The sequence below is a fragment of the Streptomyces sp. NRRL B-1347 genome (assembly GCF_000720325.1).
Lineage (GTDB): Bacteria > Actinomycetota > Actinomycetes > Streptomycetales > Streptomycetaceae > Streptomyces.
Genome location: NZ_JOJM01000006.1, coordinates 1 through 54,678 on the forward strand (window position 1 = coordinate 1; position 54,678 = coordinate 54,678).

Below are 54,678 nucleotides of genomic sequence, written 5' to 3' on the forward strand. Positions count from 1 at the left end.
CTTTATTCGTCGGCAGCGTCAGATGTGTATAAGAGACAGGGGTGGGGGGACGAGTCTGGGGGGAGGTGGGGCATCCCGGTCTCCTTGCGTCTCCTTGCGCGGCTTCGGTCCGGTGCGGACCGCGGGCGCGGTCCTGTGGGGCCGCGCGTCGGGTCCGGCAGGGACCGCGAGTGCGGTCCGGTGCGGACCGCGAGGGAGCGAGGGCCGAGTACGTTACTGGCAGGTAGTGGGGGTGCGTGGGGTTTTCCCCATACTGATCAGTCGGTATGGCGCTTCTCGGGGCGCGTACGAGTCAACTGCGCCTCCTGGGGGGCCTGTTGCGCCTCGGTTTCGGCGGGCCGCCCGACGTGTTCGTCGGCCCCGTCGGCCCCGTCGGCCCCGTTGGACCTGTCGGCCCCGTCGGCCCTGTCGGCCCCGTCGGCGTCCGGCTCCGGCTCCTGGAGGACCGGGAAGCGCCGGGGCGCGAGCAGCAGCAGGACGAGCAGGCACAGCACCGCCGCGCAGGCCGCCCCCACGTACACGGCGTCCACGGCCGCGTCGACCGCCCGGCGCAGCCGGTCCGCGTCGGCGACGGAGCCCGGGTCGTCGAGGGACTTCGCGACGGAGTCGAGCGAGCCCGCGCCGCCGAGGCGCGCGCTGAGGACGCCGTTGGCGATCGCCCCGAAGACGGCCGCGCCCACGGTCTGGCCGATCTGGCGGCAGAACAGCACGGACGCGGTGGTCGTGCCGCGCTCCGTCCAGCCCACGGTCGACTGGACGCCGACGATCAGGGGGAGCTGGAAGAGCCCGAGCGCGGCGCCGAGCAGCAGCATCAGGAGCGCGGGCTGCCAGGCCGCGCCGGGGTAGGGGAGCAGCGGGAAGGCGAACAGGACGCAGGCGGCGGCGCTGATGCCGATGATCGCGGTGTTGCGGAAGCCGATGCGCCGGTAGACGTGCTGGCTCAGGGCCGACGACAGCGGCCAGCTCAGGGTCATGATGGACAGGACGAAACCGGCGCCTATCGGGGCGAGTTGGAGCACCGACTGCGCGTACGTGGGCAGGAAGACCGTGGGCGCGACCATCAGCAGGCCGAGCGAGCCGAGCGCCAGGTTCACGGCGGCGATGGGGCGGCGCCGCCACACCCAGCCCGGAATGATCGGGTCCGCGGCGCGTCGCTCGATCACCACGATCACGCCGACGCACGCGAGCCCCGCCGCGAACAGCGCGAGCGAGGGCGCCGACAGCCAGTCCCAGGCGACGCCGCCCTGGACGAGCGCGGTGAGCAGCGCCCCGCCCGCGGCGAACACGGCGAGCGCGCCCGGCCAGTCGACGCGGTGCCGCTCGCCCGGGGGGCGTATCGGTTCGTGCAGGTGGTGGGCTATCAGCCAGAGCGCGAACACGCCGACGGGCAGGTTGATCAGGAAGATCCAGCGCCAGTCGGCGTACGCGGTGAGCAGGCCGCCGACCGCCGGGCCCGCGACGGCGGAGACGGCCCACACGGTCGACAGCCTGGCCTGGATGCGGGGGCGTTCCTTGAGCGGGTACAGATCGGCGGCGACGGTCTGCACGGTGCCCTGGAGGGCGCCGCCGCCGAGGCCCTGCAGTACGCGGAAGGCGATCAGCGAGCCCATGTTCCAGGCGAGCGCGCACAGCACCGAACCGGCGAGGAAGAGGACGCAGCCCACGATCAGGACGGGCTTGCGGCCGAAGGTGTCGGACAGCTTCCCGTAGACGGGCAGGGTGACCGTCGCGGCGAGCAGATAGCCGGAGAACAGCCAGGAGAAGACGGAGAAGCCGCCGAGGGAGCCGACGATCTGCGGTACGGCCGTGGAGACGATGGTGGCGTCGAGCGCGGCGAGCGCCATGACCAGCATGAGGGCGGCGACGACGGCACCGCGCCGGTCCGTGCGCCGCGTCTCCGTCTCCTTCTCCGCTGCCTCCATGGCCAAAGTCCTTTCCCCCTGCACCGGTTGCCCCGGTCACCTTCTCACCGATGGCGCGTCGCAGGGAGGGGTGGAGGGCTTCTCCGCTGGTAGGACGGTTGTGTGGTCAACAAGAGGGTGGAGTAACCCTGAGAAGCCCTCCACCGCCGGGTGGAGAACCCCTAGGGGGACCTCCGTACTAGGGACAGGGGGACGTTGGTACCGGCGGAGGACGAGAAGCCCTGCCTCCGTCCTTAGATTTGCTTTACGCCGCAGGGCACGGGGCGAAAGCGCCGGGCACGGGCACGGAGTGCGGGGCCGGTAACGGGGGTCCGGCTCCGCCTTCTGCACCAAGGGGTCCGGCTCCGCCTTCCGCACCAAGGGGTCCGGCTCCGCGCCCTGCGACGAACCACAGCGCGGGGGGTGGGGTTTTCCCCAGGAAAAGACTGCGCTGGGCACCAGGGCGCCGGAGCACCCCGGCGATCCACACTGATCTGTGTGAGCGCGCCGACACGCGTTCATCTCGTCACCGACTTAGGAGACTTACCGTGACAACGGCTGTATCCACTCCCAGGCACGGGGGAACTGGCGGGCGTACGGCCGTGGCGGCGCGGGCGCGCCAGGTCGTCAAGGCGTACGGCTCCGGGGAGACCCGCGTTGTCGCGCTCGACCACATCGACGTGGACATCGCCCGCGGCCAGTTCACGGCGATCATGGGTCCCTCCGGGTCCGGCAAGTCCACGCTGATGCACTGCCTGGCCGGTCTCGACACGGTCAGCAGCGGGCAGATCTACCTCGACGACACCGAGATCACCGGCCTGAAGGACAAGAAGCTCACCCAGCTGCGCCGTGACCGCGTCGGCTTCATCTTCCAGGCGTTCAACCTCCTGCCGACGCTGAACGCCCTGGAGAACATCACGCTGCCGATGGACATAGCCGGCCGCAAGCCGGACAAGGGCTGGCTCGATCAGGTCGTCCAGACCGTCGGTCTCGCGGGCCGCCTCAAGCACCGGCCCACCGAGCTCTCCGGCGGTCAGCAGCAGCGCGTCGCCGTGGCCCGCGCCCTGGCCTCCCGGCCCGAGATCATCTTCGGTGACGAGCCGACCGGAAACCTCGACTCCCGCGCGGGCGCCGAAGTCCTCGGCTTCCTGCGGACGTCGGTGACGCAGCTGGGCCAGACCATCGTCATGGTCACCCACGACCCGGTCGCCGCGTCGTACGCGGACCGCGTGCTGTACCTGGCCGACGGCCGCATCGTCGACGAGATGTACAGCCCCACCGCCGAGCAGGTCCTGGACCGCATGAAGCACTTCGACGCCCGGGGGCGCACGTCATGACCGTCCTGAAGACCTCGATGCGCAACTTCCTCGCGCACAAGGGACGCATGGCGCTCTCCGCGGTCGCCGTGGTCCTCTCGGTGGCCTTCGTGTGCGGCACCCTCGTGTTCTCCGACACGATGTCCACCACCTTCGACAAGCTCTTCGCCGCCACGTCGTCCGACGTCACGCTCACCCCGAAGGACGCCCCGGACGCGGGCGACGAGGGCCCGCGCACCGGCAAGCCCGAGAGCCTGCCCGCCGCCGCCCTCGCCCAGGTGAAGAAGGCCGACGGCGTGAAGTCCGTCGAGGGTGCGGTCACCAGCGACAGCGTCACCGTCGTCAACTCCAAGAACAAGGACATCGGCCCGTCCAGCGGCGCCCCCACCCTCGCGGGCAACTGGACGAAGAACGACCTGCGGTCGATGGAGATCACCTCCGGGCACGCCCCGCGCGGCCCCACCGAGGTGATGCTCGACGCCGACACCGCCGACAAGAAGAACCTCAAGATCGGTGACGAGCTGCGCACCATCGTGGCCGGCGGCAGCTTCACCACGAAGATCACCGGCATCGCCACCTTCAAGGTGACCAACCCCGGCGCCACCGTCGTCTACTTCGACACCGCCACCGCCCAGCGCGAACTGCTCGGCGCCACCGGCCGGTTCACCCACGTCAACGTCACCGCCGCGAGCGGCGTCAGCGACGAGCGCCTGAAGGCGAACGTGGCGAGCACGCTCGGCGCCGACGCCGCCGACTACAAGATCAAGACGCAGAAGGAGAGCATCGCCGACAACCGCAAGTCCGTCGGCAGCTTCCTGGACGTCATGAAGTACGCGATGCTCGGCTTCGCCGGGATCGCCTTCCTCGTCGGCATCTTCCTGATCATCAACACCTTCTCCATGCTGGTCGCCCAGCGCACCCGCGAGATCGGCCTGATGCGGGCCATCGGCTCCAGCCGCAAGCAGGTCAACCGCTCGGTGCTCGTCGAGGCCCTGCTGCTCGGCGTCGTCGGCTCCGTCCTCGGCATCGGCGCGGGCATCGGCCTCGCGGTCGGCCTGATGAAGCTGATGTCGGGCATCGGCATGGAGCTGTCCACCGAGGACCTCACCATCTCGGCGACGACCCCGGTGGTGGGCCTGCTCCTCGGCATCATCGTTACCGTCCTCGCCGCGTACCTCCCGGCCCGCCGCGCGGGCAAGGTCTCCCCGATGGCCGCCCTGCGCGACGCGGGCACCCCCGCCGACGGCAAGTCCGGAGCCGTGCGCGCCGCCCTCGGCCTGGTCCTCACCGGCGCCGGAGTCTTCGGCCTCTACGCCGCCGCGGCGGCCGACGAGGCGAAGGAGGGCTCTCTCTTCCTCGGCCTCGGCATCGTCCTCACGCTCATCGGCTTCGTCGTCATCGGCCCGGTCCTCGCGTCCTTCGTGGTCCGTGCGATCAGTGCGGTCCTGCTGCGGTGGTTCGGCCCCGTCGGCCGCATGGCCGAGCGCAACGCCCTGCGCAACCCCCGCCGCACCGGCGCCACCGGCGCGGCCCTGATGATCGGCCTGGCCCTGGTGGCCTGCCTGTCGGTGGTCGGCACCTCGATGGTCGCCTCGGCCACGGACGAGCTGGACAAGTCGGTCGGCGCGGACTTCATCGTGCAGGGCAAGCAGCGTGTCAGCCACCAGGTCGAGCAGCGTCTGAAGGAGACCCCGTACGTCGCCCACACCACCCGGTTCAAGGAGGTCAAGGCCGACGTCACCACCCCGGACGGCAAGACCGACAAGGGCGTCGGCCTCAGCGCGAACGACCGCACCTATGTGCAGGACCTGCGCCGCGAGACCACCGCGGGCGAGATGTCCGCCGCGTACGAGACGAACGCGATGTCGGTGGGCGAGGGCTTCGCCAAGGACCACCACCTGAAGGTGGGCGACAAGCTCAAGGTCGCCTTCGACGACGGGCGGACCGGAGAGCTGAAGCTCGCGGCGATCACCGATGAGGAGGGCAGCCTCGACCGGGGCGCGATGTATCTGAACATCACCACCGTCGAGCGGTACGTCGCCCCCGACCGGATGCCGCTGAGCGAAACGGTCTTCGCGAAGGCGGTCGACGGCAAGCAGGACGAGGCCTATGCGGCGCTCAAGAAGACCCTGGAGACGGACCCGCAGCTCAAGGTCCAGGACCAGACCGACTTCAAGCAGACCCTGAAGGACCAGGTCGGCCAGCTCCTGAACATCGTCTACGGCCTGCTCGGCCTCGCGATCATCGTGGCCATCCTGGGCGTGGTGAACACCCTGGCCCTGTCCGTGGTCGAGCGGACCCGGGAGATCGGCCTGATGCGGGCCATCGGCCTCTCCCGCCGCCAGCTGCGCCGCATGATCCGCATGGAGTCGGTGGTCATCGCCCTCTTCGGCGCCCTCCTCGGCCTCGGCCTCGGCATGGGCTGGGGCGCGACCGCCCAGCAGCTCCTCGCCCTGGAGGGCCTGAAGGTCCTGGAGATCCCCTGGCCGACGATCATCGCCGTCTTCGTGGGCTCCGCCTTCGTGGGCCTCTTCGCCGCCCTGATCCCGGCGTTCCGGGCGGGCCGGATGAACGTGCTGAACGCCATCGCGACGGAGTAGTCCTCCCGGACAGGGCGAGGGCCGGTGCCAGGGGAACGCTCCCCTGGCACCGGCCCTCGGCCAGATGGGGCTGCGCCCCTTTCCCCGCTTCGTCGGCCCTCCGGGCCTCGTCCTCAAGCGCCGGACGGGCTGAATCAGCCCGTCCGGCGTTTGAGGACGAGCGCGTAGCGCGATCGACGGCGCGCAGGCGCCGGGCCGGGCGACGTACTCTGGGAGGCCCCCGGCCCGTGAGACGTGTCGGGTGGTTCGCGTTGCCCACGCCCCCGGACGGGATGCCCCTTCATGACCCTGCACGGACTGCTGGACGCCGTCGTCAAGGACGCGGCCCTCACCGAAGCGGTGAAGGCCGCCGTCGACGGCAACCGGCCCCACGTCGACCTCGTCGGTCCCCCCGCCGCCCGGCCCTTCGCCGTGGCCGCCCTCGCCCGCGAGTCGCGGCGGACCGTGCTCGCCGTGACGGCGACCGGCCGGGAGGCCGAGGACCTGGCCGCGGCGCTGCGCACGATCCTGCCGCCGGAGGGGGTGGCCGAGTACCCCTCGTGGGAGACGCTGCCGCACGAGCGGCTGAGCCCCCGCAGCGACACCGTGGGCCGCCGCCTGGCCGTCCTTCGCCGCCTGGCGCACCCGAGCACCGACGGCGCCGACCCGGAGACGGGCCCCGTCAGCGTGATCGTGGCGCCCGTGCGCTCCGTGCTCCAGCCGCAGGTCAAGGGGCTCGGCGACCTGGAGCCCGTGGAGCTGCGCACGGGCCGTTCGGCCGACCTGAACGACGTGGTCGACGCGCTCGGCGCGGCCGCGTACTCCCGCGTGGAGCTGGTCGAGAAGCGCGGCGAGTTCGCCGTGCGCGGCGGCATCCTCGACGTCTTCCCGCCCACCGAGGAGCACCCGCTGCGGGTGGAGTTCTGGGGCGACGACGTCGAGGAGATCCGCTACTTCAAGGTCGCCGACCAGCGGTCGCTCGAGGTGGCCGAGCACGGACTGTGGGCGCCGCCGTGCCGGGAGCTGCTGCTCACCGACGACGTGCGCGCCCGCGCGCGGGAGCTCGCCGAGGCGCACCCGGAGCTGGGCGAGCTGCTCGGCAAGATCGCCGAGGGCATCGCGGTCGAGGGCATGGAGTCCCTCGCCCCCGTCCTCGTGGACGACATGGAGCTGCTGCTCGACGTGCTGCCCGAGGGCTCGATGGCCGTCGTGTGCGACCCCGAGCGGGTGCGCACCCGGGCCGCCGACCTGGTGGCGACCAGCCAGGAGTTCCTCCAGGCCAGCTGGGCGGCGACGGCCGGCGGAGGCGAGGCCCCGATCGACGTGGGCGCGGCTTCGCTGTGGGGCATCGCGGACGTCCGCGACCGGGCCCGTGAGCTCGGCATGATGTGGTGGTCGGTGAGCCCGTTCGCCGCCGACGAGGTCCTGGGCGCCGACACCCTGAAGCTCGGCATGCACGCCCCGGAGACCTACCGCGGGGACACGGCGAAGGCCCTCGCCGACACCAAGGGCTGGCTGGCCGACGGCTGGCGGACGGTGTACGTCACGGAGGGGCACGGCCCGGCCGCCCGCACCGTCGAGGTGCTCGGCGGCGAGGGCATCGCGGCCCGCCTGGACGCGGACCTCGCCGGGATCAGCCCGTCCGTGGTGCACGTGGCCTGCGGCTCCATCGACTACGGCTTCGTCGACCAGGAGCTCAGGCTCGCCGTCCTGACGGAGACCGACCTCACCGGGCAGAAGGCCGCGGGCAAGGACGGGCAGCGCATGCCCGCCCGCCGCCGCAAGACCATCGACCCGCTCACCCTGGAGCCGGGCGACTACATCGTCCACGAGCAGCACGGCGTCGGCCGCTACATCGAGATGGTGCAGCGCACCGTGCAGGGCGCGACCCGCGAGTACCTGGTCGTGGAGTACGCCCCCGCCAAGCGCGGCCAGCCCGGCGACCGGCTGTACATCCCCACCGACCAGCTGGAGCAGATCACCAAGTACGTGGGCGGCGAGGCCCCCACGCTGCACCGGCTCGGCGGCGCGGACTGGACCAAGACCAAGGCCCGCGCGAAGAAGGCGGTCAAGGAGATCGCCGCGGACCTGATCAAGCTGTACTCGGCGCGGATGGCGGCCCCCGGCCACACCTTCGGCCCCGACACGCCCTGGCAGCGCGAGCTGGAGGACGCGTTCCCGTACGCGGAGACGCCCGACCAGCTCACGACGATCGCCGAGGTCAAGGAGGACATGGAGAAGTCCGTCCCGATGGACCGCCTGATCTGCGGCGACGTCGGCTACGGCAAGACGGAGATCGCGGTGCGCGCCGCGTTCAAGGCCGTCCAGGACGGCAAGCAGGTCGCGGTCCTCGTGCCGACGACGCTGCTGGTGCAGCAGCACTTCGGCACGTTCACCGAGCGGTACGGCCAGTTCCCCGTCAACGTACGGGCGCTCAGCCGCTTCCAGACCGACACCGAGTCGAAGGCGACCCTGGAGGGCCTCAAGGACGGCTCCGTCGACATCGTCATCGGCACCCACCGCCTGTTCTCCTCCGAGACGAAGTTCAAGGACCTGGGCCTGGTCATCGTCGACGAGGAGCAGCGCTTCGGCGTGGAGCACAAGGAGCAGCTGAAGAAGCTGCGCGCCAACGTCGACGTCCTGACGATGTCGGCGACGCCCATTCCCCGTACGCTCGAAATGGCCGTCACCGGCATCCGCGAGATGTCGACGATCACGACGCCGCCGGAGGAGCGCCACCCGGTGCTCACCTTCGTGGGGCCGTACGAGGAGAAGCAGATCGGCGCGGCCATCCGCCGTGAACTGCTGCGCGAGGGCCAGGTCTTCTACATCCACAACCGGGTGGAGTCCATCGACCGGGCCGCCGCCCGGCTTCGCGAGATCGTGCCGGAGGCGCGGATCGCCACCGCTCACGGCCAGATGTCCGAGCAGGCCCTGGAACAGGTCGTGGTGGACTTCTGGGAGAAGAAGTTCGACGTACTCGTGTCGACGACGATCGTCGAGTCCGGCATCGACATCTCCAACGCCAACACCCTGATCGTGGAGCGCGGCGACAACTTCGGCCTGTCCCAGCTGCACCAGCTGCGCGGCCGCGTTGGCCGCGGCCGCGAGCGCGGCTACGCGTACTTCCTGTACCCGCCGGAGAAGCCGCTCACGGAGACCGCGCACGAACGGCTCGCGACCATCGCCCAGCACACGGAGATGGGCGCGGGCATGTACGTGGCGATGAAGGACCTGGAGATCCGAGGGGCCGGAAACCTCCTCGGCGGCGAGCAGTCGGGCCACATCGCGGGCGTCGGCTTCGACCTCTACGTGCGCATGGTGGGCGAGGCCGTCGCCGACTACCGCGCCTCCCTCGAAGGCGGAGTGGAGGAGGAGCCGCCGCTGGAGGTGAAGATCGAGCTGCCGGTCGACGCGCACGTCCCGCACGACTACGCGCCCGGCGAGCGGCTGCGCCTCCAGGCCTACCGCGCCATCGCCTCCGCCAACTCCGAGGAGGACGTCAAGGCCGTCCGCGAGGAGCTCACCGACCGCTACGGCAAGCTGCCGGAGCCGGTCGAGAACCTCCTCCTCGTGGCGGGCCTGCGCATGCTGGCGCGGGCCTGCGGCGTCGGCGAGATCGTCCTCCAGGGCACGAACATCCGCTTCGCGCCGGTGGAGCTGCGGGAGTCCCAGGAGCTGCGCCTGAAGCGGCTCTACCCCGGCTCGGTCATCAAGGGGGCCACGCACCAGGTGCTCGTGCCCCGGCCGAAGACCGCGAAGGTCGGCGGCAAGCCGCTGGTCGGACGTGAACTCCTCGGCTGGGTGGGGGAGTTCCTGGCCTCGGTCCTCGGGTCGTAGCCCGGCGGCGTGCGCGCCCCAGGGCGGGCCCGGGGCGGGTCCGGGCGGGCTCAGGGCGTGCACGCCGCCGCGACGGAGAGGCTGTTCTCGTACAGGTGGTGCCGGGTGATCCGGCCGTTCTCGACGGTCAGGCGCAGCGCGAAGGGGCCATCGAAGGACTTCCCGGTGGCGCGTACGGTGCCCGACAGATGGCCCATGATGACGGCGTCCTGCCCGCTCACCAGGTACGTGTCCACGCTCGCCCGCGCGTCCTCGGCGACCGTGTGGCTCGCCAACTCCTCGCCCTGGGCGGCGCATTCGGCGCCGGTGGAGCGCGAGCGTATCCACGGGACGACGGGGTTCTCGGCGAGCAGCCAGTCGACGTCGTCGGCGAAGATCTCGGTGAGGCGCGCGGTGTCGTTGGCGATGCGCGCGGCGAAGAAGGCGTCGACGGTGGCGCGGGTGGCGTCCTCGACCGTGACTTCGGTGGCCATGGTGGCTCCCTCTCTGGCGTGACCGGAACCCCGTGCGGGTCCTGCTGACACCCTGGAGACTGCCAGGGCGCAGGGTGGCGGTCGATTACCTGTCAGGTAGCCGACGGCCCGTCAGGGCATTCGAGTACCGTGGGGGCCGGTCCATGGGGAGGGAAATTTCGTGAAGTTCGGGGACACGGGGCGGCGCACTGCCGCTTGCGCCGTCGTACTGGCCGCCGCGCTCGGCGCCCTGGCCGGCTGCGACGACGGTGACAAGGACAGGGCGAAGGACGGCGGCGCGCCCGGCGGGCGCGCGGGCTCCGCGCTGGCCGCCGTGGACTCACTGACCGTCAAGGGCCGTGCCCCCAAGACCGGTTACGAGCGCGCGCGGTTCGGCAGCGCCTGGGCGGACACCGACTCCAACGGCTGCGGCACCCGCGACGACATACTCAAGCGGGACCTGAAGAGCGTGAAGTTCCGGGACGGCGACTGCGTGGTCGCCTCGGGGACGCTCGCACCCGACCCGTACACCGGCAAGGACGTGACGTTCACGCGCGGCCGCAGCCGTGTCGACATCGACCACGTCGTGGCGCTCTCCGACGCCTGGCAGAAGGGCGCGCAGCGCTGGGACGCCAGCAAGCGCATAGCCCTCGCCAACGACCCCCTGAACCTCCTCGCCGTCGACGCGCGCCCCAACCGCGGCAAGGGCGACGGCGACACCGCGACGTGGCTGCCGCCCGACAAGGGCTTCCGCTGCACGTACGTGGCGCGGCAGGTGGCGGTGAAGAAGAAGTACGAGCTGTCGGTGACGGGCGCCGAGCGGGACGCGATGCGGCGGGTCCTGGCGGGCTGCCCCGAGGAGAGGCTGCCCGGCGGCGGAAACCCGACCCGGGCCCCGGAGCGCTTCCGGGCGCGGTGACGCGGGCGTCCGGCGTGCCGGTGCCGGTGCCGGTGCCGGTGCCGGTGCGGGTGCCGGTGCGGGGCGCTCGGCGCGCGCCCCGCGGCCCGGCGGGTGTCAGCCGTCCAGCTTGTCGAGGTCGAGCACGTCACCCTTCGGCGGGGTCGCCTTCACGGGCTTCTCGAAGTCGGTGAAGGTGATCGTGTCCCGCTTCTTGCCCTTGCCCGGGTCGTTGACCGCCTTCAGGAGATACGGCTTGCCCTCGGTGGCCACATAGAGCGTCGCCCGCTCCTTGCCGTCGGTCTCGTGCAGGGCGATCGCCGGGACGCCGTCGACCGTGGTCGTCCTGCCCTTGCGCGCCGCCGAGTCGACGTCCTTGAAGTCCGCGAGGACGGTCGTCAGGTCGCAGAACTGGGCGAAGTCCTTCTCGTCGGACTTCGTGGTGCTGGTCTTCACCCAGCGGTCCGCCATCATGTCGATCGACGCGTCTACGTCGGACTTCGGCTCGCCCTTCATCTCGGAGCGCAGGAACGCGGCGTCGTACCGCATGTACACGGTCTTGCCCTTACCGATCAGGTCGACCGAGCCCTCGCCGCCGGTGCCGATGGTCCCGACGCACTGCCCCTCGGTGTCGAGCGCGAGGTCGATGTGGCCGGGGCCGCCGCCGTCCGCCATGGACCCCTTCATGCGGAGCGAGGACGCGCCGCTCGTGGCCTTCACGGCCTTGTCGATGATCTGCGGCCCCGACAGGTCCGCGAACGGGTCCTTCTTCTTCGTCGCTGCCGACTTCTTGGTGTCGTCGGACTTGTCGCCCCCGCAGCCCGTCAGCGTGACGGTCGCGGCGGTGGCGAGGCAGAGCGCGGCGAAGGCCGTGCGGCGCGAAAAGGCGTGCATGGAGAGTCCCCCCAGGGAGTTCGTGTTCAGCTCGGCTATCAGACCAGAAGCTTGTGAACCGAGTCAACACCGTTCACAATCAATACGTGATTAACGGCCGTGAAGGGGTGTGCGCGACTCGCGTGGGTAGGCTCGGCGTCACACGCGGTGCGCGATGACCGACGCGCGCCGCACGCGGGATCGAGCGACGAGGGGCGGGGCAGTGGGGACCAGCGGGCCGACGCGGCCGGGCGGGAGCACGGGGGACGCGACACACGACAAGGCCGGGGCCGGCGGGGCGGCCGGGGCAGGGCGGGCAGACAGGGTTTCTGGGACGCCCGAGGCGCATGGGACGCCCGAGGCGCATGGGACGCCCGAGGCGCATGGGACGCCCGAGGCGCATGGGATGCCCGAGGCACACAGGACACACAGGGCGCACATGACGCACGGGGCGGGTGCCACCGAGGTGACCGCCGCCGGGATCGCCCGCCTCGCCGGAGTCGGCCGCGCCGCGGTCAGCAACTGGCGCCGCCGCCACGCCGACTTCCCCAAGCCCGTCGGCGGCACCGACACCAGCCCCTCCTTCGCGCTCGCCGAGGTCGAGCAGTGGCTGCGCGGCCAGGGCAAACTCTCCGAAGTGCCGCTGCGCGAACGGGTCTGGCAGCAGCTCGCGGGACACCCCGCGGGCCCCGTCACCGCCCTGCTGCACGCGGGCTGCGGCCTGCTGCTCGTGCACGACCGGCACACCGACTGGCTGCGCCTGAGCGCCGTGTCCGACGCGCACCTGGCGCGGCTGCTCCCGGACGCCCTCGACACCGTGCTCACCCCGAGGTTCGGCAAGGCGCGGCGGGCCCGCGCCGTGCGCGTCCCCGCGACGCCCGAACTCCTGCCGTCCGTCCCGCTGCTGCGCTCCGCCGCCGAACTCGCCGCCGAACTCGGCGCGCACAAGGCGTACGAGTTCCTGCTCGGCCGCCATCTCGACGCCAACCCCCGCCAGTACACGCTCACCCCCCAGGGCCCCGCCGAGCTCATGGCCGCGCTCGCCGGGCCCGCCCGCAGCGTGCTCGACCCGGCCTGCGGCACCGGCGCCCTGCTGCGCGCCGCCGCGGGCGCCCCCGGCCAGCAGCTGTACGGCCAGGACAGCGCCCCCGACCTCGCCGCGCTCACCGCGCTGCGCCTGGCCCTCGGCTCCGACGCCCCGGCCACCGTGCGCACCGCCGCCGCCGACGCCCTGCGCGCCGACGCCCACCCGGACGTCGCCGCCGACGCCGTCCTGTGCCACCCGCCGTTCAACGACCGCAACTGGGGCCACGACGAGCTCTCCTACGACGCCCGCTGGGAGTACGGCCTGCCGGCCCGCACCGAGTCCGAACTCGCCTGGGTGCAGCACGCCCTGGCCCGCCTCCGCGACGGCGGCACCGCCGTCCTGCTGATGCCGCCCGCCGCCGCGTCCCGCCGCTCGGGCCGCCGCATCCGCGCCGACCTGCTGCGCCGCGGCGCCCTGCGCGCCGTGATCGCGCTGCCGCCGGGCGCGGCGCCCCCGTACAACCTGCCGCTGCACGTCTGGGTCCTGCGCAGGCCGGGCCCCGGCGCGCCCGCCGCCCCCGAGGCCCTCCTGGTCGAGGCCGCCGAGGCCACGGCCGCCGCCGACGGCAGGCACCCCGACGCACGGCACCCCGAATCCCGGCACACCGACGGGCGCGACCCGCGCGCCTGGCCGCCCGTGCAGGACGCGGTGCTCGACGCCTACCACCGCTTCGAGCGGCACGGCACCCTCGAGGAGATCCCCGGCTTCGCCCTTTCGGTGCCGGTGCTCGAACTCCTCGACGACGAGGTCGACCTGGCGCCCGCGCGCCGCCTGCCGCCCCGGGCCGCGGGCGGCGGCGTGCGGGAGCTGGGCGAGGTCCGCGACCGGCTCGGCGCGACCCTGCGCCTGACCGCGGACCTCACCCCGCCGCGGGCCGCGCCCGGCGCCCCCGACACCGCGCGCTGGCCGCTCACCACCGTCGGCGAACTCGCCCGCGCGGGCGCCCTGGTGATCCGCACCGGCGGCGTCGCCGCCGCGGCCGGGGTGCCGGTCCTCACCGACCACGACGTGCTCACCGGCGCGACCCCGGCCCCTCCGGTCGCCCCGGCCGCGCCCCCCGACGACGGCATGCCCGCCCAGGCGGAGCGGCCCGTGCTCACCGAGCCCGGCGACGTCGTCGTGCCCGTCTCCGGCGGCGCCGCCGCCCGCGTCGTCGACGAGGCCACCGCGGGCGCCGCCCTCGGCCGCGGCCTCGCGCTGCTCCGCCCCGACCCGGCGGCGCTCGACCCCTGGTTCCTCGCCGGGTTCCTGCGCGGCACCGCCAACAACCGCCAGGCCAGCAGCTACGCCTCCACCTCCGCCCGGCTCGACGTGCGCCGCCTCCAGCTGCCCCGTCTGCCGCCGGAGCGCCAGCGCGGCTACGGCGAGCGGTTCCGCGCGCTTGCCGCCTTCGAGGACGCGCTGCGGCTCGCGGGCCGCCTGGGGGAGCAACTGGTGCGCGGAATGTACGACGGACTCACCGACGGCACGGTCGCGCCGGACGCACCGGACCCGGCCCCGTGACCGGCGCGGCAGGCACCACGGGCACCACCCGCACCGGGAGCGGCGGACCGCCACGTACCGCGTGATCGGCACGTGATCAGTACGACAACGGTTCGGTACAACCCGATTCGGGTCCCCGGAGTCGGCCTATACGCTCGAATCCTCAACCGTTCGCTTCGTCAGGTATCCAGGAGCAGCCATGCACGGCCACGGCTACGCGCCGCCGCCCCCGCCGGCCCCCTCGGCCTCGTCGACCGGCTCGCCCGTGACGATGCGCGTGCTGTTCGTGGTGCTCGCCGTCCTGACGTGCGGCCTGCTGGCGTGGGCCGCGATGCTGCGGCTCGCCCTCGTGACGCGCGCGGTGCGCGACTGGGTGTTCTTCGTGGTCGTCGTCGGCTTCGACGTGCTCGCCGTGGTGCTCATCGGCGTCGACAAGGGCGACGAGGAGTTCGCCGGGCCCGGGAACACGGGCATGACGATCCTCGTCTCCACGCTGGTGCCCGTGATCGCCTACTACCTGACCATGGACATCCGCCACCACGCGCGGCTCGCCCGCGCCCAGGCCGCGTACCAGCAGACGCAGTTCCCGGCCTACCCGCCGCAGCAGCACCAGCCGTCGTACGGCTACCCGACGCAGAGCACGCCCGTCCCCGCCCCCGCGCCGCACCCGGCGCCCGCCCCGCCGCCGAATCCGCCGGGCCGGCAGCCGCCCGCCCGCATCGACCAGGTCCGGGCCGAGCTCGACGAGCTGAGCGACTACCTGCGCAAGCAGGAAGGCGGCAGCTGACCGTGGCGGCGGGCACCGACCGACGCGTCGTCGCCGGGCGCTACGAGCTGGCCACCCTCATCGGCCAGGGCGGCATGGGCCAGGTCTGGACGGCGTACGACCAGCGCCTCGACCGCCGCGTCGCGGTCAAGCTGCTTCGCCCGGACAAGGTCGCGGGCGCCGAGGCCGACGAGCTGCGCCGCCGCTTCGTCCGCGAGTGCCGCGTCACCGCGCAGGTCGACCACCCCGGCCTGGTCACCGTGCACGACGCGGGCAGCGACGACGACGACCTCTACCTGGTCATGCAGTACGTCGACGGCGCCGACCTCGGCGACCACCTCGCCGAGCACGCCCCCTACCCCTGGCAGTGGGCGGTCGCCGTCGCCGCCCAGCTGTGCGCGGTGCTCTCCGCGGTGCACGCGGTGCCGATCGTGCACCGCGACCTCAAGCCGCGGAACGTGATGGTCCGCCAGGACGGCACGCTCACCATCCTCGACCTCGGCATCGCCTCGGTCATGGACACCGACACCACCCGGCTCACCCACACCGGCTCCCCGATCGGCAGCCCCTCGTACATGGCGCCGGAGCAGGCCATGGGCGGCGCCGTCGGCCCGTACACCGATCTGTACGCGCTCGGCGTGCTGCTCCACGAACTCCTCAGCGGCGACGTGCCGTTCGCCGGTTCGACGGCCCTCGGCGTGCTGCACCGGCATCTGTACGAGCCGCCGCTGCCCGTGCGGCGCCTGCGCCCCGAGGTCCCCGAGCCCGTGGAGTCCCTGGTCCTGCGCCTGCTCGCCAAGGACCCCCAGCACCGGCCCGCCAGCGCCCAGGACGTCTACGAGGACCTTGTGCCGCTGCTGCCCGCGCGCTCCGCGCCGTCCGGCCGCCCGCTCGACCCGACCCGCCCGTTCCTGCGCCCGCACGCGCCCTGGCCGGACCGCGCCACGACCCCCGCCGCGACCCCGCAGGCCCAGCCGCCCCGGCCGGGCCACGGCCAGGACGTCGCACGCGCCGTCGACGAGGTCAAGCGGCTGCTCGGCGAGGGCCGCATCACCCAGGCCGTGGACGTCCTCGGCTCGATCCTGCCGGCCGCCGCCGCCCAGCACGGCGAGCACTCACCGGTCGTCCGCACCCTGCGCAAGCAGTACGCGGCGACGCTGATGGACGACGGCCAGTACCGCCGCGCCCTGCCGGAGCTGCGCCGCCTCGCCGACCAGCGCGCCGCCGAGTCCGGCCACGCCGACCCGCAGTCCCTCCAGTTCCGCTACGAGGCGGCGCAGTGCCTGGAACAGCTCGGCGAACCGGCCGCGGCCCTGGCCGAGTACCGCGCCCTGCTCCCTTACTACGAGAACCAGTACGCGACGGACGACATCCGCCAGTCCCTGGAGATCCGCCGCCGCATCGGCCACCTCCTGCTCGCCCTCGGGGACCGCTCGGCGGCCCACGACACGCTGGCGCGGCTCGTCCTGGACGCGGAGCGCGTCCACGGGATCGGGCACCCCTTCCCCGCGGAGATCCGCCGCACCCTCCAGTGGCTGGGGCAAGTGCGCGGATAGGGCGGTTTCCGGACGCCGGGGGTGCCCCAACTCCCGGTGAGTCGTTGGTGGTGGCGCGTCCCCCTGAACGGACTGAAGCAACTGGACGAAAGTTCTGGGGGAAGGGTGGCCGAGACGACCACCGCTGCCTACCATCGATCACCGCAAGACTTTGTGCAGCGAAGCACAATCTCTCCACCGGGAGGCCAACTTGCACCGCCGCCGTCGTCGCACCGCGCTCCTCCTCTCCGCCGCGGCCGTCGCCGCTGCCCCTCTCCTCACCGCCTGCGGCAGTGATGTGCGCCCCGGCGCCGCGGCCGTCGTGGGCGACGACCGCATCACGGTGGCGCAGCTCGAACACCGGGTGAACGAGGTGCGTTCCGCACAGCGCGCCGCCGTCCCCGACGAGCGGCAGTACGAGCAGGTCATCGCCAAGACCGGCACGCTCACCCGCAACACGCTGCACACGATGGTCCTGGACCGGGTCCTGCACCGCGCCGCGCGCGACGCCGGGGTGAGCGTCACCCGCAAGGAGATCCAGACCACGCGCGCCGGCATGGCGAAACAGGCGGGCGGCAGCAAGGCCCTGGAGGCGGGCTGGCTCCAGCAGTACAACGTGGCGCCCAAGCGCCTCGACGACAGCATCCGCACCGAGATCGAGGCCCAGAAGCTGGCCGCGAAGCTCGGCGCCGACATGAACTCCAAGGCGGGCCAGGACACCTTCTGGGCCGCCCTGTCCAAGGCCTCCAAGAAGCTCGACGTCAATGTGAACCCGCGCTACGGCAGGTGGGACGCCGCCCAGAACAAGCGCGTCGACGCCAAGACGCCGTGGCTGCGCGAGGCGGCGGCCTGAGCCCTCACGGGGCGCCGCCGCTGTCAGAGCCGTGGGTTACGTTCGACCCGTGAACGAAACCCCGGCGGGCCGCATCGTCCTGCTCACCACCAGCCACCGCGTAGCCCCCGGCCTCCTGTCCTGGCCGGCCTGGCAGGCCCTGCACGGCGCCGACGAGGTCCTGTGCGCCGACGCCGCCCACCCGCAGCTGCCGTATCTGCGCGAGGCGGGCGTCGACGTCAAGCAGGCCGCGCCCACCGCGGAGGAGCTGGTGACCGCCTGCGAGGGCGGCCGCACGGTCCTGGTCGTGGCCACGGCCGAGGGCGACCGCCCGCTGACGGACGGCCTGGCCCGGCTCGCGGGCTCGGGCCGCTTCGCCATGCCGGACCTGGAGCTGCTCCCCGGCTCGTACGACCTGCCGGGCGCCCGCCTCCTCGACCTCGTCCAGGTCATGGACCGCATCCGGGCCGAGTGCCCCTGGTCGTCCCGGCAGACCCACGAGAGCCTCGCGAAGTACGGCATCGAGGAGGCGTACGAACTGGTCGAGGCGATCGAGGACGGCGACCGCACGGAGCTCCGCGAGGAGCTGGGCGACGTCCTGCTCCAGGTCGTCTTCCACGCGCGCATCGCGGAGGAGGACGAGGAGGCGCCGTTCTCCGTGGACGACGTGGCGGGCACCATCGTCGACAAGCTCGTCCACCGCCACCCGCACGTCTTCGGCGACGACACGGCCGCCACCCCCGAGGAGGTCAAGGCGCACTGGCTGCGCACCAAGGCGGTGGAGAAGCAGCGCGACTCGGTGACCGAGGGCATCCCCCTCGGCCAGCCCGGCCTAGCCCTCGCCGCCAAGCTCGCCTCCCGCGCCCGCACGGCCGCCCTGGACGTACCGCTGCCGACGGGCGAGGGCATCGGCTACGAACTCCTCGCGATGGCCGTCCACGCGGAGGCCGCGGGCGTCGACCCGGAAGCCGCGCTGCGGGCGGCGGCCCGCGCCTACCGAGACGCCGTCCGAGCGGCGGAGACAGCGAGAGGCACATCCAGCCCGTCCGGCGTTTGAGGACGAGGCGCGAAGCGCCGAAAAACGGGGGCACGGGGGCGGAGCCCCCGGATCGGGAAGGGGCGGGCCTGGGGCGCCCCGCGAGGGACGGGCGGCTACCGTCGACCGCATGCACGACAAGCCCCCCGTCCCCCCGGAGCCCGAGCTCTTCACCTGGGAGTTCGCCAGCGACCCCTACCCCGCCTACGCCTGGCTCCGCGAGCACGCCCCCGTGACCAGGCGCCGGCTGCCGAGCGGCGTCGAGGCCTGGCTGGTCACGCGGTACGCCGACGCCCGGCAGGCGCTCGCGGACCAGCGGCTCAGCAAGAACCCGGCGCACCACGACGAGCCCGCGCACGCCAAGGGCAAGACCGGCATCCCGGGCGAGCGCAAGGCCGAGCTGATGACGCATCTGCTCAACATCGACCCGCCGGACCACACCCGGCTGCGCCGCCTGGTGTCGAAGGCGTTCACACCGCGCCGCGTGGCGGAGTTCGAGTCCCGGGTGCAGGAGCTGACGGACCAGCTCATCGACGGGTTCGCGGAGCGCGGCGAGGCCGACCTCATCCACGAGTTCGCGTTCCCGCTGCCGATCTACGCCATCTGCGACATGCTCGGCGTACCGCGCGAGGACCAGGACGACTTCCGGGACTGGGCCGGGATGATGATCCGGCACGGCGGCGGCCCGCGCGGCGGCGTGGCGCGCTCGGTGAAGAAGATGCGCGGCTACCTCGCCGAGCTCATCCACCGCAAGCGGGAGTCCCTCGCGGACGAGGGCGCCGACGACCTGATCTCCGGGCTCATCCGCGCCTCCGACCACGGCGAGCACCTCACCGAGAACGAGGCCGCCGCCATGGCCTTCATCCTGCTGTTCGCCGGTTTCGAGACGACGGTGAACCTCATCGGGAACGGCACGTACGCGCTGCTCAACCACCCCGAGCAGCGCGCGCTGCTGCAACGGTCCCTGGCCGCGGGCGACACCGGCCTGCTCGCCACCGGCCTTGAGGAACTGCTGCGCTACGACGGGCCCGTGGAGCTGGCCACCTGGCGGTTCGCCACCGAGCCGCTGCGCATCGGCGGCCAGGACATCGCGGCGGGCGACCCGGTGCTCGTCGTGCTCGCCGCCGCCGACCGCGACCCCGAACGCTTCGCCGAGCCCGACCTCCTCGACCTCGCCCGCCGCGACAACCAGCACCTCGGTTACGGCCACGGCATCCACTACTGCCTCGGCGCGCCGCTGGCCCGCCTGGAGGGCCAGACCGCCCTCGCCACCCTGCTCCGCCGCCTTCCCGACCTGCAACTCGCCGTGGAGCCAGAGGAGTTGAGATGGCGCGGCGGGCTCATCATGCGGGGCCTCAGGACGTTGCCGGTGCGTTTCACACCCGCCCCGCGGGTCACCCGTGCTGACGGGCCGTCAACGATGTGACTTTCACGTGATCTCGGCTGAACCGACTTGTGACTGACGTTCGACTGCGGCTACGTTCACGACGGCCCGGCACCCGCGCGTCCGCGCGCACTCGGTGCCGTGCCTGACCTGTCGTCCACGAAAGGCACCTGCATGCTCTCCGGCCAAGGCCGTCACCGTCGCCCCCGCCAGGTCCCGGCGATCCTCGTCACGGCGGGCGTCACCGGATCAGCCATCGCCATCCCGCTGCTCGGCGCGTCGAGCGCGAGCGCCGCGGACGCCGAGACGTGGGACAAGGTCGCGGAGTGCGAGAGCGGCGGGGCCTGGAGCGCCAAGGGCAGCGGCTACTACGGCGGCTTCCAGCTGACCCAGGACACCTGGGAGCAGTACGGCGGCCTCTCCTACGCGCCGAGCGCCGACCAGGCGAGCCGCTCCCAGCAGATCCACGTCGCCGAGAAGGTGCTCGCCGACCGGGGCCCCGACGCCTGGCCGAACTGCGCCCCGACCGCGGGCCTGGAGAAGGGCGGCAAGTCCGCCGACGTCGACCCGGGCGTGCCGTCGGCCCCGCCGCGCTCGTCGGACTCCGAGGGGTCCAAGGACTCCGGGGAGTCCTCGCGGTCCGGCGAGGAGAAGGAGGAGGGCGCCGGGTCCGGCGACTCCGACACCGCCGACGACGGCTCCGAGAAGGCCGAGAAGCCCGGCAGTTCCACCGAATCGCGAGACAAGAGTCACGATTCGGACAGCAAGGACAGTAAGGACAGCGGGGACGGCAAGGGTGGCGACGCCGCCAAGGGCGCGAAGGACGCCGGGGGCGACTCGCGCGAGAGCGGCGGCAAGCACCGCAAGCCCGCCGGTGACGCGGGCAAGTCCGGTGCGGACGACAGCGCTTCGCCGGAGGAGTCCGGGGAGTCCGGCGCGCCCGGCGCGTCCGACGGCGCCACGCCCGGCACGGACGGCGCGTCCGACGACCGCCCCTCCGGCCGCCACCGCGGCGGCAGCGCCGACGAGAACGCCCCGTCCGGCGACACCGGCCCCGGGCGTCACGCCTCGCGCGGAGAGGCGCGGGACGTACCCGGCGCCGAGCGCCCCTCGGGCACGTACACGGTCCGCTCCGGCGACAACCTCTCGGCGATCGCCGACAGCCACGACCTTGACGGCGGCTGGACGGATCTGTACGCGGGCAACAAGAAGACGGTCGGCTCCGACCCGGACCTCATCCTCCCCGGTCAGCGGCTCGAACTGAGCGCGGACGACAAGGCGGGAACCGAGGGGAAGTCGGGCGAAAAGTAGGCCAGTTGCCCGGCAGTTCGCGATGAATGTCCGGTTTAAAGACGGTGAGAGGCAAGTGAGAGATGGGTCTCAGAAGCCCTGATCGTCTTTGAAATTCGGATGATTGCCTGACTACGGTCAGGACCGCTCGCCACAGCGGGCCCCGCCGGTCGGTACGCCGAATCCTGCCAACGGCCGGACGGGAACAGTCGTCGCTTCGAGCGCCGAAGGCAGGAGCGGGGGACCCAAGGTAAGTGCCGGGCCCGGACGTTGGCCGGCCGCGTGAGAGCGCGGTCGTGAGACGTACGGAACCGGCTTGGGGTGAAGTCGCGCGCTAGGACGTGCGGCCGGGCACTCACCCGCCCGAACCCGACAGCTCACCTCGCAGGCGTCGGTGAGGGGATCACTTCATGCTGCGTTCCGGCAAGGGCAAGCACCGTCGTCCGACCAAGCTCGACAAGGCCACCCGCGCCGCCACCGTCGTCGGTGTCACCGGTGCCGCCGTCGCCGCCCCGCTGATGGCGACCGGCACGGCCAACGCCGCCACCGCCTCCGAGTGGGACCGCGTCGCCCAGTGCGAGTCCGGCGGCAACTGGTCCATCAACACCGGCAACGGCTACTACGGCGGCCTCCAGTTCTCCGCCTCCACCTGGGCCGCGTACGGCGGCACCAAGTACGCGGCCACCGCCAACCAGGCCTCCAAGGCCCAGCAGATCGAGATCGCCCAGAAGGTCCTCGCGGGCCAGGGCAAGGGCGCGTGGCCGAAGTGCGGCGTGGGCCTGTCCAGCTCCCCGTACACCGGCGGCGGCTCCACCGGCGGCGGCCAGCAGCAGCCGCAGCAGCAGACCAAGCCGCAGCCGCAGCAGCAGGCCCAGCCGCAGCAGCAGGCCGCTCCGAAGCCGCAGGCGCAGCCGCAGCACCAGCCGCAGCAGGCCGCCCCGCAGGTCGAGAAGAAGACCGTCCAGACCCCGACCGGCAAGGTCGTGAAGAAGGGCGACGGCGAGTACAAGGTCGAGACGGGCGACACCCTGTCCAAGATCGCCGAGGAGCACGACGTCAAGGGCGGCTGGCAGAAGCTGTACCAGCTGAACGACGACATCGTCACCGACGCCGACTTCATCTACCCGGGCCAGCAGCTGCACCTCAGCTGACCCGCCCCGGCCCCGGCGGTGCCCGGAGCCACCCCGTCCCCATGGGCTACCGCCCCGGTGCGCGTCCCCCCTGCGCACCGGGGCGGTACCTTTTGGTCCGGTAGTTTGTTTCGTGAGGGAACTATCCGCGTGCGGCCCGGTCGGCCCGTCCAGGTGATGGGCGGTCGGCTGGCCGATGCCCCGGAGCCGGTTAGGCTCGTGTCGCAGGGGCCAGCGCGGCCCCCAGTACCCCCGCGTACCCCGCGTCACATCCCATAAGGAGATGCTCGTGCCGTCCATCGACGTCGTCGTAGCCCGGGAAATCCTGGACTCCCGAGGCAATCCCACGGTCGAGGTCGAGGTCGGCCTCGACGACGGCTCCACCGGCCGTGCCGCCGTTCCCTCCGGCGCCTCCACCGGCGCCTTCGAGGCCATCGAACTCCGCGACGGAGACGCCAACCGCTACGGCGGCAAGGGCGTGGAGAAGGCCGTCCTCGCCGTCATCGAGCAGATCGGCCCGGAGCTCGTCGGCTACGACGCCACCGAGCAGCGCCTGATCGACCAGGCCATGTTCGACCTGGACGCCACGGACAACAAGGGCTCCCTCGGCGCCAACGCCATCCTCGGCGTCTCCCTCGCCGTGGCCCACGCCGCCTCCGAGGCCTCCGACCTGCCGCTCTTCCGCTACCTCGGCGGTCCGAACGCGCACCTGCTGCCGGTGCCGATGATGAACATCCTGAACGGCGGGTCCCACGCGGACTCCAACGTCGACATCCAGGAGTTCATGATCGCCCCGATCGGCGCGGAGTCCTTCTCCGAGGCCCTGCGCTGGGGCGCCGAGGTCTACCACACGCTGAAGAAGGTCCTGAAGAACAAGGGCCTGTCCACCGGCCTCGGCGACGAGGGCGGCTTCGCGCCGAACCTGGACTCCAACCGCGCCGCCCTCGACCTCATCGTCGAGGCCATCAAGCAGGCCGGTTACGTGCCCGGCGAGCAGATCGCGCTCGCCCTCGACGTCGCCGCGTCCGAGTTCTACAAGGACGGCTCCTACGAGTTCGAGGGCAAGTCCCGCTCGGCCGCCGAGATGACCGACTACTACGCCGAGCTGGTCGCCGCGTACCCGCTGGTCTCCATCGAGGACCCGCTGTACGAGGACGACTGGGACGGCTGGAAGATCATCACCGAGAAGCTGGGCGACAAGGTCCAGATCGTCGGCGACGACCTCTTCGTCACCAACCCGGAGCGCCTCCAGCGCGGCATCGACGAGGACGCCGCCAACGCGCTGCTCGTCAAGGTCAACCAGATCGGCTCGCTGACCGAGACCCTGGACGCCGTCGAGCTGGCCCAGCGCAACGGCTTCAAGTGCATGATGTCCCACCGCTCCGGCGAGACCGAGGACGTCACCATCGCCGACCTCGCCGTCGCGGTGAACTGCGGCCAGATCAAGACCGGCGCCCCGGCCCGCTCGGACCGCGTCGCCAAGTACAACCAGCTGCTTCGCATCGAGGAGATCCTCGACGACGCCGCGGTGTACGCGGGCCGCTCGGCGTTCCCGCGCTTCAAGGGCTGAGCCTCTTCCAGGGCTAAGGCCTAGCCAGTCGTACGTACGTCCCCGTACTCGGTCCCGTACCGTGTGCGGGGACGTACGCACGTACTGGGGAGGCGGACATGGCAGTGAAGAACCGCGACCGGTTCTCCACCGCGACGCGGCTCAAGCTGCTCGGCGAGCAGACCGCGCAGCGCGTCTACCGCTCCCAGACCAAGCGCCAGGCCCGCCGCTCCCGGCTCACCGGCCGCGCGGCGCTGCTCGTCCTGGTGGTCTGCTCGCTGGTCGTCGCGCTCGCCTATCCGATACGGCAGTACGTCTCGCAGCGCGCCGAGATCGCCGAGCAGCGGCAGAAGCAGGCCGAGCACCGCGAGAACGTCGAGCGCCTGCGCGACGAGAAGGCCCGCTGGCAGGACGACGCCTACGCCGAGCAGCGCGTCCGCGAGCGGCTGCACTACGTGATGCCCGGCGAGACCGGCTTCACGGTGATCGACCCCGAGGCCGCCGAGCGCCACCGCCCCGACGGGGGCGGCGCCGACCGGCCCTGGTACTCCAACGTCTGGGACGGCGTCGACAAGGCGGACGGCTCCGGCGCCGCAGGCCGTCCCGACGACAACTGAACCGACCTCCGCACTGACCGAAAGACAGGCATGGAAACGCCCCCGCCCCAGACCGAGTCCACCGCGCCCACGGACGCCGACATCGCCGCGTTCAAGGAGCAGCTGGGCCGCCCGCCGCGCGGCCTGCGGGCCATCGCGCACCGCTGCCCCTGCGGCAACCCGGACGTGGTGGAGACGGCACCCCGCCTGGAGGACGGCACGCCGTTCCCGACGACGTTCTATCTGACGTGCCCGCGCGCGGCCTCCGCGATCGGCACGCTCGAGGCGAACGGCGTGATGAAGGAGATGACGGAGCGGCTCGCCACCGACCCGGAGCTCGCCGCCGCGTACCGCGCGGCGCACGAGGACTACATCGCCCGGCGCGACTCCATCGAGGTCCTGGAGGGCTTCCCCTCGGCCGGCGGCATGCCGGACCGGGTGAAGTGCCTGCACGTCCTGGTGGGCCACTCCCTGGCCGCGGGCCCCGGCGTGAACCCCCTGGGCGACGAGGCCATCGCCATGCTCCCGGAGTGGTGGCGCAAGGGCCCGTGTGTCTCGGCCGAGCAGCAGGACTAGCCCGTACCCGCTGTGGGCGGCTGGTCCGCCCAGAGGGCGGAACGGGTGGGCACAGCCCCTCCCACCGCCGCGCACCCGTCAACGCACAAGGAGCACCCCAGTGACCCGCGTGGCCGCCATCGACTGTGGCACGAACTCGATCCGCCTCCTCGTGGCGGACGCCGACCCGGCCACGGGCGAGCTCGTCGACCTCGACCGCCGCATGCAGATCGTCCGCCTCGGACAGGGCGTGGACAAGACGGGCCGCCTGGCCCCCGAGGCCCTGGAGCGGACCTTCGCGGCCTGCCGCGAGTACGCCGCCGTCATCAAGGAGCACGGCGCGCAGCGCACCCGCTTCGTGGCGACCTCCGCGTCCCGCGACGCCGAGAACCGCGCCGAGTTCGTCCGCGGCGTCCTGGACATCCTCGGCGTCGAGCCGGAGGTGATCAGCGGCGACCAGGAGGCGGAGTTCTCCTTCACGGGCGCCACCAAGGAGCTGACGGGCCGCGCGGACCTGGAGACGCCGTACCTCGTCGTGGACATCGGCGGCGGCTCCACGGAGTTCGTCGTCGGCGACGGAAGCGTCCGAGCGGCCCGCTCCGTGGACGTCGGCTGCGTCCGCATGACCGAGCGCCACTTCGTGCGCGACGGCGTCGTCACCGACCCGCCGACCGCCGAGCAGCTCGCCGCCGTCCGCGCGGACATCGACGCGGCGCTCGACCTCGCGGAGCGGACGGTGCCGCTGCGCGAGGCGAAGACCCTGGTGGGGCTCGCGGGCTCGGTCACCACGGTGGCCGGGATCGCGCTCGGCCTCGACGCGTACGAGTCCGCCGCGATCCACCACTCGCGCGTCTCGTACGAGCAGGTCGAGGCGATCGTGGAGCGGCTCGTGCACTCGACGCACGCCGAGCGCGCGGCGATCCCCGTGATGCACCCGGGCCGCGTCGACGTGATCGTGGCGGGCGCCCTCGTGCTGCTCTCGATCATGGAGCGGGTCGGGGCCCGCGAGGTCGTCGTGAGCGAGCACGACATCCTGGACGGAATCGCCTGGAAAGTGGCGGAGGAGCTGGGCGAGTAGCCCTCCCGTCGACGCTCCCGCCGGCCCTCGTCGACGCTCCCGCCGACCCTCCCCGTGCAGCCGTCGTGGATCACCGGCTGAGCGGGGAGGAGGTCGTTTGAGCAGCCGTTGAGCGGCTTCGAGGGCTCCGCGGGGACACCTCGTCGGAAAACTTCGTGAAGTTCTTCACAAGGAAAACGGCCCTGTAGGGCGTGGTTCCGAGGAGTTTCGGGTCCGGAGGCGGGGTTTTGAAGGCGTCGGGCTGACGCCCGCGACGCATCACAGGTGTTACGGGGGTGTGAACCGAGGACTGGTTCACCCGGTGTTGAGGCCCGGAGTGGCTGCTCAAGTGGGGTTGACAACGACTCGGGGTGTCCGCTGGTTCCCTCTGAACGCCATGACCTCCGTCACGTGGGCGGCGAAGTGTAGCAGAGGCCCCACTCATCCTTGTGAAGGGGCGCACGAGCGACCCCCTCGGAGGGGGTGGATACTCAATGGCATGAGCACCACGGAGCGTCCCAGGATCCTCGTAGTAGGCGGTGGGTACGTAGGCCTGTACGCAGCTCGTCGCATTCTCAAGAAGATGCGCTACGGCGAGGCGACCGTCACGGTCGTCGACCCGCGCTCGTACATGACGTACCAGCCCTTCCTCCCCGAAGCCGCCGCCGGCAGCATCTCGCCGCGGCACGTCGTCGTCCCGCTGCGACGCGTGCTGCCCAAGGCCGAGGTACTGACCGGTCGGGTCACGACCATCGACCAGGACCGCAAGGTCGCCACGATCGCGCCGCTCGTCGGCGAGGCGTACGAGCTGCCGTTCGACTACCTGGTCATCGCGATGGGCGCGGTCTCCCGCACCTTCCCGATCCCCGGCCTCGCCGAGCAGGGCATCGGCATGAAGGGCATCGAGGAGGCCATCGGCCTGCGCAACCACGTGCTCGAGCAGCTGGACAAGGCCGACTCCACGACCGACGAGGAGGTCCGCCGCAAGGCGCTGACCTTCGTCTTCGTCGGCGGTGGCTTCGCCGGTGCCGAGACCATCGGTGAGGTCGAGGACATGGCCCGCGACGCGGCCAAGTACTACAGCACCGTGTCGCGCGACGACATGCGCTTCGTCCTCGTGGACGCCGCCGACAAGATCCTGCCGGAGGTCGGCCCGAAGCTCGGCCAGTACGGCAAGGAGCACCTGGAGAGCCGCGGCGTCGAGGTCTACCTCTCCACCTCCATGGACTCCTGCGTCGACGGCCACGTCGTGCTGAAGAACGGCCTCGAGGTCGACTCCAACACGATCGTCTGGACCGCCGGTGTGAAGCCGAACCCGGCGCTCGCCCGCTTCGGCCTCCCGCTCGGCCCGCGCGGCCACGTCGACACCCAGACGACCCTCCAGGTCCAGGGCACCGACTACATCTGGGCCGCGGGCGACAACGCCCAGGTCCCGGACCTCGTCGGCCGCAAGGCGGGCAACGAGAACGCCTGGTGCCCGCCGAACGCCCAGCACGCGCTCCGCCAGGCCAAGGTCCTCGGCGACAACGTGGTCTCCGGCATGCGGGGCTTCCCGCAGAAGGAGTACAGCCACGCCAACAAGGGCGCGGTCGCGGGTCTCGGCCTGCACAAGGGCGTCGCGATGATCGTCATGGGCAAGATGAAGATCAAGCTCAAGGGCCGTCTCGCCTGGTACATGCACCGTGGCTACCACGGCATGGCGATGCCGACGTTCAACCGCAAGATCCGTGTCTTCGCGGACTGGACGCTCGGCATGTTCCTCAAGCGCGAGGTCGTCTCGCTCGGCGCGATGGAGACCCCGCGCGAGGAGTTCTACGAGGCCGCCAAGCCCGCTCCCAAGCCGGCCGCCGCCGCGGCTCCGGTCGAGGAGAAGGCCAAGGCCTCCTAGGTTCCGGCGCACGTCGTACAAGACCCGAAGGGTCCCCGCTATCCGTGGAGCGGGGGCCCTTCGGGTTTTTCGCGTCGTGAGGGGAAGAACAGGAAGAACGGGAGGGAGCGATTCCCGTTGGCCGATTTCCATGCCTGCTACACGCATTTTGCCGATTCGTGACGCCGTAACGGGACTGCGCGGGCGTGTCGTTGGTGTTTACGTGGAAACGGACCATTCCCCGGGACATCCCCTTGCGGAGGTGTGTGCCATGCAGGACGCCGCTTCGCGGCTGAAGAACATCGCCGAGCAGGTACTGGGAGCTCAGCTACCCGTTCGTATCCGCGCCTGGGACGGCTCGGAGGCCGGCCCGCCGGGGGCGCCCGTCCTCGTCGTACGCCATCGGCGCGCGCTGCGCCGCCTGTTGTGGAAGCCGGGGGAGCTGGGGCTCGCCCGGGCCTGGGTGGCGGGGGACCTCGACGTCGAGGGCGATCTGTACCAGGCCCTCGACCTGCTCGCGGAGTTCATCTGGGAGCGCGACGACGACGCCCCCACGCTCGCCGAGTCGCTGCGCGACCCGAAGGTGCGGGCCGCCGCCCGCGCGCTGGTCGCGCTCGCCGCGCCCTTCGTGCCGCCGCCCGTGCCGCGCGAGGAGATGCGCAGACACGGCAGGCTGCACCTGCACACCAAGGGCAGCGACAAGCAGGCCATCAGCCACCACTACGACGTCGGCAACGACTTCTACGAGCTGGTCCTCGGCCCCTCCATGGTCTACTCCTGCGCCTACTGGGAGACGCCCGACAGCAGCCTTGAGGACGCCCAGCGCGACAAGCTCGAACTGATCTGCCGCAAGCTCGACCTGAAGCCCGGCACGCGCCTCCTGGACGTCGGCTGCGGCTGGGGCTCCATGGCCATCCACGCCGCCCGCGAGCACGGCGTGCGCGTCGTCGGCGTCACGCTCTCCCGCGAGCAGGCCGCGTACGCCCGCAAGCGCATCGCCGAGGAGGGCCTGACCGACCGCGTGGAGATCCGCGTCCAGGACTACCGCGACGTGCGCGACGGCCCGTACGACGCGATCTCGTCCGTCGGCATGGCCGAGCACGTCGGCTCCGACCGCTACCTGGACTACGCGCGCGACCTCCACACCCTCCTGAAGCCGGGCGGGCGCCTGCTCAACCACCAGATCGCGCGCCGCCCCCTCGGCGACGAGGCGGCGTACTCCGTCGACGAGTTCATCGACGCGTACGTCTTCCCCGACGGCGAACTGGCCCCGCTCGGCACCACCGTGGGCCTCCTGGAGCGCGCCGGGTTCGAGGTCCGCGACGTGGAGTCCATCCGCGAGCACTACGCCCACACCCTGCGCCGCTGGGTCGCCAACCTGGAGGCCGACTGGCCCCGCGGCCAGCGCCTGACGAGCCCGGGCCGCGCCCGCATCTGGCGGCTCTACATGGCCGCCTCCGCCCTGGCCTTCGAGCGCAACCGCATCGGGGTGAACCAGGTCCTGGCGGTCAGGACACCGGAGGACGGCGCGTCGGGCATGCCGTTGCGGTCCAGGGACTGGCGCCCCGGAGGGGCGCGGGGAACTGCGCGACCGGCCACCGCGGACCCGCAGACGAAGCACTGAAAAAGGGGTCCCGGGCGCACGGCGCCCGGGACCCCTTCACCGCCCGACGTCAGTCGGACTTGATGGCCTGCAGGGGGTTGAGCCGCGCGGCGGACCGGGCGGGCCACACCGCGGCCAGCACGCCCACCACCGCGGCGATGGCGAGGAAGAGCAGGATCCGGCCCACGGGGATCTCCATCGTGTACGTCTTCACCGAGCCGGAGATGCTGTCGCCCGCGACCCAGCCGAGGAACAGGCCGAGGCCGACGCCGAGCACCGCGCCGAACAGGGAGATCACGACGGACTCCAGGCGCACCATCTGCTTGATCTTCGAGCGGTCGAGGCCGATCGCGCGGAGCATGCCGATCTCGTGCTTCCGCTCGAAGACGGACATCGCGAGGGTGTTGATGACGCCGAGGACCGCGACCAGGATGGCCATGGCGAGCAGGCCGTACAGCATGTTCAGGAGCAGGTTGATGGCGCCGCCGACCTCGTTGCTGATGTCGTCCTTGTCCTGGATCTTGATGGCGGGGTTGTCGCCGAGGGCCTTCACGACGGCGTCCTCGGCCTTGTCGGACGCGCCGTCCTTCATCTTCAGGAGGACCTGCTGGTCCTGGATCTTCGACAGGTGCGGGGTGACGACGGAGGTGGGCGTGAAGAGGCCCTGGAGCATCTCGTTGGACTTGTAGACGCCCGCGACCTTCAGCCGGGCGGTCTTGTCGTCGTCGAACTTCACCGGGACGGTGTCACCGGCCTTCAGGCCCTTGTCGTCCGCCAGCTCCTTGTCGACGAGGGCGGCGTTGCCCTTGAGCCCGGCGATCGAGCCGCTGGTGAAGTCCAGGCCGACGAGCTTGTCGAAGGCCTTGGGGTCGACGCCGGTGATCCGGGTGTTGCTGCCGTCGGCCTCGCCCCAGGTGGTGCGCAGGGCGCTGCTGGCCTCGACCTCGGGCAGCTTCGCCAGCTGCTCGTGGACCTTGGGGGTCAGCGGCTCGAAGTTCGCCATCGAGACGGCGTAGTCGGCCTTCAGGGAGTCCGTGGCCATCTTGTTGATGGCGCTGCCCATGGAGACGGCGACGACGGTCATCGCGGTGATGAGGGTCAGGCCGATCATCAGGGCCGAGGCGGTGGAGGCCGTGCGGCGCGGGTTGCGCACCGAGTTGAGGCGCGACAGCTTGCCGGTGACGCCGAAGGGCTTCAGGAGCGGGCCCGCGGCGGCGATGAACGGGCGGGAAAGCAGCGGCGTGAGGACGATGACGCCGACGAGGATCGTCGCGGCGCCCCCGGACTTCACGTAGTTGTCGTCCATGAACAGCATGACCGCGCCGAGCGCGACGATCAGCGAGCCGATGGTGTTGCGGACGACCAGGCCGCGCGTGGTGGGTGAGGCGTGGACGCTGTTCATCGCGGCGACCGGCGGGATCTTCGCGGCACGGCGGCCCGGCAGCCAGGCGGCCAGCATGGTCACGACCACGCCGATGAGCAGGGCGACCAGGATCGTGTTGGGGGCGATCTTCAGCGGCCCGTCGGGCAGCGAGGCGCCGCCCGCGTTCATCAGGGCCTCCAGGCCCACGGCCACGCCGATGCCGAGCGCGAAGCCCGCGACGGCGGCGACCAGGCCGACGATGAACGCCTCGATCAGCACCGAGCGCGTGACCTGGCGGCGCGAGGCGCCGACGGCCCGCATCAGGGCCAGCTCCTTGGTGCGCTGGGCGACCAGCATGGTGAAGGTGTTGGCGATGATGAAGATGCCGACGAACAGCGCGATCCCGGCGAAGATCAGCAGCACCTGGCTCATGGCGCTGGTGTTCTGCTCGATCATCCGGTCCTGCTCGTCCTTCAGCGAGGCCCCGGTCTCCGCCTCGGTGTCCTTCGGCAGGATCTTCTCGACGGCGCCCTTCAGGGCGGACTCGCTGGTGCCCGCGGCGGCCTTCACGTCGATCTCGTCGTACTCGGACTTGCCGAGGACCTTGCGCGCGGTGTCGTTGTCGAACAGCACGAGGCTGCCGCCCGCGACGACGCTGCCGTCGTCGGTGTCGAAGACGCCGGAGACCTTGGCGGTCTTCACGGGGCCGTCGGTGGAGTAGCGGACGGTGTCGCCGACCCCGTAGCCGGTGCGGTCGGCGGTACGGCTGTCCAGGGCGATCTCGCCCGCGGACCGCGGGGCCTTGCCCGCGGCGAAGTCGTAGCGCGGGTCCTTGCCGCCCTTGCCCGGGTAGTAGTTGGCGCCGGTGGTGCCCCACTCGCCGCCGACGAGCTTGCCGTCCTTGTCGGCGAGCGCGGTGAAGCCGGAGTAGGTGCCGATCACGGAACCGGCGCCGGGCAGCTCCCCGGCCTCGGTCAGCAGTGCGTCGGTGAGGCGGGGCGGCTGCTTGGCCTCCTGGCCGTCGTCGTGGGAGCCGCCGTCCTGGCGGATGGCGACCGAGACGTGGTCGAAGCTCTTCGCGGACTTGTTCTTGTAGGCGGAGCCGAAGGTGTCGGTGAAGACCAGCGTGCCGGAGACGAACGCGACGCCGAGCATGACGGCGAGCACGGTCATCAAGAGCCGGGCCTTGTGCGCGAGCACGTTGCGCAGGGCGGTACGGAACATGGTGTGAGGTCCTGGTGGGGCTGGGCGCCCCGGAGGGGCGCGGGGAACTGCGCGACCAGCCACGAGCGGCCCGCAGGGGAAGACTGACCGGCGAAGCGCTTAGCTCGTGCGGCCCTTGGCGTCGAAGTCCTTCATCCGGTCGAGCACGCGGTCCGCGGACGGCTGGTGCATCTCGTCGACCACCCGCCCGTCCGCAAGGAAGATCACGCGGTCCGCGTACGACGCGGCGACCGGGTCGTGGGTGACCATGACGACGGTCTGGCCCAGCTCGCGCACGGAGTTGCGCAGGAAGCCGAGGACCTCGGCGCCGGAGCGGGAGTCGAGGTTTCCGGTCGGCTCGTCACCGAAGATGATCTCCGGCTTGGAGGCCAGGGCGCGGGCCACGGCGACGCGCTGCTGCTGACCGCCGGAGAGCTCGGTGGGCCGGTGGGAGAGGCGCCCGGCCAGGCCCACCATGGAGATCACCTGCTCCAGCCACTGCTTGTCGACCTTGCGGCCCGCGATGTCCATGGGGAGCGTGATGTTCTCCAGGGCGGTCAGGGTCGGCAGCAGGTTGAACGCCTGGAAGATGAAGCCGATCTTGTCCCGACGGAGCTTGGTGAGCTGCTTGTCCTTCAGCGTCGACAGCTCGGTCTCGCCGATGCGCACCGAGCCGGAGCTGAAGCTGTCCAGGCCGGCCACGCAGTGCATCAGCGTGGACTTGCCGGAGCCCGAGGGGCCCATGATCGCGGTGAACCGGCCCTGGCCGAAGTCGACGGAGACCCGGTCGAGCGCGACCACCTGGGTCTCGCCCTGGCCGTACACCTTGGACAGATCCGTGGCGCGCGCGGCCACCGCGGTGGCGTGGGCGGCGAAGGGAGTGGTGGTGGTCACGGGAGGGTGCTCCTGTCGGGACGGCGGGTCGGGGGGACTGCATCCATCGTCCTGGCCGAAGCGGGCCCCGTAGTCAGCCGCTGTTCCGGTTCCTGGGGGCGACTGCGGTCGGACTCGCGGGGTCCATGTCATACCTGGGGATGACGGGCTCCCCTGAGACGAGGGCCCGGGAGCGGCCGGGTACCGCGCCCCCGACACGACCGGGGGAACCCGTGGGACACGACCGGGGGAGGCGCGCGAGGCACTGTCCGGCCGCCGGTGTGCGCGGGGGCGGCGCACAACGGTGCACGGCCCCGGCCGCGGCGGGCGGAGCACGCTTGCCGCACACGGAGCGGAGACGGCTAAATTCCGTCAATTCCCTCGCGTTCACGGGCCTTGGCCGGTGTGGCCGACGGCAAGTACCACCGGCGCGTACCAGGTGCTGATGCACCCTCAGACGTCAATAAAATAAGACAACGTCGGGCTGCCGTTCCGCTATTCGGGGGATGCCTCCCGATAGGGTCGAAGCCTTGATGCGGAGCCTACGGCCTGCCCGGGTGGTGGAATGCAGACACGGCGAGCTTAAACCTCGCTGCCCTTCATGGGCGTACCGGTTCAAGTCCGGTTCCGGGCACCTCCGCCACCCTGCCCGCCGACCTGCTGAAACGACCTGAAGTCGTGGGTGAAGCCTGCGTGTTCGGGAGCACGGCGGGAGCACGCCGTCCTAGTGTCCGGCCATGGCGTACGTAACTCCCCGGAAGAACAAGGACGGCGCAGTCACCAGCCATCAGGTGAAGTGGCGCCTGGGCGGCCGCCGTGACGGCCCGCAGCAAGTCGAACTCTTCGACCCCGACGAGGCAGGGCTGGAGGCGGCGCGGACCTTCAGGGACGCCGTCAACGAGGCGAGCCAGCAATGGCCTGCAGGGTGGGTGAAGGGTAAGGGCTTCATCGACGAGCAGGCCGAGCTGGAGGACGAGCGATATCGGTTCCGGATCTTCGCCCGGGCCTCGGTGGAGAATCGCACGGGGATTGAGGAGCACTACCGGCAGGCATGCCTCCGTGAGCTGGATCGGTGGATCTTCCCGACCTTCGGCGAGTGCGACGTCCGGTCGACGGAGCACTTTTCCAGCGACACCGTGCGCGCATGGGTGCGCACCCTCGAGCAGGCGCGGGTGTACAAGGGGCAGGCGCCGAAGCGGGGTGAGCCGAAGTGGCGGAAGATGTCGCCCAAGACCATCCGGAACCTGCACGGGCTGCTCAGCAGCATTCTCCAAGAGGCGGTGACGAGGGAGCCGCCGCTCCGGACCCGCAACCCGTGCGAGCTCACGCGCCTGCCCCGGGCCGACGACGACGGCGCGGAAGGCAGCGAGGACATCGAGTTCCTCACCCCCGAAGAGGTCGAAGGGGTGATCTCCTGCCTTGAGCTCCGCTCCGACCAGCTGCTGGCGACGATCAAGTACGGCACGGGGATGCGCTGGTCGGAGATCACCTGTCTGGCGCCCGTGTGCCTGGAGAACTGGGGCGCGGCCAAGCCGAGCATCCGGGTCAAGAGGGCGTGGAAGCGCGACGGCCACGGCGGGTACTACATCGGCGCCCCGAAGACGAAGCGCGGGCGCAGGAGCGTGCGCGTCTCGCTCACCGTGGTCGGGGCCGTCGACGAGCTCGGCGGCGGCGACCAGGAGCAGCCGGACCGGCTGTACTTCACGGGGGCGCAGGGGCAGCGCCTGCACTACTCCACCTTCTACGACCGGTGGCAGCGTGCCGTGCGACGGGCGAAGGCACAGGGGCTGCTGCCGCTGCACAAACACCCGACGCCTCACGACCTGCGGCACTCGCACGCCGCGGTGCTGATCTCGGAGGGGCGCGGGCTGACCTACGTGCAGCGGCGCCTGGGCCACGAGTCCATCAAGACCACGTCGGACACGTACGGGCATCTGCTGCCGGAGGCCGACGACGACGCCATGGACGCCATCGAGCGGTCGCTCGGCCGGGGCTCTGCCGGGGCCGGGGCCGTGGTCGTGGAGGAGCAGACGGCGAACCGTGACCGCGTGTACGTGGTCGCCTTCCCCGGCGATCACGTGGAAGCGTTCTGGAACCCGGACGACGCGAGCGCGGTGGCGGAGCAGTGGCCCCTCGACCACCCGGAGGTCGACGAGGGCGTGCAGGTGCAGGTCCTCACCACGGACTGGTGGCGCCGACAGCAGACGGATGGGCTGAAGGACGTGCGCGAGGGTCTGCCAGGGCGCAGGCAGCTGTGGGTGGGCTCCGCGCTCTACATGACCGACGGCGCGGCGTTCTCTACCGGGGCCGACCTGGAGGAGGTCGCGGCACGGTGGGCGTGGGAGTGGGAGGAACACTACGACGTCGCCGGTGCAGTGGCCGAGGTGTCGCACTTGCCGGGCCCGACGATGCTCACGGAGGCCGTGGTGCACGGCAGCGACAGGGAGCAGGTGGTCGAAGCGTTCGCGCGGGCGAGGGGGGACGCGCTCGCCATCTGCGGCCGTCATCCCGGCATCGTGCGGGAGGGCCGACAGGGGGCGTCTGCTGAGGGCAGCTCATGACGCGGTGGCGTCCTGTGTCCTCATCGACCTGGACCGGCGCCGAGGGGGCAGCTCCCGCGGAGTATGCGGTCTGCTGCGGGGTGCGGAGCGGGCGAGGGGCCCGAGGGCTGGGGGCCTCCGAGGAAGAGGGTGTCTAGCTCTCGCGTACGGCGCGCACGACGGAAAGGGGAGGAGGCATGTTGCGCTGTTGCTCGGCGGGGGGAGGGGTTCCACTTCGTCTGCTCTTCACCGGGGACAGCTCGGGGGCTGTCCCGTCGGTGCTGGGCGCAAAGCGGCAGGCGCCATCGATGAGTGCCTGCATCACGAGGCGGTTGTGGGCGGCGTTGACTTCGTCGTAGTCGACGCGCAGCCCGTCATAGCGCTGGCGTACATCGGCCAAGTCGTTGAGGGTCCGGTCGAGGCGGTCGGACAGGCTGCGCAGGCGGAGCTCGGCGACCTGTTCGCGGCAGTCGGCAGCCTTCTCCCGTTCGGTGATGATGCGTTCGCGCTGGGTGAGGTCGTCCTCGCGCTGCGCGTGCCGAGAGGCGAGGCTGGCGAAGGCTTCTCGCGTGCGCTGGTCCTGCTGGTGGATCCAGCGCCTGAGGGTGGTGACGGCGACTGTGGTGACGCATAGGACGGGCAGAATACTGGTCGCGGTGTCGGCCCAATCATGGCGAGTTCCGACCGCTGTGAGGGCGGCGCCACTGGTGAAGGCGCTGGCTGCAACAGCGAGATTTGGACGACTCGCTGGCGTCATAGTGCTACCCCCTTGCTACGGCATCGCCCCCGTTCGTGCCGCCTGTCTCGTTCTGTAGTCGGAGTGCCTGCTCGATCGACGCGATCAGCATGGCGCGGACCATGGGCGCAGTGACGCCGAGAAGGTCCGCCACCGCCTCCGGGGTGGGCGGATTGGTGACAGAGCGTACAGGCGGATTTGTGCATGTGTGCTCCCCTTCGGAGGGGAGAATTCCAGCCTCGACGAGGAGCTGCCTGGTGGGGACCCCGACGGCGGCGGCAATCCGCTGGTAGCTGGCGGGTTCGGGGAGGGTCTCGCCGCGCACCATGCGGCCGATGGCCGAGGCGCTCATTCCCGTGGCCTCGGCGAGTCGTACTCGGCCGGTACCTCGTCGCTCCATGTCGTATCCGGCCTTCGCGGCGAGTCGCGAGACGAGCTCGCCAAAGCGCACCGCGGTGTCGTTCGGCATGGTCGGGGGCACCTCCGGGTGTGGCCGTGTGGGGGATTCCTTGCTCCGCATACGCGTGAGGCTAGCGCGCGCACGTGCACGACGGGACAGCGTGCACGCGTGCACGAAGCGCAGGTAGGCGGCCAGATGCGCAATCCGTGCAGGCAGCGCGAGCGGGTGCGCGGGGCGCACGCCCATTTGTAACACCATTCACGTTCTTCGTGTCTTGCCTTGTGTGCACGCGTGCACGCGATCTAGATTGTGCACGCATGCACGCACGTAAGCGTGCATGCGTGCACAGAGAGGAAGGTTCCTTGCTCCATCTGGATACGGACGTCCTCAAGGCCAAGGCGAAAGAGGCCGGTCACCTCACGCACGAGCAGATCGCCGCGCATGCCGGCATCGACCGGTCCGCGGTCTCGCGGTTCTTCGCCGGGCGGTCGACGCCGAGCCTGCCCACCGTGGTCAGCCTGGCCCGCGCGTACGGGCTGATGCTCGACGACCTCGTGCCCGCCCCGGCGGCGGACGAGGTACCGGCGTGAAGGCGGGGCTGGGGGCGCGCCCGCACTGCACGTGCGGGGCGGTCCAGAACTTCGACTACGAAGAGGCGGCCCGGCGGCTCGGTTGTACGCCGCGCTTCCTCCAGGACCGGATCAAGGTCTTGGTCCACCAGAAGTACGGCCAGTCCGTGGCCTTCTGTGACTGCGAGCTCCGCCTGATTCAGGCGACGTTCACGGTCACCCCGGCGGGGGCGTCCGCGCCCGCTCCGCAGGAGGGCGCCGCTGTTGCGTCCACTCTCCGCTCCATCAAGCCCGCCCGTCGACGGGGCAGCGCCATCGCTGCCACCGGCTGACGGCGGCCGGGGCTGCACGGGCCGTGCTGGGCCCGCCTGGCCCCGACCACCAGGCACACCTCAACACCATGGAATCGAGGGAACCTTGAAGCCAAACCCTACCCCCGAGCAGACGGCGGCCGCCGCGCTCGTCAAACTCCTGGAAGCCGCTCCCGGCCTCGGCGCGATCACGTGGACCGTGGGCCAGACGCCGGGCGTCCTCAACGGCCATCTGGTCGCCGACACCCATGACGGCGAGCTCGTCGACACCTGCGCCGAGATCATCGGCGGGACCCCGTTCCGCTCCGTGATGAGCCGGGGCGGTGACCGGCAGGGCGTGATTCAGCTCGTCGGCACCTATGAGGGCGTGCAGATCCAGGTGTGGGCCAGCTACCCCATGTCCGCCCCGGTCGGCCGTGCCCAGAGCGACCAGCTGCGCAAGCTCCTGGCGGACGGGGAGGCGCTGTGATCCACCTGATCTCCACTCTCATCCTGGCCGCCATCGCCGTGTGCGTCGTCGTCCTCCCGGCCGCCGTGGTGGCCAGCCGTACGGAGACCGACCGGACCCCTGAGGTGACCCTCCCGGGCCAGCGTGACCGTCGCGCCGGACGGGGTGGTGCGGCATGAGCGAGCGCAAGCACGACCCCAAGCGCTGCACCCTCTGCGCGCCGCTGCGCCACCCCTCCCAGGCACGCACCCGCCGCGCCCTGCGCGAGGGATCGCTGACGTGCCAGACCCGCACGAACGGCGAGAACGGGGGCTCCAAGTGAGGAAGGGCAGGAAGGTGGTCTTCACTGACCACACCAAGGTGGCCGCAGTCGCGCGTGCTCTGCCCGGCAAGTGGACGCCCGTGGGCGTGTACGGGGGCGTTCAGTCCGGCCACAGCGTGGCCCGGTGGATCCGTCAGGGCCGCATCGAGCAGTACGCGCCGCAGGGCGCCTTCGAGGCGTACGGGGCGACGTGCGACGACGGCACGGCCGTGTGGGTGCGCTACGTCGTCGGCGTCGACGTCGAGCCGCTCCCGAAGGTCATCAACGTGCGGGTGCCCGACTACGGCACTCAGGTCGGCTACGAGGGCGTCGCCATCTGCACGGTAGAGATCTCGTCGACCTGCCCGCGCTGCGGTGAGCCGCGCGGCCCGGTTCGCCCCGACCCGTTCGTCCACGACGGTCAGCGCCTCGTGCGGGATCAGTGGACGAACCCGTGCGGCCACGTGGACCAGTACTCCGAGGTGATCGCTGAGGCCCGGCGCCACTGGGGCCGGGGGCGCACGCGCCCGCCGCACCGTAAGGGCCGCGACCTGCGCGGCGTCGAGGGCGGGGCTTTCACGGCGGCGGTCGACATCATCGCCGCGCAGCTGGCCGACAAGCCGTATCTCCGGGCCTCAGCCGCCGCTGACCTCCTGGATGGCCAGGGATACAGCGTGGCCGCTCAGGTCGTCCGGGCCTACGCCCAGTCTCTCGGGTCCAGGAACACGTCGGCGCGGTCGGCCGCGGCCTACCTCATTGAGCGGGACCAGCGCGCACTCGGCTTCAGCGAGCACCCCATCTCCTTTCTCGGCCAGCAGGCCACGACGCAGGAGGACGACGACCAGTGACCGGGCCTGAGCACTACAAGGAAGCCGAGCGCCTCGCCCTCCTGGCGGGGAAGCACACGGAGCCGCTGGACGCGCTCGTGCTCGCCGTCCGCGCGCTGACCGAGGCGCAGCTGGCCAACGCCGCTGCGACGGCGCTCAACGACAACCACAGCCACGAGGGCGGCATGCCGATGGGCGATCTCCATGCCTGGCGGCAAGCGGCCTCGGTCGAAGAGAAGAAGGGCAGCAGCTGATGAGCACTGTGCAGACCGAGATCCCGATGCCGTCGGCCTCGCTGCCGGAGGCGCCCGCGGCCCGGCTGCTGCTGTCCGCCGACGCCTCGCGCGAGGAGTGGGAGGCCGCCCGGCGCGAGGGGATCGGCGGCTCGGACGTCGCCGCGCTCCTGGGCCTGGCAGGGCGGTACGCGAGCCCCCGGCATGTGTACGAGGAGAAGCACGGCCGTCCGACGTTCCGCGAGACGGAGGCGGCGGAGATCGGCCGCGAGATCGAGGACTTCATCGCCTCCATGTTCGCGAAGCGGTCCGGCCTGACGGTCGCCACACCGCCGGGGACGCTGCAGAGCGTCGAGCGGCCGTGGATGCGGGCGAACGTCGACCGGTACGTCCTCGACGAGAGCGGCCGGGTGGTCGCCCCGCTGGAGTGCAAGAACCGGTCGGAGTACCAGGCCGACGAGTGGGAGGACGAGGTTCCGGACGCGCCCGCGATCCAGTGCCACTGGTACATGGCCGTGGGCGGCTGGGACCACGCCTATGCGGCCGCGCTCGTCGGCGGCAACAAGCTGCGCTGGCACCGCATCGAGAGGGACGAGGAGATCATCGGCGAGCTGGTGGACCACTGCGGACAGTGGTACCAGCGGCACATCGTCGAAGGCTTCCCGCCCCCGGCTGACGGCCTGGAGGCGACGACGAGCCTCCTGGCCCGGCTGTGGCAGGTGCAGCCGGAGAAGGTCGCCGACGTCGAGCTGGCGCGCGCGGCCGAGCTGCGCCGGGCCCGGGCCGCGCTGAAGGACGAGGAGAAGGCCCTCGCCGACCGGCTGCGCGCCGTCGAGAACGAGATGCGCCTGCTGACCGGCGACAACGAGATGGCGACTGCGGGCGGTAGGGCCGCCTGGTCGTGGAAGGCCAACGGCAGTTTCGCGTCTCGGCGGTTCCGCGAGGAGATGCCGGAGCTCGCCGCCGCGTACACCAGCCCGCTGCCCGCCCTCGACGTCGACCGCCTCAAGGCCGAACAGCCCAAGATCTACGACCAGTTCCGTGCCCGCGTGCTGCGCGTGCCCGCGAAGGGGGCCTGACCATGTCGACGCTGAAGGACCGTATCCGTGCCGCGCGGCAGCCTGAGCCTGCCGCCCCGGCGGCCGCCGACGAGCACGACCAGGCGCCGGACGCCCCGGCCGAACTCGCCGACGTGCGCGGGCACCACGAGGTCGAGCCCGCGGTGAACCAGACGGCCATGGAGTGGCTGGCCCGCTACCGGGACGCGTTCGAGGAGGCCCTGCCCGCGCACGTCGACGGGGGCGCGTTCTTCGCGGCCGTGCGGGCCGCGCTGCCGGACCTGGTGCGCTGCACCCCCGCGAGCACCCTTCAAGCGCTGCTGGCCTGCGCCCGGTTCGGCCTGATCCCCGACGGGGTCCAGGCCGTCATCAAGCGCGAGGGCTGCCTCGCGGTGTTCGTGCCCATGTACCAGGGCTACATCGAGCTGATGTACCGGTCGGGCCTGGTGGAGTCGGTGCACGTCGGCGTGGTCCACGAGAGCGACGAGTGGACCTTCGAGCCGTCCGCTCCGGCCCCGCTGGACTTCGTGCACAAGGCGCGCCCCGAGCTGCCCAAGGCGGAGCGCGGGCCGGTGGTCCTGGCGTACGCGTTCGCATGGCTGCGCGGGGGCGCCCGCTCCCAGGTGATCGTCCTGTCCCGGGAGGACGCCGAGGAGATCCGCGACGAGTACAGCGAGGCCTACCGGCGTGCAGAGGAGTCGGGCACCCGCGACTCCTTCTGGCACACCGACTTCACGGCCATGTGGTCCAAGAGCGCGGTGCGACGGCTGGCCAAGGTCGTGCCGACGTCGGCTGAGCTGCGCGCGCTGGGCACGGCCGAGGACGCCGGGGACGCGGGCGAGGTGCAGGTGCTGCACGCGCCGGACCCTGAGGCGGCGCTGCTCCTGGCGGAGGCCGACGCGGCCGCCGCTGCCTCCGAGGCGTCGCAGGATCCGGTCCCGTCCAAGGGGTCGGGGCGCGGGAGGGCGCAGCCGAAGCGGGTCTCTCGCCGGGAGCGCCGTGAGCGGCGGAGGTCGGCGCGGTGACCCGGACCTGGCACAGCTGGCACAGCAGGCCCCTGGTGGGCTTCGACCTGGAGACGACGGGCACCGACCCGGAGAGCGACCGCATCGTGTCGGCCGCCGTCGTCCGCTGGGGCGGCGGCAAGCCGACTGAGTCCCTCACGTGGCTGGCTGACCCCGGGGTGGAGATCCCGGCCCAGGCCACGGCCATTCACAAAATCACGACCGAGGCGGCCCGCTCTGCGGGCCGCCCGGCCCCCGACGTGATCGAGGAGATCACTGAGGTGCTCGCCGACGCGGTCGCCGAGGGTCTGCCCATCGTCGTCATGAACGCGAGCTACGACCTGACGCTCCTCGACCGCGAAGCACGCCGCCACGGCACGGCCCCGCTGTCCATCCGATCGGCGCCCCGCGTCCTCGACCCGAAGGTCCTGGACAAGGAAGTCGACCGCTACCGGCGCGGGAAGCGGACGCTGTCGGCCCTGTGCGAGCACTACGTGGTGCCGCTGGAGGGCGCGCACAACTCGGAGGCCGACGCGAAGGCGGCCTGCGCGGTGACGTGGAAGATCGCCAAGCGGTACTGGTGGCTGACCACCAAGTACAGCCTCGGCGAGCTGCACGACGCGCAGGTGCGGTGGGCCCGTCGGCACGCCGAGGGGCTGCGCGACCACTACGCGTCGTCGGGGCAGCACGAGCGGGCGGCGGACGTGCGCCTGGACTGGCCGCTCTCTCCCGCCGGTGGTGGACCCCGGTGACCTTCACCGTCCACACGGCTGCCGCCCGGGCCGTCGAGCCCGGGCGGCAGCCCGGCACGGGCGCCGCGCGCCCCGCCGTCGAGCCGTACGCGGCCTTCGAGGCGGGGGAGGCGGACGCCGTCGAGATCCGTTGGTGCCAGCTGGAGGGAGGGGACCGGCCGCACGCCGTCGACGTGTCCGGTGCCCTCCGCTGCTGGACCTGTACCACGAGGGCAGATGTCATGAGTTTCGCGTTTCAGGCAGCGTCGGTGCCCGAGCCGTTCGGGCCGCTGTACGTACGCCCCGGTCAGCCCGACTGCCCCAACTGCCAGTGCTGCACGGAGGCATTGTGCGAGCGCGGCCGGTCCCACCTCATGGGCTGCGTCGCGCACGTGGACAAGGAGCACACGTCTGTGGTGACGGGCTGCCCGTGCTCGTCCATGCAGACGCGGGGCACGCTGGCGTTCCGGGTGGCGGCGATCCGGGCGGTACGGACCGCGCTGGAACGGCCGTTGGGGGACGTGGCGGAAGACCTGCTGCGCGCCCTGGCGGACGGCACGCCGCTCCGTGACCCGGGCGGCATCATGCCGCAGCTGGCCGCCCTGAACTTCGTGCAGTTTCACGGCAGGCGCCCGGGCCTGACCGACTTCGGGGCGCTGTACCTGGAGGCGTGCACGGAGCCGCGGCACGCGACGCCGCTGGTCGTGCACGACGTCGACCTGACGAAGCGGACAGCGCAGGTGACGGTGGCCGCCTGGTCGACGACGGCGCGCGTGACGGTGCCGCTGGACCAGCTGACGTACGAGACCGGCCTGGTCGGGCAGGAGCTGGTCGACGTGCCGCTGGAGTGCTACGTCAACGTCGCGGCGGCCGAGGCGGACATGGTCGTCGTCACCAACATCAGCACCGTGACGGCCCCGGCCGCGGTCGTCGACGAGAGCGCCGGGGGCGAGCGGTGAAAGGGCCGGGCGGGATCGAGTGGCCCGAGCCCGCGCTCACCATCACCGTACGCGGGGTGCCGGGGCCACAGGGCAGCAAGACCCACGTGGGCGGCGGCCGCATGATCGAGTCGTCGGCGAAGGTCAAGCCGTGGCGTGAGTGCGTCGCCTGGATGGCGATCCAGGCCCGGCAGAAGGCGCGCGGGCGCACCATCACGGGGCCGGTCGCGCTCGCGGTCACTTTCTCCCTGGAGCGCCCCCGGAGCCACTACGGCAACGGCCGGAACACGGCCACCGTGTTGCGGCCGTCGGCGCCCGCACGGCCGGACCGCAAGCCGGACGTGAGCAAGCTGATCCGGTCGACGGAGGACGCGCTGACGACGGCGCTCGTGTACCGGGATGACGCGCTGGTCGTCGAGTACTGGAGGCTCGGCAAGTACTACGTGAGCGATTACGGCCAGGTCTTCGACGTCCTCGACACCCCTGGCGCCGTGATCCGCGTGTGGCCCCTGGGCGAAGGGGGCGCGCGGTGAAGGAGAAAGGCGCGAGTTGGGAGAAGGTCGCCCACCACCTCGTGAACGACAACGCGTCGGACGTCGAGCTCGCCGACCGGCTGGAGAGCACGCCGCAATTCGTGGCGCGGGTGCGGGCCGACCTCGGCATGGCCAAGTTCCCGCGCCCGCTGAAGCCACAGATGCAGCCGGTCGCCGAGGTGTTCGCGGCCCACACGGTCGCAGTCGGCGATCACCTGCAGTGGTCGGGGCGCACGACGCGGGACGGCACGCCGGTGTTCAGCAACCTGGAGACCGCCTACCGGGTCGCGTTCCGCCTCGAGCACGGGCAGGAGCCGCAGGGGCTGGTGCGGGTCGCCTGCACGTTCCCGCGCTGCGTGCGGGGCGCCCACCTGACCGACCGGGTCATGCGCGAGGCCAGGCGGGAGGTGCCGGCATGACGATCCGTCCCGGCGATACGTGGCATGGCGGGGTCGACCTGATCGCCGTGGAGCGCGCCCTCACGGGTCACCCGCCGTATCCGCCGCTGACGGAGGACGAGCAGCAGTACGCCATCGAGCACGCGCCTCCTGGGATGTCGAAGGCCGAACTCGCGCGGCGCACGGGCACGTGCGAGCGGACGCTGTACCGCTGGCGCGAGAGCGAGGTGCCGAAGTGAGCACCTTCCTCTTCCTGTTGGTCACCGTCGGCGCGGCCGAGGACGCGGCCCTGCACGACTTGCGGGAGACGCCGTCTGCGGCCGTGGTGGTCGCCCTCGTCATCCTGTCCGTGATCGTCCTCATCGCCCGCCGTACTGTCCGGGCCCCTGTCCGGACAGACAGCTCCGCATGCCTGGACACGGCTGATGGCAGCGCTGCCACCAGCAAGGACACGTGTCCGGACACGTCCATCGGTAGGGGCCTGGACGTGTCCGGGCCCGCGTCGAAGGGAGACTCGCTGTGAAGTACCACTACTCCGCACGCCACCGGCCGGACACCGTCGAGCGCCCCTCGGACTGGAGCGGCGCCGCGCCGTGCGGCCCAGAGGGCAAAGACGACGACGACCCGTGGCGGCCCGACCGGTGGTTCCCAGAGGGCGACGGGCCGGGCGCGCGCTACAAGGCCCGGCAGGCGAAAGGCATCTGCTCCGGCTGCCCGGTCCGGATGACCTGCCTCCAGGGCGCTCTGGAACGTGACGAGCGGCATGGCATCTGGGGCGGCCTCGACTACGCGGAGCGCGTCGACCTGATGATCCGGATCCAGGCGAGGAAACGGGCCGCGGACGACGATGCCGTCCCGGCCGCCTGATCTCGCGGCGCCTGCCGCGGTCTTCGACTGGAGCGGCCGCCGCCACTGGGCTTCGAAGGCCCGCCCCTGCCGCTACTGCGGCGGTCCCCCCACACACCTGCGCGACAGCCGCCGGAAACCGGCACACAAAGTGTGCGCCGAGCATGCCTTCGCCCGGCAAGTAGCCGAGTACGCGGAGGCGTACGAGAACGAAAGGATCAAGATCAATGGCTGAGGTGCTAAGCGGCGACCGGCGCCGGGAGAAGGCGCGTGACCTGCGCGTCACGTACGAGGCCGGGGCGTCCATCCGCTCGCTGGCCGCACGCAGCGGCCTGGCCTACGGCACCGTCCGCAAGCTGCTCCTGGAGGCGGGCACGACGCTGCGCGGCCGTGGCGGGAACCAGCGCGACAAGGCCGGTGAGTATCTGTGAACCGGCGCCGCATGGTGAACGCGTGGCGCACCAGGAGCGGGTGGCGCAACGTGAGCGGGTGGAGCCGCTTCTGGACCGGCCTCCTCACGGGCGTCCTGGTGGGGGAGATGTGGTTCCTCACCCCGGCCCCGGCCGTCTCGGACTGGTGGTGGCTCGCCGCCCTGGTCTCCGCAGGCCTCCTGTGGGCCCTCGCCTTCTCCGCAGGGTTCGACAAGGACTGACCGGCCCTCACCACCCCTCCCTCGACTACGGCTGACCGCCGTGTCCCTCATGGAAGGCGCCACTACATGAACACCCAGAACAACCGCCGCGACGACGCTGCAACCCTCCTGCTCTTCGCCGGGGCTGGCGTCGCTGCCCTGGCCCTTGTCGTCGCGATGATCATTGGCTCCGTCTGGGGCTTCAAAGCCTTCAACCGCACCCAGCGGGTCGCTGAAGCCAAGAACGTCGTCACCACCAGCCGCATCGACGCGAACAACAAGGTCAAGCTCAACGAGATCAAGATCAGCCAGCAGGCGCAGCGCGTGAAGATCGCCGAGCAGGAGGCCGAGGTCCGGCTCCGCGAGGCCCGCGGGGTGAAGGCCGCCCAGGACGAGATCGCGAAGACCCTCACCCCCGAGTACATCCAGTACGAGATGACGAAGGTCCTGGCCGACATCGCGAAGTCCGGCAAGAACAGCTCGGTCATCTACATCCCCGTGGGACCGGACGGGCTCCCCGTCATCGCGAACTCAGACGCGCGCGCCAACACCCGCCGCTAGCCCCTCTGCGCCGGGTGCGGGCGGCCTCCCCGCGACACCGTCCGCGCCCGGCATCACGTGAAGGAACCTTCTTGTGCTCAGACCCAGAGTCCTGCTCGCCGCGCTGCTCGCCCTCGTGCTCTTCGCGGTGCTGCTGGCCGCCTGCGCGGCCATGAACGCCCGCTCCAGCGACGGCGGATGCGACACCACATGGGGCCTGTCCGGCGCTGTGACCAGGCCCGTGCCGCCGCCCGCTCCCCGCCCGCCCGCGCCGCGGCCCGCCGGGCGGAAGCCTCCGGCCGTGAACAAGCCGCGGGTCATCAACGAGCCGCCCGCACGGCAGCCCGCCGGGAATACGCCCGGGCAGTCCGTACGCCCTGCCCTGCCCGTCGATGTCGACCTGAGCGGCTGCTGACACCCCCTCTGGAGCCCCCATGCACACCGAACTCATCCCGCCCGCACGGCTTGCGGGCCGACCCCGCGACCGGCACGGCCGTCTGGTCCCCTGGTTCGTCGCCCACATCAACGGTGAGCCCGATCACCGCGTTGTGCGGCAAGCCGGTGTCGAGGACGCGGCACGCTTCAACCACTGCTTCCTGTGCGGTGCGCGCCTCGGGGTCTACGTCACGTTCGTCCTCGGCCCCATGTGCACGATCAACCGCGTCTCCGCCGAGCCGCCCTCACACCGCTACTGCGCCGAATACGCGGCGCGCGCATGCCCGTTCCTCACCCACCCGCAGATGCGCCGACGAGACAGCGGTCTGCCCGAAGAAGCGGCCGAGCCGGACGGCATCATGTGCCGCCGCAACCCCGGGGTGATCGCGGTGTGGACGACCCGGGCATGGCACATGGAGCCGGACGCGCGGCTTTTCAGCGTCGGCGACCCCACCGAGGTCACGTGGTGGCGCGAGGGGCGGCCCGCGACGTACGACGAGGCTTTCGACGGACTCGAATCAGGCAGGGCGCTCCTCGAGGAGGAAGCCGACCAGGACGCCATGCCCTCCCGCGCACACAGCAAGCTGGCCCGCCAGTACGAGAACGCCCTGCTCCACCTGCCCGGGAGCAGATCATGATGAGCGCCGAGGACGCCGCCCAGCTCGCCTACGACGCCGTCGTGGCCACGGCCGACGGGGACGCCGAGCACGCCTCGGATCTCCTCGCACGCCTCCACGCGGACAGCACCACGAACCGCATGTACGGCGTGTGCTGCGGCATCGCCCACCTCGGCCACCGAGCACTGCAACTCCTCTACGGCGACCGGGCCCCGGACGTCGAGCGCGGCGGCATGTGGGTGCTGGAGGAGATCAGGCCCGGGGGACTCACCGGTGACCCGGTGCAGATGTTCGCGGCGCGGTTCCTGATCGCCCACTGCAACGCGGACACGGCGACCGAAGAGGCGCTGTTCGGCGCCGCCGTGACGACCGGCCAGGCGCACCTGGTCCGCTGCGTGATGCGGCTCGTGTCCGACGCCGCAGGCCTGTGCAACGCCGCGTATCAGCAGCAGGCAGGCGGGGCTGGGCACAGATGACCGGGGTTTGGTGGGCGGCGGCGGATGCCGGTGGCGAATGCCGGCACCGCGGCCCTCTGCCGGCAGGGGGAAGGTCAGTTGCCCAGGGCTGCCTGGGCGCGCTCGTAGAACTCGGGTGTAACCAGCATGACCTGGCGTTCGCCGCGCTCTGTGAAGGCGCCGACGTGGCCGCCGTACCGCACCTCGCGGATCAGGGAAGTCAGGCTCGCGCGGGCGTCGGTCATGCCGACCTCGCGAACCCCGTCGTCAGCGGTCTTGATCTTCGTCTCAGCGGCCATGGTCAAAGTGTAGAACCCTTGAGGGTTGGCCAACATGGATATCCTTGCAAACCTTTAAAGGTCGTGCCACAGTGGTCCGAAGATCCACCGGGGCAAAAGGCCTGATCACGGCCTTCTGATGGCTGAGCGGCGTTGCCGTGACCGCGCCCCACCTTCCCGACACACCCTGTCCACCACTCGGAGAGGCGCCCGTGAGCACAGAGCAGACGGACGACCGGCCCCCGGCCGCGGGGGGCCTGGCGCACGCCTTCGGTAACGCCCTGGCGTGGAAGTGGGTGCGGCAGATGCCGCGCGCTCTGAAGGGCGGCTTCCTCACCCAGCTCTACGCGCTCCGGTCCATGGCCGCATCGTCGGGGCAACTCCGCTTCCAGGACGGCACGGTGATCCGCATTCAGGACCTCGCCAAGGCCGCCGGGTGCCGCGAGCAGGACACCCGCCGCTACCTGGAGGCCGCCATCAGGGCCGGGGTCGTCGTCGTCGAGGGCGAGCGCAAGCGGGGCAAGCCGACGCTCTACCGCCTCGTCGTGACCCCGTGGCCGAGCTGGGGGGCCGCCGCCGACCACCTGAAGGCCACCGCCCGCCCGCGCAAGGAGGAGCCGGGCGACGGCAGTTCGGGCCACAGTGGCACGAACCAGTTCGGTCCACAGCGGCACGAACTCGACCGCGAACCGGGCGGAGAAGTTCGGGCCACAGTGGCACGACCGGGTTCGGGCCACAGTGGCACGACCGGTTCGGTCCACAGTGGCCCGAACAACCCAGGTAGTAACCAGGAAGATCCCCAAGAGGTGGCTGAGGTAGGACCTCAACCTCAGGTGGATGGGGCTGCCCGAACTGACAAGACCGATCGCTCAGCAGAAGCCAGGCCCTTCGGCCGCTGCGCCGAGTGCGGTGTACCGCTCGCCCGGCCCGGCACCACCCGGTGCTCACGCCACCGCGACCCCGCGCCGGGCCAGCGCGGCCGCTCTGCGGGCCGTAGGCGGCCGATCCAGGCCCCGCTGTTGATGCCGGTCCCCGGCGCCCCTGAAGAGCCGTCAGCGACCCCTCAGGCGCCCGCCTCGCGCCCCGCTGACCCCTTCGCCCCCATCCGCCTCTGCAGCTGCGGCCGTGACTACCGCGACCGTCAGCCCGGCGGCCGGTGCCCGGACTGCGTGCAGCTGGGGCGCGAGGAAGCCGCGCGTCTCGGGATCCCGGAAGCGAGGAACGCATGACCACCATCCGCCAGACCATCGCCGACCTGGCCCGCCTGCTTCATGCAGTCGGTGCGCATGGCGATCACCTCGCCGCCTTCGACCCCCACCCCGAGCAGCTCGACGAGATCGCCGCTGACCTCGACCAGGCGCGCCGCTTGCTGACCCGCGCCCGGGCCGCGCTCACCGGCCCTCGCTGCCCGCGTCACCCCGGCGGCCCGGTCGACCCGACCGCGGGCGGCACGTGCCTGCTGTGCGCCACGTACCGGCGCCGTGGCCAGGTCCAGTCCGAGGTCCAGGAGCAGGACGTCGACGCGCCTCTGGAGGTGGTCGCCCGGACTGTCGCCGAGTACGGCCAGCGCGAGGCCATGCGCCGCCACGGCGCCCGCACCGTCGCCCGCGCGCTCGTCCACCACCGCCTCGACCCCGCCCTCACCCAGGAGTCCGCATGACCAGCATCACACCGTCCGAAGCCCATCGCATCGTGCAAGACGCACTGATCTGCGGTGTGGCAGGCGACCTGAAGGGCGGCGCGATCATGCTCAACCCGTTGATCGAGGAGGGGCCGCGCCCCGCCTTTGCGCTGGCCGCCATGCTCGCCGAAGCCGCCTCCTACATCGCGCGCCGCGACAACCCGGGCACGCACTTCGGTATGCGCGTTGAGCACGTCCTCACGCACGAGCCGGGCAGCGTCGACGACTTCAGCCCCGACATCAAGTTCGCCGCCCAGTTCGTCACCGCCTGGGCCAACGGCGACGAGGACACAGCCGCGGCCCTGTTCATCGCCCTGGTCAAACAGTCCGGGCTGGGCGACGGTACCGCCCTCGTCGACGGCCTGTTCAGCCTGTTCCGCATGGCCGTGGCCACCGCTACCGCTGTCCACCACGAAGAGCGCGCGGCACGCGCCGGAGAGGACCCGACCCCGTGACCAGCCAGCCGACTCCTCGTCTCACCCGCGGCCAACTCCTCGTCATCGCCGGGCTCGCGCGCGGCCACGACACCCTGCGCATCGCCTCCGACCTGCACACCTCCCCGGCCGCAGTGCGCACCCTCATCCGGCGCGCCGCCGCCCGCACCGGCCTCAAGAGGCGCCCGCAGCCTCAGCTCGTCGACTTCGCATACCAGCACGGCTACCTCACCGCCCTCCCCACAGAGCGGCGGCCACGCCCCACCTACCTGACCCCGCGGCTCATGGAGGTCCTGGAGGGCACCGCGCGCGGCCTGTCCCTGAACGAGATCGCCGCCGAGCTGCACATCAGCCGCGCCACCGCACACGAGCACCGGCGCCGCCTCCGCAAGCTCCTCGGCGCCCACACCCGCGCGCACGCCGTCGCCATCGCCTGGCAGGCCGGGCTCCTCGGCCCTGCGACTGCCGCGCCCGCGAAGACCGTCCGCCCTCTGAAGGAGTTCTGACCCGCCATGACCGTCACCCACGTCGCGACGCTCCAGGCCCCGGCAGGCAGCGACCCGAAGCCCGTGGAGCAGGCCGTCGTCAACAGCATCGCCGACGGCTTCCCGCCCGAGACCTACCTCGGTATCGCCTTCTACCCGCCCGGCGGCGGATGCCGAACCTGGCATGCCTGGACCGACGGGGGCCACATCCTCGGGGACCGGGTCGACAGCCGCGCCATCACAGCGCGTCTCGACGCCGCCGACTGGCTCCACATCGGAGACCGGCACAGCAGCATCACCTGCCGCGGCCGCACCCGCATCGAGGCATACCCGCTCCGCCCGGTCCTCACCGACGTCGACCGTCGCGAGCACTGCCCGATGGAGCGTCGCGTGTCTCTCCGCCGGGTCATCGACTGCGCCGCAGCCCAGACCGGCCAGATCGCGCACCCCGGCCTGCCCCGCTGGATCGGCTTCGGTCCCGCTCTCCTCCTCCGAAAGGCACCCCCGTGCAACTGATCAGCACCTGCGACGCCGTCGGCCGCACCATCCGCATCGGCGACACCATCGGCCACACCACGGACACCGACGACGCGCCCACGCCCCCCTTCGTCGGCATCGTCACGGAGATCGAACTCGACCGGGTACGCGCCGTGGCCTTCCCCCCGCCCGGCGCCGACCCCGGCCCCGACCGCATGCAGTGGCTCCGTGCCAGCAGCGTCTTCCACGTCGGCCGCTCCCTCGAGGGCCAGCTGCGCGCGCTCAACCACCTCGCCGACTCCGGGCCTGCCCTCTTCTTCGTCAGCAGCTTCGAAGAAGAGACGGTGACCGTGACCAGCATCGACCACATCGTCCCTGAGGACCCCCGGGAGGCCGTCCTCTGCAAGGCCCTCCTCGGCCACGCCTTCAACGTCCTGGTGCGGCACGAGGAGAACACCACGGTGGCCGACAACGGGCCCGCGATCATCTACGCCGCCAGCGACAGACAGTCGCTGTGGCGCGTCGACCAGACCACCGTCAGCGACTCACGCGAGTGGGCCCTGTGCCGCAGCCTCCTGCGCTACGCCCTCGACCTCTGCGAGCAGGGCGCCCCGGTCCGGGCCGACGAGAAGGGCCACATCCTCCCGTGAGCGTCCGCATCACCCTGCACTGCAACACGATCCGCGGCTTCTCGGGCTGCGCCGCGTCCCTGCTCACGCACGGCCTCACCACCAGCGAGGCCCGCACGATCGGCGCCGCGTACGGCTGGAGGCACACAGGTGGCCGCGACTACTGCCCCGGCTGCTCGGGCACCGACCGCACCCTGCGGGTAGTCCTCGGCGAGACGATGCCGACCCCGCGGCCGCGTGCCGACGAGCTGCTGCGCGACGCCGAGGCCAAGCTGCTCGCCCTGGCCAACTCCGCCACCCCAGGCCGGTGGGCGCCTGCCGGAACGCCCGCAACGGTCGGCGACGGGCTGTTCGGCGTCGAGTTCATCACCGGCGGAGAGCACAAGACGGAGTGCGTCGCACGCACCGGCCCAGCCGGGAACACACAGGCCGCCGCCGACGCGGCGTACATCGCCGCCCTCGACCCGCATGCCGGCAGAGCCGTCGCATCCGTCCTGCACGAGGCCTTCGAGTCCGTCCACCAGGACGGCGGCCTCGTTCAGGACTCCCTCAGCCAGGCCGCCGTCGACCTCGCGGCAGCCATCTTCGACCAGCACGAAGGAGACACCCCGTGACCGTTCTCCTCGCCGCCCAGCTCGCCACCTCCGGGCCCGCACTCTTCTACCTCCCCGACATGGCGGACGACTCGCTGACGATCACGCGAATCGACATTGCAGCACCGACCGAACCAGCGGAGCGCCAGGTGTGCCGCGCCCTGATCGCTCACGCCCTGGACGTCGAAGCGCGGGGCGAACGCACGAGAGCTGTGACCGACGACGGCCCCACGATCATCTACGCGGGCACCAACAAGAGGTCCGTCTGGCACGTCGATCAGACCGTCGTCGACGGTCCACGTGAACGGTGTGTGTGCCGGAGCTTGCTGAAGGAGGCGCTAGCCCTTTGCGACCAGCACCTCGTGCGGGTCGACGAGAAGGGCCCGGTTGCCCTGTGACCGTTCTCCTCGCCGCCCTGCTGGCCTCCCCGCTCCTGTGCGCGCTCGCCGCCCGCACGGCCCACCACGGCGCCCGCGCGTACCGCAGGCGGCCCCGATGAATTCCACCGGGCACGCCTTCGTCACCGTCTTCGTGCTCGCCGCCATCGCCGCGGTGTCGGTGGGCGGCTACGGCTTGGGCACCGGACGCCTCCCGCTCGCCGCCGCGGCCTACACCGTCGCCACGCTGCTCCTCGCGGCCGTGGCCCGGGAGGCCAACCGCGCCGCCGCAGCCCCGGCCGCCGCGCGCCCCCGCCCGGGCCGCCCACTTGCCCGCCTGCGCGCCTGCCTCCAAGCGCGCCGAGCAACTCGTACCCCCTGCGGCTGCGACCGCTACTGGACCTCAGCCGGGACCGCGCACGACGACTGGTGCCTCATGCACGACGGGAGCGAAACGTCATGACCAACCCCACCCACGCCTGCCCGCCACTGGGCAGCGAGCGCACAGGGTGCTGCGACAGCCACCTGATCCGCCTGCCCGCCAGCCACAGCGTCACGTCCGACCCATCCCAAGTCACCTGCGGCGGCCAGCAGGAACCCCCCGACGCCGAGGCGCGCCTCATGCGCACGCTGCGCGCCGTACGCCGCCAGTGCCAGGAATGGGCGCGCCCCAGCGGCGCCCGCACCGGCGACAGCCACCTCCGTGACCGCCCCCTGAACCTCGCCGCGTCCGTGCTCCTGGAGCTCATCGACCACATGGCGCCCGGCGTCAGCGACGACGACCAGGAGCAGCGCGACCTGACCCCCACCCTCCACGACCGCGTCGCCACGGTCCTGGTCACCACCGTTCGCGACGGCGTCCCCACCATCCCCGGCCTGCGCTTTCCCCACGGTGAGGGCGGCCACGTCTTCGACGACGACTGCGCCATGTGCATCGGCGACATCGACTCCCTCGCCACCGCCATCATCCGCGCCGTCACGCTCGCCGCCCCGCCGCAGGAGGCTCGCCGGTGAACGCTGACCAGCTGGCACTCGCGGCCGCCGTGGCGCTGCCCGCCGGGGCCGCCGGTGGCGCACTCGCCGTGCACGGCGTACGCCTGGGCCACCGCCTCACCGACTGGGCCGACGAGCAGGCCGCCCGCCCCGCCTTCACCGCGGCCACCATCCCGGCCGCCCTCGTCCTGACCTTCGCCCTCACAGCCCTGTGGGTCGTCCACCCGGTCCGCACCCGCAACCGGCTCCGCGCCGCCCGCTCCCCACAGCAGCCACACCCGGCCCCGGACTACGACCCCCACCGGGAGCGCCACCGCTGCGGCGCCCCACGAGAAGGAGGAACCCCGAAGTGACCCACACCAGCACGGAACCCGTCACAGGGCCGCCCGCCGACGACCGCGGCATCCTTCCGCCGTACTCCGGCGAGCACGTCGACTGCATCAAGTGCAGCAACTCCGGGGCGTTCACCTTCTACCGGGCCTCGACCCGGGCACTCATCGACGACTGGAACGGCATCCAGGTGCGCCGCGGCCCGCTCCCTGAGCGGCTGGAGCGGCACTGCATGTGCTGCGGGTTCCAGTGGGACGAGGCCTTGGTCACCGGCAAGCCCGGCATGACCCCCGGCGCGCTCGCCCACGCCCTCGACAACTGCACCCCCTACCCCGTCGACCTCGACCACGAGGTCCTCGACCGCATGGCCACCCGCCTCCTGACCATGGTCGCCGTCACCGCCCGCCCAGATCACCCGCTGTGGCAGTACGACGCCGGAAAGCCCACCGCCCCCGTACGCCCGCAGCCCGCCCATGAAGCGTCCAACACCACGGAGGACAACCCGCGATGACCATCACCACCGAGCTGATCGACGAGCTGCGACACGAGATCAAGCGCTTCCGGATCACCCCCGAACGCCTCGCCGAACTCGATTGCAACGGCCCGGACAACGAGCTGACGATCACCTGGCAGGTGTCCACCGGGCGCCCGCCCACCGTCCTCGTCACCACCCCCGCAGACCCCGACTCCTGGGCCCTCCCCGTCCCGCACCGGCCGCCCTGGCTCCTCGACCTCATCACCCAGCACGCGCCCTCCTGGTGGCTGAAGTGACCGACCGCGAAA

Annotated in this window: 63 protein-coding genes, 1 tRNA gene and 1 riboswitch (1 of these 65 only partly in view); of the genes, 56 read left to right on the forward strand and 8 right to left on the reverse strand. The window is 71.7% G+C overall.

The window, feature by feature from the left end; genetic code table 11:
• Window positions 1-257: 257 nt before the first annotated feature.
• A complete protein-coding gene (locus IG74_RS0108385) occupies window positions 258-1,922 on the reverse strand; it encodes an MFS transporter (RefSeq protein WP_078868667.1) in 1,665 nt (554 codons plus the stop codon).
• Window positions 1,923-2,449: 527 nt separating this feature from the next.
• On the opposite strand from IG74_RS0108385, the gene IG74_RS0108390 reads away from it, so the two are divergent.
• From IG74_RS0108390 to mfd, 3 genes are all read left to right on the forward strand, one after another.
• Window positions 2,450-3,238 carry an ABC transporter ATP-binding protein gene (locus IG74_RS0108390; RefSeq protein WP_030672134.1) on the forward strand — a complete coding sequence of 263 codons (789 nt, stop codon included), beginning with the start codon at window positions 2,450-2,452 and terminating at the stop codon, window positions 3,236-3,238.
• Window positions 3,235-5,817 carry an ABC transporter permease gene (locus tag IG74_RS0108395; RefSeq protein WP_030672137.1) on the forward strand — a complete coding sequence of 861 codons (2,583 nt, stop codon included), beginning with the start codon at window positions 3,235-3,237 and terminating at the stop codon, window positions 5,815-5,817. Before IG74_RS0108390 ends, IG74_RS0108395 begins: the two co-directional genes overlap by 4 nt.
• 282 nt (window positions 5,818-6,099) lie before the next feature.
• Window positions 6,100-9,636, forward strand: coding sequence for a transcription-repair coupling factor (mfd, locus tag IG74_RS0108400; protein WP_030672140.1), 3,537 nt, complete (start codon window positions 6,100-6,102; stop codon window positions 9,634-9,636).
• Window positions 9,637-9,686: 50 nt separating this feature from the next.
• Here the strand turns inward: mfd and IG74_RS0108405 are convergent, their stop codons facing one another.
• A complete protein-coding gene (locus IG74_RS0108405) occupies window positions 9,687-10,109 on the reverse strand; it encodes a nuclear transport factor 2 family protein (protein WP_030672143.1) in 423 nt (140 codons plus the stop codon).
• Between the two features lie 229 nt (window positions 10,110-10,338).
• Between IG74_RS0108405 and IG74_RS0108410 the strand changes: the two genes are divergently transcribed.
• The gene (locus IG74_RS0108410; RefSeq protein WP_051854729.1) at window positions 10,339-11,007 is read left to right on the forward strand and encodes an HNH endonuclease family protein; all 669 of its coding nucleotides are present in this window, start codon (window positions 10,339-10,341) and stop codon (window positions 11,005-11,007) included.
• 96 nt (window positions 11,008-11,103) lie between these two features.
• On the opposite strand, the gene IG74_RS0108415 is transcribed toward IG74_RS0108410, so the two are convergent.
• A complete protein-coding gene (locus tag IG74_RS0108415) occupies window positions 11,104-11,880 on the reverse strand; it encodes a hypothetical protein (RefSeq protein WP_030672149.1) in 777 nt (258 codons plus the stop codon).
• Window positions 11,881-12,298: 418 nt separating this feature from the next.
• Between IG74_RS0108415 and IG74_RS0108420 the strand changes: the two genes are divergently transcribed.
• The 14 genes from IG74_RS0108420 to IG74_RS0108485 all read left to right on the forward strand — a co-directional run bounded on the left by IG74_RS0108420 (window position 12,299) and on the right by IG74_RS0108485 (window position 29,649).
• On the forward strand, window positions 12,299-14,449 hold the full coding sequence (locus IG74_RS0108420; protein WP_030672152.1) for an N-6 DNA methylase: 2,151 nt from the start codon (window positions 12,299-12,301) through the stop codon (window positions 14,447-14,449).
• A 178-nt stretch (window positions 14,450-14,627) separates the two neighbouring features.
• Window positions 14,628-15,215 carry a hypothetical protein gene (locus IG74_RS0108425; RefSeq protein WP_030672155.1) on the forward strand — a complete coding sequence of 196 codons (588 nt, stop codon included), beginning with the start codon at window positions 14,628-14,630 and terminating at the stop codon, window positions 15,213-15,215.
• Window positions 15,212-16,750, forward strand: coding sequence for a serine/threonine-protein kinase (locus IG74_RS0108430; protein ID WP_030672761.1), 1,539 nt, complete (start codon window positions 15,212-15,214; stop codon window positions 16,748-16,750). The genes IG74_RS0108425 and IG74_RS0108430 overlap by 4 nt, the downstream gene beginning before the upstream one ends.
• A 190-nt stretch (window positions 16,751-16,940) precedes the next feature.
• Window positions 16,941-17,582: a SurA N-terminal domain-containing protein gene (locus IG74_RS0108435; protein WP_030672158.1), complete on the forward strand. Its 642-nt coding sequence runs from the start codon at window positions 16,941-16,943 to the stop codon at window positions 17,580-17,582.
• A gap of 31 nt (window positions 17,583-17,613) precedes the next feature.
• The gene (locus IG74_RS0108440) at window positions 17,614-18,618 is read left to right on the forward strand and encodes a nucleoside triphosphate pyrophosphohydrolase (RefSeq protein ID WP_199818802.1); all 1,005 of its coding nucleotides are present in this window, start codon (window positions 17,614-17,616) and stop codon (window positions 18,616-18,618) included.
• Window positions 18,619-18,727: 109 nt separating this feature from the next.
• Window positions 18,728-20,023 (forward strand): cytochrome P450 family protein, encoded by a 1,296-nt coding sequence (locus tag IG74_RS0108445; protein WP_030672165.1) that lies wholly within the window; start codon window positions 18,728-18,730, stop codon window positions 20,021-20,023.
• A 132-nt stretch (window positions 20,024-20,155) separates the two neighbouring features.
• Window positions 20,156-21,292, forward strand: coding sequence for a transglycosylase family protein (locus tag IG74_RS0108450; RefSeq protein WP_030672168.1), 1,137 nt, complete (start codon window positions 20,156-20,158; stop codon window positions 21,290-21,292).
• Between the two features lie 191 nt (window positions 21,293-21,483).
• A riboswitch (cyclic di-AMP (ydaO/yuaA leader) is annotated at window positions 21,484-21,677 on the forward strand.
• A 4-nt stretch (window positions 21,678-21,681) separates the two neighbouring features.
• Window positions 21,682-22,422 carry a transglycosylase family protein gene (locus IG74_RS0108455; protein WP_030672171.1) on the forward strand — a complete coding sequence of 247 codons (741 nt, stop codon included), beginning with the start codon at window positions 21,682-21,684 and terminating at the stop codon, window positions 22,420-22,422.
• A 268-nt stretch (window positions 22,423-22,690) separates the two neighbouring features.
• Entirely contained in the window at window positions 22,691-23,971 is a 1,281-nt protein-coding gene (gene eno / locus IG74_RS0108460) for a phosphopyruvate hydratase (RefSeq protein WP_030672174.1), read from the forward strand.
• 98 nt (window positions 23,972-24,069) lie between these two features.
• Entirely contained in the window at window positions 24,070-24,567 is a 498-nt protein-coding gene (locus IG74_RS0108465; protein WP_030672178.1) for an FtsB family cell division protein, read from the forward strand.
• 30 nt (window positions 24,568-24,597) lie between these two features.
• On the forward strand, window positions 24,598-25,122 hold the full coding sequence (locus IG74_RS0108470) for a DUF501 domain-containing protein (protein ID WP_030672181.1): 525 nt from the start codon (window positions 24,598-24,600) through the stop codon (window positions 25,120-25,122).
• Between the two features lie 100 nt (window positions 25,123-25,222).
• Window positions 25,223-26,179, forward strand: a complete 957-nt coding sequence (locus tag IG74_RS0108475) for a Ppx/GppA phosphatase family protein (RefSeq protein WP_030672183.1) — start codon at window positions 25,223-25,225, stop codon at window positions 26,177-26,179.
• A gap of 478 nt (window positions 26,180-26,657) precedes the next feature.
• Window positions 26,658-28,046, forward strand: a complete 1,389-nt coding sequence (locus IG74_RS0108480) for an NAD(P)/FAD-dependent oxidoreductase (protein ID WP_051854706.1) — start codon at window positions 26,658-26,660, stop codon at window positions 28,044-28,046.
• Window positions 28,047-28,296: 250 nt separating this feature from the next.
• Window positions 28,297-29,649, forward strand: coding sequence for an SAM-dependent methyltransferase (locus IG74_RS0108485; RefSeq protein WP_051854707.1), 1,353 nt, complete (start codon window positions 28,297-28,299; stop codon window positions 29,647-29,649).
• 49 nt (window positions 29,650-29,698) lie between these two features.
• Here the strand turns inward: IG74_RS0108485 and IG74_RS0108490 are convergent, their stop codons facing one another.
• Together IG74_RS0108490 and IG74_RS0108495 are read right to left on the reverse strand one after the other, a co-directional pair.
• A complete protein-coding gene (locus IG74_RS0108490) occupies window positions 29,699-32,215 on the reverse strand; it encodes an ABC transporter permease (protein ID WP_030672190.1) in 2,517 nt (838 codons plus the stop codon).
• 99 nt (window positions 32,216-32,314) lie between these two features.
• On the reverse strand, window positions 32,315-33,088 hold the full coding sequence (locus IG74_RS0108495) for an ABC transporter ATP-binding protein (protein WP_030672192.1): 774 nt from the start codon (window positions 33,086-33,088) through the stop codon (window positions 32,315-32,317).
• A gap of 530 nt (window positions 33,089-33,618) precedes the next feature.
• Here IG74_RS0108495 and IG74_RS0108500 point away from each other — a divergent pair.
• Both IG74_RS0108500 and IG74_RS0108505 read left to right on the forward strand, forming a co-directional pair.
• Window positions 33,619-33,701, forward strand: a tRNA-Leu gene (locus IG74_RS0108500).
• A 103-nt stretch (window positions 33,702-33,804) separates the two neighbouring features.
• Window positions 33,805-35,628 (forward strand): tyrosine-type recombinase/integrase, encoded by a 1,824-nt coding sequence (locus IG74_RS0108505; protein ID WP_030672195.1) that lies wholly within the window; start codon window positions 33,805-33,807, stop codon window positions 35,626-35,628.
• A gap of 133 nt (window positions 35,629-35,761) precedes the next feature.
• Here the strand turns inward: IG74_RS0108505 and IG74_RS0108510 are convergent, their stop codons facing one another.
• Window positions 35,762-36,364 carry a hypothetical protein gene (locus tag IG74_RS0108510; RefSeq protein WP_030672199.1) on the reverse strand — a complete coding sequence of 201 codons (603 nt, stop codon included), beginning with the start codon at window positions 36,362-36,364 and terminating at the stop codon, window positions 35,762-35,764.
• 4 nt (window positions 36,365-36,368) lie between these two features.
• A complete protein-coding gene (locus tag IG74_RS0108515) occupies window positions 36,369-36,812 on the reverse strand; it encodes a helix-turn-helix domain-containing protein (protein ID WP_030672202.1) in 444 nt (147 codons plus the stop codon).
• Between the two features lie 293 nt (window positions 36,813-37,105).
• Here IG74_RS0108515 and IG74_RS0108520 point away from each other — a divergent pair, with 293 nt between their 5' ends.
• From IG74_RS0108520 to IG74_RS0108625, 22 genes are all read left to right on the forward strand, one after another.
• Window positions 37,106-37,333 (forward strand): helix-turn-helix domain-containing protein, encoded by a 228-nt coding sequence (locus IG74_RS0108520; RefSeq protein ID WP_030672205.1) that lies wholly within the window; start codon window positions 37,106-37,108, stop codon window positions 37,331-37,333.
• The gene (locus tag IG74_RS0108525; protein WP_234334276.1) at window positions 37,330-37,644 is read left to right on the forward strand and encodes a hypothetical protein; all 315 of its coding nucleotides are present in this window, start codon (window positions 37,330-37,332) and stop codon (window positions 37,642-37,644) included. The genes IG74_RS0108520 and IG74_RS0108525 overlap by 4 nt, the downstream gene beginning before the upstream one ends.
• An 85-nt stretch (window positions 37,645-37,729) precedes the next feature.
• Window positions 37,730-38,092 carry a hypothetical protein gene (locus tag IG74_RS0108530; RefSeq protein WP_030672211.1) on the forward strand — a complete coding sequence of 121 codons (363 nt, stop codon included), beginning with the start codon at window positions 37,730-37,732 and terminating at the stop codon, window positions 38,090-38,092.
• The gene (locus IG74_RS51980; RefSeq protein ID WP_158857526.1) at window positions 38,089-38,250 is read left to right on the forward strand and encodes a hypothetical protein; all 162 of its coding nucleotides are present in this window, start codon (window positions 38,089-38,091) and stop codon (window positions 38,248-38,250) included. The genes IG74_RS0108530 and IG74_RS51980 overlap by 4 nt, the downstream gene beginning before the upstream one ends.
• Window positions 38,247-38,393: a hypothetical protein gene (locus tag IG74_RS51985; RefSeq protein WP_158857527.1), complete on the forward strand. Its 147-nt coding sequence runs from the start codon at window positions 38,247-38,249 to the stop codon at window positions 38,391-38,393. The genes IG74_RS51980 and IG74_RS51985 overlap by 4 nt, the downstream gene beginning before the upstream one ends.
• Window positions 38,394-38,407: 14 nt before the next feature.
• The gene (locus tag IG74_RS0108545; protein WP_030672214.1) at window positions 38,408-39,220 is read left to right on the forward strand and encodes a hypothetical protein; all 813 of its coding nucleotides are present in this window, start codon (window positions 38,408-38,410) and stop codon (window positions 39,218-39,220) included.
• Complete coding sequence (locus tag IG74_RS0108550) at window positions 39,217-39,453, forward strand: hypothetical protein (protein WP_030672217.1); 237 nt, start codon at window positions 39,217-39,219, stop codon at window positions 39,451-39,453. Before IG74_RS0108545 ends, IG74_RS0108550 begins: the two co-directional genes overlap by 4 nt.
• Window positions 39,453-40,511 (forward strand): YqaJ viral recombinase family protein, encoded by a 1,059-nt coding sequence (locus IG74_RS0108555; RefSeq protein ID WP_234334277.1) that lies wholly within the window; start codon window positions 39,453-39,455, stop codon window positions 40,509-40,511. The genes IG74_RS0108550 and IG74_RS0108555 overlap by 1 nt, the downstream gene beginning before the upstream one ends.
• A 2-nt stretch (window positions 40,512-40,513) precedes the next feature.
• Entirely contained in the window at window positions 40,514-41,515 is a 1,002-nt protein-coding gene (locus IG74_RS0108560; protein WP_078868670.1) for a recombinase RecT, read from the forward strand.
• Entirely contained in the window at window positions 41,512-42,246 is a 735-nt protein-coding gene (locus tag IG74_RS0108565) for an exonuclease domain-containing protein (protein WP_030672226.1), read from the forward strand. The genes IG74_RS0108560 and IG74_RS0108565 overlap by 4 nt, the downstream gene beginning before the upstream one ends.
• Window positions 42,243-43,184: a hypothetical protein gene (locus IG74_RS0108570; protein ID WP_030672229.1), complete on the forward strand. Its 942-nt coding sequence runs from the start codon at window positions 42,243-42,245 to the stop codon at window positions 43,182-43,184. The genes IG74_RS0108565 and IG74_RS0108570 overlap by 4 nt, the downstream gene beginning before the upstream one ends.
• Window positions 43,181-43,696, forward strand: a complete 516-nt coding sequence (locus tag IG74_RS0108575) for a RusA family crossover junction endodeoxyribonuclease (protein ID WP_030672232.1) — start codon at window positions 43,181-43,183, stop codon at window positions 43,694-43,696. The genes IG74_RS0108570 and IG74_RS0108575 overlap by 4 nt, the downstream gene beginning before the upstream one ends.
• The gene (locus IG74_RS47785; RefSeq protein WP_030672236.1) at window positions 43,693-44,115 is read left to right on the forward strand and encodes a hypothetical protein; all 423 of its coding nucleotides are present in this window, start codon (window positions 43,693-43,695) and stop codon (window positions 44,113-44,115) included. The genes IG74_RS0108575 and IG74_RS47785 overlap by 4 nt, the downstream gene beginning before the upstream one ends.
• Entirely contained in the window at window positions 44,112-44,333 is a 222-nt protein-coding gene (locus tag IG74_RS0108585) for a hypothetical protein (protein ID WP_030672239.1), read from the forward strand. The genes IG74_RS47785 and IG74_RS0108585 overlap by 4 nt, the downstream gene beginning before the upstream one ends.
• A complete protein-coding gene (locus tag IG74_RS0108590) occupies window positions 44,330-44,617 on the forward strand; it encodes a hypothetical protein (protein ID WP_030672242.1) in 288 nt (95 codons plus the stop codon). The genes IG74_RS0108585 and IG74_RS0108590 overlap by 4 nt, the downstream gene beginning before the upstream one ends.
• On the forward strand, window positions 44,614-44,961 hold the full coding sequence (locus IG74_RS45690; protein ID WP_051854708.1) for a WhiB family transcriptional regulator: 348 nt from the start codon (window positions 44,614-44,616) through the stop codon (window positions 44,959-44,961). The genes IG74_RS0108590 and IG74_RS45690 overlap by 4 nt, the downstream gene beginning before the upstream one ends.
• Window positions 44,962-45,167: 206 nt before the next feature.
• On the forward strand, window positions 45,168-45,371 hold the full coding sequence (locus IG74_RS0108600) for a helix-turn-helix domain-containing protein (RefSeq protein ID WP_030672249.1): 204 nt from the start codon (window positions 45,168-45,170) through the stop codon (window positions 45,369-45,371).
• A gap of 50 nt (window positions 45,372-45,421) precedes the next feature.
• Window positions 45,422-45,592, forward strand: a complete 171-nt coding sequence (locus IG74_RS0108605) for a hypothetical protein (protein ID WP_158857528.1) — start codon at window positions 45,422-45,424, stop codon at window positions 45,590-45,592.
• 66 nt (window positions 45,593-45,658) lie between these two features.
• On the forward strand, window positions 45,659-46,132 hold the full coding sequence (locus tag IG74_RS0108610) for a hypothetical protein (RefSeq protein WP_051854709.1): 474 nt from the start codon (window positions 45,659-45,661) through the stop codon (window positions 46,130-46,132).
• Between the two features lie 73 nt (window positions 46,133-46,205).
• Window positions 46,206-46,526 (forward strand): hypothetical protein, encoded by a 321-nt coding sequence (locus IG74_RS0108615; protein ID WP_030672258.1) that lies wholly within the window; start codon window positions 46,206-46,208, stop codon window positions 46,524-46,526.
• A gap of 19 nt (window positions 46,527-46,545) precedes the next feature.
• Complete coding sequence (locus IG74_RS0108620; RefSeq protein WP_051854710.1) at window positions 46,546-47,184, forward strand: hypothetical protein; 639 nt, start codon at window positions 46,546-46,548, stop codon at window positions 47,182-47,184.
• On the forward strand, window positions 47,181-47,639 hold the full coding sequence (locus IG74_RS0108625) for a hypothetical protein (protein ID WP_158857529.1): 459 nt from the start codon (window positions 47,181-47,183) through the stop codon (window positions 47,637-47,639). The genes IG74_RS0108620 and IG74_RS0108625 overlap by 4 nt, the downstream gene beginning before the upstream one ends.
• 74 nt (window positions 47,640-47,713) lie before the next feature.
• On the opposite strand, the gene IG74_RS0108630 is transcribed toward IG74_RS0108625, so the two are convergent.
• A complete protein-coding gene (locus IG74_RS0108630; protein ID WP_158857530.1) occupies window positions 47,714-47,917 on the reverse strand; it encodes a type II toxin-antitoxin system prevent-host-death family antitoxin in 204 nt (67 codons plus the stop codon).
• A gap of 191 nt (window positions 47,918-48,108) precedes the next feature.
• Here IG74_RS0108630 and IG74_RS0108635 point away from each other — a divergent pair, with 191 nt between their 5' ends.
• The 14 genes from IG74_RS0108635 to IG74_RS50910 all read left to right on the forward strand — a co-directional run.
• Window positions 48,109-49,125 carry a hypothetical protein gene (locus tag IG74_RS0108635; RefSeq protein ID WP_030672274.1) on the forward strand — a complete coding sequence of 339 codons (1,017 nt, stop codon included), beginning with the start codon at window positions 48,109-48,111 and terminating at the stop codon, window positions 49,123-49,125.
• Window positions 49,122-49,556 (forward strand): hypothetical protein, encoded by a 435-nt coding sequence (locus IG74_RS47790; RefSeq protein WP_051854711.1) that lies wholly within the window; start codon window positions 49,122-49,124, stop codon window positions 49,554-49,556. Before IG74_RS0108635 ends, IG74_RS47790 begins: the two co-directional genes overlap by 4 nt.
• Window positions 49,553-50,032, forward strand: a complete 480-nt coding sequence (locus IG74_RS0108645) for a hypothetical protein (RefSeq protein WP_030672280.1) — start codon at window positions 49,553-49,555, stop codon at window positions 50,030-50,032. The genes IG74_RS47790 and IG74_RS0108645 overlap by 4 nt, the downstream gene beginning before the upstream one ends.
• Entirely contained in the window at window positions 50,029-50,517 is a 489-nt protein-coding gene (locus IG74_RS47795; RefSeq protein ID WP_051854712.1) for a helix-turn-helix transcriptional regulator, read from the forward strand. The genes IG74_RS0108645 and IG74_RS47795 overlap by 4 nt, the downstream gene beginning before the upstream one ends.
• A gap of 6 nt (window positions 50,518-50,523) precedes the next feature.
• The gene (locus IG74_RS0108655; protein WP_030672286.1) at window positions 50,524-51,012 is read left to right on the forward strand and encodes a hypothetical protein; all 489 of its coding nucleotides are present in this window, start codon (window positions 50,524-50,526) and stop codon (window positions 51,010-51,012) included.
• Window positions 51,003-51,623 carry a hypothetical protein gene (locus IG74_RS0108660; RefSeq protein ID WP_030672288.1) on the forward strand — a complete coding sequence of 207 codons (621 nt, stop codon included), beginning with the start codon at window positions 51,003-51,005 and terminating at the stop codon, window positions 51,621-51,623. The genes IG74_RS0108655 and IG74_RS0108660 overlap by 10 nt, the downstream gene beginning before the upstream one ends.
• Window positions 51,620-52,216: a hypothetical protein gene (locus IG74_RS0108665; protein ID WP_030672290.1), complete on the forward strand. Its 597-nt coding sequence runs from the start codon at window positions 51,620-51,622 to the stop codon at window positions 52,214-52,216. Before IG74_RS0108660 ends, IG74_RS0108665 begins: the two co-directional genes overlap by 4 nt.
• Window positions 52,213-52,593, forward strand: a complete 381-nt coding sequence (locus tag IG74_RS0108670) for a hypothetical protein (protein WP_030672293.1) — start codon at window positions 52,213-52,215, stop codon at window positions 52,591-52,593. Before IG74_RS0108665 ends, IG74_RS0108670 begins: the two co-directional genes overlap by 4 nt.
• A 97-nt stretch (window positions 52,594-52,690) precedes the next feature.
• Entirely contained in the window at window positions 52,691-53,035 is a 345-nt protein-coding gene (locus tag IG74_RS0108680; RefSeq protein ID WP_030672296.1) for a hypothetical protein, read from the forward strand.
• Window positions 53,032-53,586, forward strand: a complete 555-nt coding sequence (locus IG74_RS0108685) for a hypothetical protein (protein ID WP_030672299.1) — start codon at window positions 53,032-53,034, stop codon at window positions 53,584-53,586. Before IG74_RS0108680 ends, IG74_RS0108685 begins: the two co-directional genes overlap by 4 nt.
• Window positions 53,583-53,918, forward strand: coding sequence for a hypothetical protein (locus tag IG74_RS54180; RefSeq protein WP_030672302.1), 336 nt, complete (start codon window positions 53,583-53,585; stop codon window positions 53,916-53,918). The genes IG74_RS0108685 and IG74_RS54180 overlap by 4 nt, the downstream gene beginning before the upstream one ends.
• A complete protein-coding gene (locus tag IG74_RS0108695) occupies window positions 53,915-54,406 on the forward strand; it encodes a hypothetical protein (protein ID WP_030672305.1) in 492 nt (163 codons plus the stop codon). The genes IG74_RS54180 and IG74_RS0108695 overlap by 4 nt, the downstream gene beginning before the upstream one ends.
• Window positions 54,403-54,666 (forward strand): hypothetical protein, encoded by a 264-nt coding sequence (locus IG74_RS50905; RefSeq protein WP_030672309.1) that lies wholly within the window; start codon window positions 54,403-54,405, stop codon window positions 54,664-54,666. The genes IG74_RS0108695 and IG74_RS50905 overlap by 4 nt, the downstream gene beginning before the upstream one ends.
• Window positions 54,663-54,678, forward strand: partial view of a hypothetical protein gene (locus tag IG74_RS50910; protein ID WP_030672312.1) — the start only. It continues 281 nt past the right edge of the window; the window shows 16 of its 297 coding nt (coding positions 1-16); it begins with the start codon at window positions 54,663-54,665; the stop codon falls past the right edge of the window. The genes IG74_RS50905 and IG74_RS50910 overlap by 4 nt, the downstream gene beginning before the upstream one ends.

Excerpts from the sequence above, each read along its gene's own strand:
- IG74_RS0108385 (WP_078868667.1), bottom strand. The coding sequence starts at position 1,922 with ATGGAGGCAGCGGAGAAGGAGACGGAGACGCGGCGCACGGACCGGCGC.
- IG74_RS0108395 (WP_030672137.1), top strand. The coding sequence starts at position 3,235 with ATGACCGTCCTGAAGACCTCGATGCGCAACTTCCTCGCGCACAAGGGA.
- mfd (WP_030672140.1), top strand. The coding sequence starts at position 6,100 with ATGACCCTGCACGGACTGCTGGACGCCGTCGTCAAGGACGCGGCCCTC.
- IG74_RS0108405 (WP_030672143.1), bottom strand. The coding sequence starts at position 10,109 with ATGGCCACCGAAGTCACGGTCGAGGACGCCACCCGCGCCACCGTCGAC.
- IG74_RS0108415 (WP_030672149.1), bottom strand. The coding sequence starts at position 11,880 with ATGCACGCCTTTTCGCGCCGCACGGCCTTCGCCGCGCTCTGCCTCGCC.
- IG74_RS0108420 (WP_030672152.1), top strand. The coding sequence starts at position 12,299 with ATGACGCACGGGGCGGGTGCCACCGAGGTGACCGCCGCCGGGATCGCC.
- IG74_RS0108425 (WP_030672155.1), top strand. The coding sequence starts at position 14,628 with ATGCACGGCCACGGCTACGCGCCGCCGCCCCCGCCGGCCCCCTCGGCC.
- IG74_RS0108445 (WP_030672165.1), top strand. The coding sequence starts at position 18,728 with ATGCACGACAAGCCCCCCGTCCCCCCGGAGCCCGAGCTCTTCACCTGG.
- IG74_RS0108450 (WP_030672168.1), top strand. The coding sequence starts at position 20,156 with ATGCTCTCCGGCCAAGGCCGTCACCGTCGCCCCCGCCAGGTCCCGGCG.
- IG74_RS0108455 (WP_030672171.1), top strand. The coding sequence starts at position 21,682 with ATGCTGCGTTCCGGCAAGGGCAAGCACCGTCGTCCGACCAAGCTCGAC.
- IG74_RS0108465 (WP_030672178.1), top strand. The coding sequence starts at position 24,070 with ATGGCAGTGAAGAACCGCGACCGGTTCTCCACCGCGACGCGGCTCAAG.
- IG74_RS0108470 (WP_030672181.1), top strand. The coding sequence starts at position 24,598 with ATGGAAACGCCCCCGCCCCAGACCGAGTCCACCGCGCCCACGGACGCC.
- IG74_RS0108480 (WP_051854706.1), top strand. The coding sequence starts at position 26,658 with ATGAGCACCACGGAGCGTCCCAGGATCCTCGTAGTAGGCGGTGGGTAC.
- IG74_RS0108485 (WP_051854707.1), top strand. The coding sequence starts at position 28,297 with ATGCAGGACGCCGCTTCGCGGCTGAAGAACATCGCCGAGCAGGTACTG.
- IG74_RS0108490 (WP_030672190.1), bottom strand. The coding sequence starts at position 32,215 with ATGTTCCGTACCGCCCTGCGCAACGTGCTCGCGCACAAGGCCCGGCTC.
- IG74_RS0108505 (WP_030672195.1), top strand. The coding sequence starts at position 33,805 with ATGGCGTACGTAACTCCCCGGAAGAACAAGGACGGCGCAGTCACCAGC.
- IG74_RS0108510 (WP_030672199.1), bottom strand. The coding sequence starts at position 36,364 with ATGACGCCAGCGAGTCGTCCAAATCTCGCTGTTGCAGCCAGCGCCTTC.
- IG74_RS0108515 (WP_030672202.1), bottom strand. The coding sequence starts at position 36,812 with ATGCCGAACGACACCGCGGTGCGCTTTGGCGAGCTCGTCTCGCGACTC.
- IG74_RS51985 (WP_158857527.1), top strand. The coding sequence starts at position 38,247 with ATGAGCGAGCGCAAGCACGACCCCAAGCGCTGCACCCTCTGCGCGCCG.
- IG74_RS0108555 (WP_234334277.1), top strand. The coding sequence starts at position 39,453 with ATGAGCACTGTGCAGACCGAGATCCCGATGCCGTCGGCCTCGCTGCCG.
- IG74_RS0108560 (WP_078868670.1), top strand. The coding sequence starts at position 40,514 with ATGTCGACGCTGAAGGACCGTATCCGTGCCGCGCGGCAGCCTGAGCCT.
- IG74_RS0108585 (WP_030672239.1), top strand. The coding sequence starts at position 44,112 with ATGACGATCCGTCCCGGCGATACGTGGCATGGCGGGGTCGACCTGATC.
- IG74_RS0108600 (WP_030672249.1), top strand. The coding sequence starts at position 45,168 with ATGGCTGAGGTGCTAAGCGGCGACCGGCGCCGGGAGAAGGCGCGTGAC.
- IG74_RS0108610 (WP_051854709.1), top strand. The coding sequence starts at position 45,659 with ATGAACACCCAGAACAACCGCCGCGACGACGCTGCAACCCTCCTGCTC.
- IG74_RS0108620 (WP_051854710.1), top strand. The coding sequence starts at position 46,546 with ATGCACACCGAACTCATCCCGCCCGCACGGCTTGCGGGCCGACCCCGC.
- IG74_RS0108625 (WP_158857529.1), top strand. The coding sequence starts at position 47,181 with ATGATGAGCGCCGAGGACGCCGCCCAGCTCGCCTACGACGCCGTCGTG.
- IG74_RS0108630 (WP_158857530.1), bottom strand. The coding sequence starts at position 47,917 with ATGGCCGCTGAGACGAAGATCAAGACCGCTGACGACGGGGTTCGCGAG.
- IG74_RS47790 (WP_051854711.1), top strand. The coding sequence starts at position 49,122 with ATGACCACCATCCGCCAGACCATCGCCGACCTGGCCCGCCTGCTTCAT.
- IG74_RS0108645 (WP_030672280.1), top strand. The coding sequence starts at position 49,553 with ATGACCAGCATCACACCGTCCGAAGCCCATCGCATCGTGCAAGACGCA.
- IG74_RS0108655 (WP_030672286.1), top strand. The coding sequence starts at position 50,524 with ATGACCGTCACCCACGTCGCGACGCTCCAGGCCCCGGCAGGCAGCGAC.
- IG74_RS0108680 (WP_030672296.1), top strand. The coding sequence starts at position 52,691 with ATGAATTCCACCGGGCACGCCTTCGTCACCGTCTTCGTGCTCGCCGCC.
- IG74_RS0108685 (WP_030672299.1), top strand. The coding sequence starts at position 53,032 with ATGACCAACCCCACCCACGCCTGCCCGCCACTGGGCAGCGAGCGCACA.
- IG74_RS50905 (WP_030672309.1), top strand. The coding sequence starts at position 54,403 with ATGACCATCACCACCGAGCTGATCGACGAGCTGCGACACGAGATCAAG.